Genomic DNA, 57,671 nt, shown 5'->3' with positions numbered 1-57,671 from the left:
CAGCTCGATCGCCCCCTCAAAAGTTATGCTTTCCGATGCTAACAAAGAAGATGGAATACTCATAACGAACTCAATAATTTTAAAGATTCTGCTAACAATTGTAAACACTTCCCGCTGCCCGATCGCAAATAAATATGGCTATTATCTCCTCCAAACAACAGCCCCCCGACCCAAATCTACCCGAAGACATAGCCCCAGCGCGTCGCAAAAAAGCCGCCAAACCCCAGGCGGAATCTTTGCTAGAATCGCAAGAACTACCCGACGAAATCAACAGCAAACAAGACGACAAAATCCGACCCCAGCGTTTAGCTGAATACATCGGGCAAAAAGACTTGAGAGAAGTTTTGGCGATCGCAATTGCAGCAGCTAAATCTCGCGGCGAACCTATGGATCACCTGTTACTCTACGGGCCTCCAGGGTTAGGAAAAACCACAATGTCGCTAATTCTAGCAGCAGAAATGGAAGTTGAATGCAAAATCACCACCGCCCCAGCTTTAGAAAAACCGCGAGATATTGTCGGATTGCTGATCAACCTCAAAGCAGGCGACGTGCTGTTTATAGACGAAATTCACCGTTTATCTAAAGTTACAGAAGAAATCCTCTATCCGGCAATGGAAGACTGCCGCTTAGATATTACGATCGGTCAAGGCAAAAGCGCCAAAATCCGCAGCATTCCCCTGAAACCATTTACCTTAGTAGGAGCAACCACAAAAGTCGGGTCCCTCACATCTCCGTTGCGCGATCGTTTCGGCTTAATCCAAAGATTGCGCTACTACGAAATAGACGAACTTAGTCTAATTGTCCAAAGAACCGCCCAAGTTCTCGACACTCAAATCACCCCAGAGGGAGCCACCGAAATTGCCCGCCGAGCGCGCGGAACCCCCCGCATCGCTAACCGCTTGCTGCGCCGAGTTAGAGACTACAGCGAAGTCAAAAACTTAAAGCCAATTGATGCCGAAGTTGCCTCGCTCGCCCTGGAATTATTCAACGTCGATCCGCTAGGTTTAGATTGGACAGATAGGCGAATTTTGACAGCAATGATTGAGAATTTTAACGGCGGTCCAGTGGGATTAGAAACCCTCGCAGCTTCTACAGGAGAAGACACTCAAACCATTGAGGATGTATACGAACCGTACTTGATGCAAATCGGATTTTTGCAGCGGACAAGTCGCGGGAGAATGGTAACGGTTGCTGCTAGAAAACACTTGGGTTTTATTGAATAGAAGGAGTAAAAAATGGTACAAATACCAACAAAAACACTAACTTTGTCAGAGTTCCTCAAACTGCCAGAAACAGAACCAGCTAGCGAATATATCAACGGTCAAATCATCCAAAAACCTATGCCACAAGGAAAACATAGCAAATTACAGGGAAAGCTAGTCACTACAATTAACGAGGTAGTCGAACCGAGAAAAATTGCCCTAGCCTTTCCTGAATTGCGATGTACTTTTGACGGCCGATCGACCGTGCCAGATGTCACAGTATTTACTTGGGAAAGAATACCAGTTGATGAAAATGGGGATGTTGCTAATGTATTTGAAACTTACCCAGATTGGACAATTGAAATTCTGTCTCCAGGGCAGAGTCAAACTAAAGTAACTGGGAATATTTTACACTGTCTGAAAAACGGCACTAAAATGGGTTGGCTGATCGATCCGATGGTGCGATCGGTGTTAATTTATCCCCCTGGAAAGCAACCGGAACTTTTAGCAAAACCCGAAGAAGTGTTGCCCGTTCCAGATTGGGCAGCAGAATTGCGGCTGACGGTAGGAGATTTGTTTGGGTGGTTGAAACTATAGCAGAAGTCAGTTGACGGTTGACGGTTGACGGTTGACCCTTCGACTACGCTCAGGGCACCGCAGTTGACGGTTGACCCTTCGACTACGCTCAGGGCGACGCAGTTGACAGTTGACAGTTGTTATTGGATACCAATAATTTTCCCGGCTGTGCCTCCAATTCCCATTACTAATTCTAATTACTAATTTCAATTACTAATTTATAATTACAATTACTAATTTATAATTACAATTCCTAATTCCAATTAGCAATTACTAATTACCAATTCCTAATTTCCAATACCTCTTTATGTTGCTATACCTCAGAATAGAAAACTTTGCCTTAATTGACTGCCTGGAACTAGAATTTGGCCCGAGTTTGAACGTATTTACAGGGGAAACCGGCGCTGGTAAATCGATTATCCTCGATGCGATCGATGCAGTGTTGGGCGGGAAAGTCGATCGCCGATCGATTCGCACCGGAGCAACGCGGGCAATATTGGAAGCTACCTTTGAATTGGACAAAGCCGCAGCTTTGTGGCTGGGCGAGCAAGAAATCGAACCCATAGACGGAAATTTAGCCGTTTGCAGCCGGGAAATTAACGCATCAAGCGGTGCTCTACGGACCAGATCCCGCTTGAACGGAATTCTCGTCAACCGCCAGTTAATGGATCAACTGCGCGATCGGCTGGTCGAAATTACCGCCCAAGGCCAAACCGTCCACCTCGGACAAGAAACCCTCCAGCGAGAATGGCTCGATTTATACGGCGGCAAAAAGCTCACTGAAGCGCGATCGATCATCGCCTCCGCGTGGCTGGGAGCCAACAACGCCAAAACAGCCCTCAAACGCAGGCGTCAATCGGAACAGCAGCGACTGCAAAGACTTGATTGGTTAGAATACCAAGTCCGAGAACTCAGCGAAGCCCATATCGAAGACGCCGACGAACTTGAACAGCTAGAACACGAATCAATCCGCCTCGGCCACGTCGTCGAATTGCAGCAGCAAAGTTACCAAGTCCACCAAGCCCTGTACCAAAACGAGGGTGACAGCGCATCAGCAGCCGACTTGTTGAGCAAAGCCGAAGTAATTTTAAGCGACATGGCGGTTTACGATGTGCAGTTGCAACCAATCCTAGAAATGGTCAGCGATGCTTTAGCTCAAGCCACAGAAGCCAGTCGGCAAATTAGCAGCTACGGCGAACAATTAGAAGCAGATCCCGAAAGACTCGAAGAAGTAGAAGAGCGGATTCGGGAACTCAAACAAATTTGCCGCAAATACGGGCCACTCAAAGAAGCGATCGCCTACTACCAGAGCATTCAAAACGAACTAAATGAACTTTTAGAAGGAGGCGAGTCAATGGAAGCCCTAGAACTCGCATATCAAACCGCTTTAGAGCAATTAAAAGACGCTTGCAGCCACCTCACTACCCTGCGGCGCGAAGCAGCCCTGAAACTAGAAACGCACCTCGTAGGAGAACTTAAGCCGTTAGCAATGGAAAAAGTGCAATTTCAAGTCGAGATCTCGCCTTGTACCCCAACCGCTACCGGTGCCGACCAAATCGCCTTTTGTTTCAGCCCCAATCCGGGCGAACCCCTGCAACCCCTGGGCGCGATCGCCTCCGGGGGAGAAATGAGTCGCTTTCTACTCGCCATCAAAGCCTGTTTTTCGCAAATAGAAAGTGCCGGTACGCTGATTTTTGACGAAATCGACGCCGGAGTCTCCGGGAGAGTCGCCGGGGCGATCGCCAAAAAACTCTACCAACTTTCCGACAAACACCAAGTTCTCTGCGTCACCCACCAGCCACTGATCGCCGCGATGGCTGATTTTCATTTTCGCGTTAACAAACAGACGATCGAAGCAGAACCAAGTATCGGCGAACCCGCAGCCAACTCAGAACCAGTCGAACGTACAGTAGTCCGAGTTGCCGTCCTCAACAGTGAGCAGCGGCGGGAAGAACTGGCCCAACTCGCCAGCGGCCGGTCAGCAACAGAAGCCATCGCCTTCGCCGAATCCCTGCTTGTCGAAGCCGCCGGATTGCGCCAAACTCAGTCGGCCCAACCCTGATCGCACCCTCAAGCCGATCGGGGGGTTAAAAGGCGGAGTTTTTTCCGAGTCGGAGGTTACACTAAAAATATCAACCGCAAATTTTACAAAAAAAAGCTCAAAGCCCCGTGAATTTAGTGGGATGAATGCTAAGAGCAGCAAAATAGAGAGAAATTCTAGTTAAAAACCACAATTGTGTAGAGAAGGGCACACATCACTAGCAACTGGTAGTGTCACAATTGCGGCTAGTCCCACAAGGCCACCCCTCTTTCAGCAGTCCTCCCGCCAGTACGCATTCATGTTCCTGCGGGCGATCGGCTCAAAGATCGGCAGAACTTACTTAAACCAGGCACGCACAATGTCAAAATCAGTTAATAAACCATTTAAACAAGATTCGCGCTCTCTAAAAAGATTGCAGCACTCCCACCACCTCGTTACTCTCTCACCCTCCGTTGGGCAGCAAGGCCAACTGAATTTCCCTTGGCCTGTGACCGGAGTTCTGTAAACTGGGAAATACTTTCACACATACTTGAGTCTTGTGCGACAGGTGACTCACTAATGAACTTTCCCGCTCTCCTAGCTTAGAGACTAACCCTTACGCTTAAGATTCTGTAAAGGTCTATGAAATCTGCATCTCCCAATCTGCCAGCTATGGAAAACAACATGATAGTGACAGTAGAGGCCACTGTTGTCAGTGAAAACCATGATTTTACTGTTGTCAGTGAAAACCATCAGGAAAAATATTCTCAGCCTTCCTCTAGCAGTAGCGCCCTTGCCAAAAGTCCAGGATTATCCAATGTTCTCGATATCCTAAATAAGGAGAGCTTTACAGAAGTAGTTAAGGAAGTAGAAGAGAAACTTAAGGTTGTCAATCAAACCCTGGGAATGCTGGACAATATCCTTGACAGCCAGGGATTCGACGCCATCCTTAACGAAATGTTGCAGTCGATTACCCGGAAAACCGGGGAATTGCTGAATGCCGATCGCAGCACGATATATTTATTAGACGAAGAAAAAAATGAACTCTGGGCTATTGTCGCTAAGGACGAAAATGGCAAAAACCTAGAACTCAGATTTCCCGCCCATGTGGGCATTGCGGGAGAAGTAGCCACGGAAAAAAAAGTGGTGAACATTCCTTATGATTTTTATAACGACCCCCGCTCGACTAACGCAAAAAAAACTGACAAAGAAACAGGATATCGCACTTATACAATGCTGGCGATGCCTTTGATCAACGAAGAAACAGGAGAGTTAGTAGCAGTCGTTCAACTGATTAATAAACTCAAGCCAAACCACGAACATTACGGTATTTTAGAGGAACAGATTGACAAGGCAGGATTTACTCAAGAAGACGAACAAGTTTTTCGAGAATTTGCCCCGTCGATTCGCCTAATTCTAGAGTCTTCTAAATCTTTCTACGCAGCAACTCAAAGACAACGGGCAGCGACAGCGTTGATGAACGCCGTCAACGCTCTTTCTAAGAGCAGTTTAGACTTAGAAGATACCCTAAAAAGCGTGATGGATCAGGCCGCCAAACTGATGAACGCCGATCGCAGCACCCTGTGGCTGATCGATGAAGATAAAGACGAACTCTGGACGAAAATCCCGACGGCCGACAGCGTGAAAGAACTTCGCATACCCAGAACAGCCGGTTTTGCAGGCATCGTCGCCGAATCCGGCGAACCGCTGTTGATTCCCTTTGACGTATACGATGACCCCCGCGCCGAAACTTCCAAAAAAACCGACCCACAAACAAACTACCGTACTTGCAGTATGCTCTGTATGCCAGTTTTTAATGCAGACCAGAAATTGATTGGTGTCACCCAATTAGTTAATAAAAAACGGCAAGGAGAATACCCCCCCTACAACCCGGAAGATTGGCCGCACGCCCCCGATCAGTGGAAAGCGAGTTTCAATCGCAACGACCTGGAATTTATGAAGGCGTTTAACATCCAAGCAGGAGTCGCCCTTCAAAACGCCAAACTGTTTGCCGAAGTCAAACAGCAAGAACAAAGACAAAAAGATATGCTGCACGCCCTGACTAACGGCGTGATTTCTACAGATAAAAAAGGCAATATAGTAGCGACCAATCCCAGTGCCCAAAAATTACTGGGTGTCAGCGAGGCAGAATTAGCCGAAGGTCAATCTTTGCGCGAGTTAATTAAGTTAGAAAAAGGCGATTTTGCTAAATGGTTTGATGCGTCTTTGTCTCCCGAAGACGATAAGGACCGCCAGCAATATTACCCCGATCAAGTTTTGCTTTCCTTGGAAGGAGAAGGGCAGAGTATCAATCTCTCCATTAATTCAATGACTGACGCTACCGACCCCAACAAGGTCAACGGCGCCTTAGTCGTCATGGAAGATATTAGCAGCGCCAAGCAAATCAAAAACTTGATGTACCGTTACATGACTCCAGAAGTAGCCGAAGCTTTGTTAGCTTCAGGAGATACGGGATTGGGCGGTAAGCGCAAAAACGTTTCGGTGCTGTTCTCAGACATTCGCAGCTATACCACACTTACGGAAAAATTGCAAGCCGAAGAAGTGGTAGTGATGCTCAACAAATATTTTGAAGTGATGGTAGATGTCGTATTCGAGTACGGAGGGACTCTCGACAAATACATCGGCGACGCTCTGATGGCAGTTTTTGGCTCTCCAGCGCCCCTAGAGGATCATGCTTGGTGCGCCATGCAAACGGCGGTGAAAATGCGGGAAAAACTGGCCCAGTTTAATCAAGATCGCGTGGCAAATGGCGAACTGCCGATCGGCATCGGTATGGGCGTGCATTCCGATGAAGTTGTCAGCGGCAACATCGGTAGTAGCAAACGCATGGAATTGACTTCGATCGGAGACGGCGTTAACCTCGCCTCTCGCTTAGAAGGCGCTAGCAAGCAGTACGGCACAGACTTGATCATCAGCGACAATACTTACCGAGATTATGCCGATCGGCTCTACGTGCGAGAACTCGACTTTATTACTGTCAAAGGCAAAAGCGAACCCGTAATCGTTTACGAACTCGTCGGCATCCGCGAGGGATACTCGCCAGTGGGCAAGTCACTAACCGAAACACAGCAACAAGTTATAGAACATTACACCAAGGGACGCGACTATTACAAAACTCCAGTTAGCCAAAGACTCTCAGAAAGTGAGGTGAAAAACATCTTAAAGGATGTCGCCGAAATGCCAGAGGCAGAGATTAAGAAACTGTCCTACAATCTAGAGCAACAGTTGGAACACGAACTAAGGAACCTGTTATATCAACTGAAAAAGCTGTCAGAATATGACCCGAAAAACCTGTCGGAAGCAGACAAACTCATCGTACTGTTGCAGCCAGAAATCCAACTGCTGAAATTGGAAGGAATCAAAAATCTCTCGGAAGACGAAGCCAAAATGCTGCTGCAAGCAAAAATCAAGCCGCTATCAGCAGACGATATTAAATACTTGCAAGAAGGCGAAGTCAAAAAGCTCTTGGAAGCAGACATCTTAGAACCATCAAATGCCCAAATCAAGAGGCTGAAACCCGCAGAGATCAGGCAGCTATTGCAGGCGAAAATTAAAAGTCGGGCCTGCGAGACAGTAGCAGAAATGTTAGATGAGGAATTTGAAAACCTGGGACTCGATCGGGTGAAAAAACTGCTGAGCGAGTTTAAGAAAGCTTTAGAACCAAAAGCCAAGCAAGCCTTTAAAGACGCTGAACGCGAATTTAACACCGTTCTGGAAGTTGACCCGAAAAACAAGGCAGCTAAATTGCATGTCGATCGCTGTATGTTATTTCAGCATGCGTTTTCAGATGTACTCAACTGGGATGGTGTGTGGAATCTCACAGAAAAATAGCAGTAGCCCACAGCTAATCCTCGCGGTGGCGCCAGGGTTCCGGGTGGGGGCGATCGCGATCGGGGGTGCGCCTCCCATCCGGCCACCAATTAACCTGAATATCCTCTTGAGGTAATCGTAAATAAGCTCCAACAGGTATTATGGTTATATAACCGGATTTTAATTTGCAAGCGAGATGCCGGGGTTTCGCCCTAGGTGTTTCGTTCGCACTACCTACCGCAACACACTTAGCACTTCTATTATTTGAAGCGCTTAAAAATAGTTAGGACTGGCAGCAGCGTTACCCGGTTTCTGAGAAAAATCTTGGAGAAAGGCGACGAAACATCCGCTCAAAAACCGGGTTTCTCACCCCGCCCTCGTAAGTCTTAATAGCGTTAGCGGCTCCTAAAAAGAGCTTCCTTCGCAGATAATCAATGTTCGAGTCTTAGATATAGAAAACCACTAGCGTCAGTTATGAATAATTGGAATTCGCAATCGGGAGATGTTGAGTGGGTAGATCAGGTTTACCAACTATTGCTGGAGATTGCTCGGAGCTCCCTGTCAGATATCCCCAGAATCCCGGAAAACATCACTGTTAAGGCTATCCCTCTGATCCAGAAGGTACAAAGCATTCAGCAAAGACCTGACGGGCAAGTGTTCAAATCCGGTTCCTTTTCAGTAAACGATCACGAATGGGTCGATCGCGTCTGTCAACTATTAGTAGAACTAACCAGCGCGTCTTTGTCCGAACAACCCAAAATGCCGGAAAACCTTGCAGGCAGATCTTTAGCCCTCGCCGATAGAGCACAAAAAATTAAAGAAGATATCGAAGAAAATGCAGCCCAAACCCCAGCAGATGAAGAGGACAATTCTTTACAGTCTCCAGACGAGCTGCTTTCCCTCTTGCACCACAGTTTGAAAACTCAGCGCGCCAAAAGCTACAACCCCGATGCCCCCGAATGGCAGCAAGTCTTGAGTCTGCTCGACGTAGTGCAGTCAATTTACAAGCAAATCCAAAATTAAATTCAAGCTTAACTCAGGCCGGTCTTTATGGTGCGCGATCGCTGGCTCTTAAAGGCGGTTGCTCTGTGACAGAAATTTTTTTGCTGTAGCCCGAAAATTTCCGATTATTGCACTTTTGTCAACTACACTAGGTTTAATCGGTTCTAGGGCAAGAGAACATGAGCGGAGAAAACATCGGCGATTTGTCAAAAGAAATATTAGCCGATCGCTATCAGTGCGATCGGCGGCTCGGCAAGCAAGCAGGACGGCAAACCTTACTCGCCCGCGACTTAAAAACCCAACAGCAAGTAGTAGTCAAACTCCTGTCATTCAGCAGCGACTTTAACTGGGAAGACTTAAAACTCTTCCAGCGAGAAGTCGAAACCTTAAAATCCCTATCCCATCCCGCAATTCCCCGATATCTAGACTCCTTTGAAATCGACACCCCCAACCGCAAAGGATTCGCCCTAGTTCAGACTTACATCAAAGCCAAATCCCTACAAGAATATCTTTCAGACGGCCGCACCTTCAGCGAAAGCGAAGTCAAACAATTAGCAAAAGCATTATTAGACATCCTCGCATACCTGCACCAGCGACAGCCCCCGGTGATTCACCGCGACATTAAACCCAGCAATATCTTACTCAAGAATCGATCGGGCAACAGCGTCGGGGAAGTCTACCTAGTCGATTTTGGTGCTGTTCAAACCCTAGCAACCCAACAAGGAAAAACAGTCACCGTTGTCGGAACTTATGGTTATATGCCACCCGAACAATTTGGCGGCAGGGCCGTTCCCGCTTCCGATTTGTACAGTTTGGGAGCAACATTAATCGCCTTAATTACCAAGCAGCATCCTGCCGACTTGCCACAGAAAGATTTGCAGATAGAATTCGAGCAATTGACCAAACTGAGTCCCGGTTTTACCAATTGGCTGAAGTGGATGACACATCCTAGTTTAGAACGCCGTCCCGCCTCAGTCAAAAGCGCAAAAGAAGCTCTAGAAAAACCGCCGCAAATCAATAAATCTTCCCTGCCATTGAGAAAGAAACAGCCCGTGTCTCATCCCCTGGCCTTATTTTCTCGTGCGATCTGGTACAGTTTTGTTACCGGAGTTATAGCGGCAGGAGCTTGTGCACTTATTTACGGCTCCTTGTTTATGGGTTTGATGACGACGACGGGTTGGATCGGGATAACTTTAGGGGGGATAACGATGATAATTATGGCAGTCTTTTTGAGTCTTCATTTCGGCTTGCTGCTGGGGTTGGGAAATGGAATAATCATAACGATCGTGACCCTATTGTGGTTTCATCCCCTCACTAACCCCAAACTTCACCGACAGGTTTTAACTTCAGTTAGTATGCTAATCTCCGCCTTGATAACTATCTATTTCTTTAAAAATATGAATTTTAAACCTGAAGGAGATTCCAATTATATTTTCTTTGCGATTGTACCCTCGCTAATTACAGCTTTATCTCAGGGGGAAAGTAGCAAGGTTATTGCCCTGTGGTATCAAAAACACAGTGGACTGTAAACTTTAAAATAAGAGCGTGTTTGGTTGATTAGTTATCATTTTTAGCAGTAGTGAATAATCACACAGTACCGAGGATATACCTGAGCTTTAGAATAAGTCAGGCATCTAATATAATCAAAGCAAAGTGTTTAATTTAAAGTTAAAATAAAGGTCAAAAACATGACTTGCAAAGTATTAGCAGAACGCTACGAAGTGCAGCGACAACTAGGAAAACAAACAGGTCGCCAAACGCTGCTGGCTCGTGATTTGCAAACTCAAAAATTAGTTGTCATCAAACAGCTATTTCTTGGCAGCGATTTTGAATGGCAAGACCTCAAGCTATTTGAACGAGAAGCGGAAACTTTAAAAGCACTTTCTCACCCGGCAATTCCCCGCTACCTCGACTATCTGGAAATTGACGAACCAGACAGTAAAGGATTTGGCTTGGTACAAACTTATGTAGAGGGAAAAACTTTGGAAGAGCATTTGCGATCGGGGCGTACTTTTAGCGTAAATGAACTGAAAGAATTAGTAAAAAAGTTGTTGGAAATTTTTAATTATTTGCACAAGCAAAATCCGCCTGTTATTCACCGCGATATTAAACCCAGTAATATTTTACTGCACAGCAGATCCGGTAACTCGATCGGAAAAATTTATTTAGTTGATTTTGGTTCGGTGCAGAACCAAGCTGCAAAATTTGGCGGTACAATTACAGTAGTAGGAACTTATGGATATATGGCACCGGAACAATTTGGCGGGCGCTCCGTTCCGGCTTCTGACCTCTACGGTTTAGGTGCAACTTTAATTTATTTGGTAACGGGTTTGCATCCCACTGAACTATCGCAACAGGATTTGAAAATTCAATTTGCCGATCGGGTACCGCAGCTCAATCCTAATTTAAGAGATTGGCTGGAGTGGATGACAGAACCGAGTTTGTCCAAACGGTTATCTTCGGCGGAGGAAGCATGGCGAGCGCTCAAAAATCCCCGCTCGATGGAGAAAATTCACAAAGATTATATAACATTGCAGCCACCTGGTAGCGAGATTAAACTCACAAAAACTTCGGAGTTTGTAGAAATTGTAATTCCGTCGCAGGAAGTGAGTTTGGGTTTAAGTGCCCTGCTTGTGACCGCCGTTGCTGCGAATATTGTCCCCTTCGGCTGTCTTTTAGTTTATATTTTAAATGCAATCAACGACGGCAGTAAAATCACTAATTTACCGATAGATAGTCAAGTTATTATTCTGATAGCCAGCGGTTACTTAGCTCTGGTAGGAGTAATGTTAGCTAGGGTAGGAGTAATGTTTCTGCTGGCACTGTTTCGCCGAGAACTTCGCCTCAGAATCGATCGCAAGCAAATCTCCTATAGCACCCATCTGCTGGGGTTGAGATGGAATCATTCCAAGCCAGCTCCCAGGAAGGAGATTTGCCAGTTGGAAATTCAACAACGTGAATATAGAAACAGCGGTATTGGTGTAAAAGTTATAAAACTTATAAAAGTTATGATTTTTGCTTTTTCAATCCCTAGAGAGTTATATCAAATGGCATCATTACTTATGCAGGAGGGCCACTCGGAAGTGAAATTAGGGAAAGTCTATCAGATGATAGTTCAAGCAGGCAAGCACAAATATCAGTTAGGAGAGAAGGAGGGACTCAGTGAATCAGAAATCAAGTGGTTAGCAACAGAACTAAGCCAGTGGTTGAGATTGAAAATTCAAAGAACTTTGACAGACGGTCAAAAGAAGAGAGCGATGTGAAAATATCTGTCGATCGCCCAAACAAAGCATTCTCCTCTCAACCTGTGGGATTGGCGTCCCGCCCGTCCCCTCTCTCTTGTGTGGGATGGGCGTCTAGCCCGTCGAGTTTATTTTCCCAGCCGGCGACGCACTCCCCCGCTTTCGGTCAATCTCATGCAGCCGAAAGGCCCGATCGCCCGTAAAATGCTATCAAAGGGATTTGGCAAGTAGCACTCATCCCAATCATCTGTTAACTTGGAGATATTGTTGTGGACTTATCGCTAATTCCGGCACAGCCGAAACCAGGACTGCTCAACGTCCTCATCGAAATTACCGCCGGTAGCAAAAACAAGTACGAATTTGATAAAGACTTACAAGCCTTTGCTCTCGATCGGGTGCTTTCTTCCTCAGTCCAATATCCGTGCGACTACGGCTTCATACCCAATACCTTAGCCGATGATGGCGACCCCCTCGACGGCATGGTAATGATGGATGAGCCCACATTTCCAGGGTGCATAATCGCAGCCCGTCCCATCGGAATGCTAGAAATGATCGACGGAGGTGACAGGGACGAAAAACTCCTGTGCGTTCCCGACAAAGACCCCCGCTATGCTCACTATAAGTCCCTCAAAGACGTAGCCCCCCACCGCTTGGACGAAATTGCCGAATTTTTTAGAACCTACAAAAATTTGGAGAAAAAAGTCACGGAAATTCTGGGTTGGCAAGATGTCGATCAAGTCATGCCCTTAGTGGAAAAGTGCATCGCAGCCGATCGCAAATAAGCCCTTAGCCCGCACTCCTCGACTGCAACCCGACTAAAAACTCAGGGGGCCGAACATAAGGCGATCGCTGCACGTCTAAGGATGCAGTCGAAGAACGGGTAGCTAGAATGTCAAATCAGTCGTGAATGCCGAGTCACCGGAACGGCATTCCTCCAAACCCCGCCCCGCCCCCAATCTTGAAAAAAATACTACTCCTAGAGTAAGATGAAGCGCAAATTCTACCCCTGGGGAAGGCGTTCTACGTTTGAGGAAATTTTACCCTAAGACTCTGGTTCGGCGCTATCTTAATCTCAGAACACAGAAAACGCCGGGCAGCCTGCAGGGTGCAAAAAATAATCTCTCAAGCGTGACATCTCCTACACGAACCCGTAAGGTTGAGAATTCTAACAGCCCAAATGTTCGGCACTCGGATGGTTTCCCGATAAAGCGGTTGATTATAGTACAGATTGCTAAAAACTAAAAACTAAAAACTAAAAACTTAAGATTTCAACTCCCAAATTCCTGTCCCCAAAGCTAAAAAAAATGCCTAATTCCGCACCCTCTCTACCCAATCCACAGCCTTCCGATCCCAAAGCCACTATGGAAAATAGTCCTTTGACCGAGTTTGTCGTTCAGTTTTGGGGTGTGCGCGGCAGCATCGCCACCCCCGGCACCAAAACACTGCGCTACGGAGGCAACACCTCCTGCGTAGAAATGCGCTTGGGCAAAAAACGCCTGATATTTGACGGTGGTACGGGCCTGCGGGTTCTAGGCCTCAATCTGCTGCGGCAAATGCCGGTTGAAGCCCATATGTTTTTTAGTCATACTCACTGGGATCACATTCAAGGGTTTCCGTTCTTTACTCCCGCCTTTATCCCAGGGAACTGCTTTCACATTTACGGTGCGATCGCCCCCAACGGCACTACAATCAAACACCGTCTTGCGGACCAAATGGTGCACCCCAATTTTCCCGTCCCCATCCAAGTGATGCAGTCAGACCTGAAATTCAACGATTTGACGCCTGGGGATATTCTCGAACTCGACGATGTGAAAATAGAAACGGCCTTGCTCAACCATCCTAATACGGCGATCGGATATCGAGTCACATGGGAGGGACACACGGCAGTCTACTGCACCGATACAGAACATTTTCCCGATCGCCTGGACGACAACGTGTTACACCTAGCTCGCAACGCCGACGTGCTGATTTACGACGCCAACTACACCAACGAAGAGTATTACGACTTCAAAACGCCAAAAGTCGGCTGGGGACACTCGACTTGGCAAGCAGGAGTAGAAATAGCGAAAGCTGCTGGAGTCAAAAAAATCGTGATGTTTCACCATGATCCGGGGCACGACGACAATTTTCTCGATCGTACAGAAGCAGAGGTGCAGGCAGTTTTCGCCAATAGCTGCTTAGCCCGCGAAGGCATGAGCATACCAGTGATTTAACCAAAAATAAATTCAGAATTATGAAACAGGAAAAACCCCGCAAACGTCGCCCAGGAGGCTTGCGGGGGCTTTACTCAACGTTGCTAGTATTGATAATTGTCTGCTGTAGCTGCGGCGGATGGGTTGCAGCTCAGACTGCCTATTCTGGTACTCCCGCGCGACTTGCTCAGGTTTCTTCGATCGAGGATACTCGTACAGTCGATCGCATACCCGAACGCTATCAACTCGGACAGCAACTGTACCTAGAAAACTGCGCCACCTGTCACATCGCTTTACCGCCGCAAGTATTACCTACAGAAACTTGGCGCCGATTGCTGCAAGATCCCCAACACTACGGACAAACCCTCAAACTGCTAGTAGACCCGCCCCGCATCCTAGTATGGAACTACCTGCAAACTTTTTCCCGTCCCCAAGCAAAAGACGAAGAAGTTGCCTACCGAGTCGCCAGTTCTCGCTATTTCAAAGCACTGCACCCCAAAGTCAAGCTGTCACAACCCGCAAATATCAGCAGTTGCGTTACTTGTCACCCCGGCGCGTCTCAATACAATTTCCGCAAGCTTACCGCCGAGTGGCAAAACTCTCCGTAACGAAGATTAAGTTCGTAATTATATCCGAGTGCGATCGAGTCGCTCGCACTAACCAGAAAACGGCGAGCGCATTCTGAACTAGAGACGTATCCAAAGTGTGGGTGCGATCTTTCAATTCATGCTTACTGGGCATCGCACCTTACAAATAACCTCTCGCTTTACCCTCACCAATAACTCTGGTGGCTAAGGGTGAAGTTGTGCGACTGCCGATAACGTCTGTTGCCAAACCGACCAAACTTCCTAGTCCGTTCCAACCGAGTGGTTAGGTACTCTAGTGGCATAGAAGTAAAAAATCTGTGCCTTTAACTACTTTTTGACCAATTGTTATGATATCTTAACTTTACCGGAGGCTAGTTCCGACAATTTAAGAAGCCTGGTTATCAAGTAACCTAATTTATGATTGACAGTAAAAAAGTTCGACTGAAATGGGAAAGTTATTGGTTTAAAACCTTTGGGAGATGGCGCTCGTGTGCATTGACCTGCCCAATAGACAGACCTCATCCTCGGCATATTGTTTGGAGTTGGATTGGCAGTTTTTTGGCAATTACTGCAACGTCCTATCTTGCTGTAAAAACTAATTCTCCTTTACTAATGGCTCCGTTTGGCGCTACAAGCGTTCTGATCTTTGGCGTCCCTGACAGCCCTTTGGCTCAACCCCGGAATGTCATTGGGGGCAATTTCTTAGCTGCTCTCACCAGTTTAATCATTCTGCATTTTCTCGGTTCTTCTCCCTGGGCGATGGGAATGGCTGTTTCTAGTGCGATCGGAATTATGCAGATTACCAGAACTCTACATCCGCCTTCGGGAGCAGTTGCCTTAGTCGTCATGATGACCAAACCAGACTGGAAATTTTTGCTAACACCTGCTTTTGAGGGTTCAATAATCTTGGTCTTGTGCGCCGTCATCTTTAATAATTTAGCGGCAGAAAGGACGTATCCCAACCACTGGTTATAGCATTATCTCTAATTCTCTCATCCTTCCCTCGGGAGCACTACCCAAAATCGGGATGCTCCCTCGATTCCGACTTCTCTCGGACTTCTTTCTTCCATCCGTTACATCCCCATCTTGTCAACGGAAGCCGAACTTCCTTCTGCTAGATCAATCAAAAAACACTGATTTGTCCGGCGTTGGTCGAGATCCCTTTTGAAAGCGTTCCCAGGACTCCTTTAACTGAGCCGGCGCTCGATATTCGCGATCGTAAACCACCAGCACATTCGTCAAATTCCGTCCCGGCGGCAATAAAATCTCTCCTTGATGAGCCAAACCCACCGAAGCGCCCCCGTCCAAATTCATCGCTTCAAAACAGCCGATCCTCTGCATAACTTTAGCTTCTGCTTCCAAAGACAAACTATCAAGAAAAGTCACCAAAAATAACTTATCTCTCGAAGCCGGAAAGCCGATCGCCGTTCTCGAACCCACGCCCAAAACATGAGAATCTTTAAAACCTTCCGATAAAGGAGACAGCCAAACTTTCCCCCCTTTAACCAATCTCGGCCCGCAAGTCAGAGAAAACCAATGTTGACTCCAATCCGGCTTACCTTCAGTTCTAGCCGTCACCATTTCCAATTGATTTCCCGCTTTAATCCCCAAAGTCGTGCCGTAATTTTCCCATCGGCTGTATTTCAGAAACTTACCCGCCGCCACCATATTTCCCAGCACAGATTTCTGCTCATCTTTACCAAAAAAAGTCCCGTTAGCAACAACAGCAGCCCGGTAACGCGCCACCATATTTTCAAAAGGTTCGTCGCCCCGCGTTACTTTAGAAGTATTTGCAAAATCTGCATTATTAGCTAACCCAATTGTAAAATAAATTTCCGGGTCTGCGAGGTCAATAGTTGTGAGATAAAAACTTGCGCCAGCTACAGTTTTTCTGCTGAGTTCTACAGGTTTTGCTTGCTTAGCGGAACGTTTGATAATTTGAGGTTGAGACGGCTGCACAGCAGGAGAAGTGGCGGAAGATTTTACAATAGGATTACTCGGCAGAGGTTGATTGGTTTTTGCTGATTTTACAACGGGATTGCTGGGCAAATGTTGAGGAGTTTGATTTGATTGTATACTTGATAAAAAAGCGAGTAACTTTTGCCACAGTTGACCTGCGAGAGTCAAGAAACTCTCTCGATTTTGGGCGATCGCAAAATAGTCAGCCGCAACCCGCGCCAAAGCTATGCCCGTTAAAAATAAAAAAGTGCGCCGCAGCATCGGGCGACAACCTTCAGACTGTTTGCGTTTAGACATAAAAAATCTCAGCTAGGATAGCGAACAGTTTTCTATGGCTGTGACTACAATGGGCGATCGCCTGAATTCTGAAACTACCAGTAGCAGGGTGCGCCGCAGCGCACCCTGCTACTAATTCAAAACTCAAAACTATTTCCCTAGCCGGTATTCCGCATCCCCGCAGCAATACCATTAATCGTCAGCAGAGCTCCCCGCAACAATTCACCCTTGCTGTAACGCGAGTGAATCACCCCCGGAATCCCGCTACTACCGTGCTGCCGCAAGCGTTTTAGCAGCGAAACCTGCAACAAACCCAAAGGCACAATCGTCGCATTTCGCAACTGCACCGAACGCTGCAATTCCGGATCTTCGTCCAACAAACGTTGGTGTCCGGTAATAGTTAAAACTAAATCGCGAATCAAGTGAAATTCGGCAGCAATTTGATCGAATAAAGCCTTAAAACGCTCCTTGTCACCCGGCAAAGCTAACTCCTGCACGTAGTGTTCTGCAATCTGCAAATCCACCTTAGATAAAGTCATTTCCACCTTAGAAATTACCATTCTAAAAAACGGCCATTTTAAGTAGAAATACTGCAAAAGTTTCATGTGTTCTTCCGGTTCCTCCAGCAAAAACTCTTGCAAAGCTGTGCCGACACCGTACCAAGAAGGAAGTAAAAAGCGGCTTTGAGTCCAGCTAAACACCCACGGAATTGCTCGCAAACCGCTGATGTCTTTTTTGCCACCGCGACGGGCGGGGCGAGAACTAATCTGCAACTGGCTGATTTCTTGAATCGGGGTAACTTGGTGGAAGAAATCAACTAAATCCGGCTGTTCGTAGATTAAATGGCGGTAGTGCGATCGCGATCTCACCGACAACTCCTCCATAATCTCATTCCAAGGGTCGATGCCATCAAAACCAGTGTGCAGCAAACTAGCTTGAATTACCGCCGCCGCCACAGTTTCCAAATTGTAAAGCGCCAACTCCGGCAAAGAATATTTAGAAGCCAAAACCTCGCCTTGTTCGGTAATCTTAATTCGCCCGCTAATACTCTTTCCAGGCTGAGCCAAAATTGCCTTGTAAGCAGGCCCGCCGCCGCGCCCTACAGAGCCGCCTCGGCCGTGAAAAATCCGCAACTCTACATTGTATTTTTCCGCAACCATTTGCAAAGCCTTTTGAGCTTTGTGGATTTCCCAATTGCTGCTAAGGAAACCCGAATCTTTATTGCTATCGGAATAGCCCAGCATCACCTCTTGCAATTTAAGAGTTTCGATTGGACATTGGAGATTTTTTTCGTTTTTTTGCGCTCGTTCCTGTGCGTATCCTCCTGCTAGTAAAGCTCGATAAAGCGGCAGATCAAAGATTTTTTGCATTACTTCCGGCGCTTTTTTCAAATCTTCCACCGTTTCAAACAGGGGAACTACTTGAATGCTGCTAATTCCTGTCGCCGGATCGTAAAGTCCTGCTTCTTTTGCTAACAGCAAAACTGCTAGTAAATCGCTGACATCGTGGCTCATGCTGATGACGTAAGTTTGGCAAATTTCCGGGCCAAACTCCTGCTGCATTTGTCGCAATATTCGGAAGGTATTGATCGTCTCGCAAGTTTTGGGAGAAAACGGCAATTCTGCTGGAATTAAAGGGCGGCGAGTTTGCAGTTCCGTTGCCAGCCAAATAATTCGATCGCACTCCGACATTTGATTGTAAGGCTTCGGCAAAATTTGCAAGTATTCAGCAATTTCGCTCAAAGCGTCAGAGTGTACTGTTGACTCTTGGCGGATATCTAGATAAGCCAAATTAAATCCGTAAATTTCTACTTGGCAGAGCAGATTTTCCAAGTCCCGACAGCTCAAACCTGTTTCCACTAAATTGCGCTCGATGAGCTGCAACTCAGTCAAAAACTCAGTACCCGATCGATAAAGGCCGGTCATTCCGGGATGTTCTGACAAAGCTTCGCGTTCCCGCTGCAACTCGTCTCCTTTGTAGAGCCGCCAATTACGATCGCGCGTATTTTCCAGTCGCTGCTGCACGTAGGCCAACTTCAACCGATAAGGTTCTTGGCGGTAGCGGATCGCCCACTGCTCGTAAACATCGGGGAATTCCGATTTGTCGCGATCGAGAGATTCGAGCAATTCCGGCAGCACGTCACTCCAGTGCAGCGACAAACTCAAAAGTTCGTTCAACCGCTTCACTGCAGCGATGTACTTCTCTAGCACTAAGTGGCGCTGATAGCAAGCAGTTTGCCAAGTAACTTTCGGAGTCACAGAAGGGTTGCCGTCCCTGTCCGAGCCCACCCAAGAACCGAACTTGCAAAAATTGTAACTCGGCGGTTTCAGATAAGGATAAGAAGCGTGCAGAGCTTGCTTTAAGCGCTGGTAGAGTTCGGGAATAGCATCAAACAGCACTTCCTCAAAGTAGTGCAGAGTGTACTCCACCTCGTCAAGCACAGTCGGCTTGAACTGGTGCAGTTCGTCAGTGCGCCACCAGAGGCGAATTTCTTCCATCAGTTGCTCTTGGAGAGCCGCCGCTTCCCAGCAAGACACCGGGTAGGGGCTTTGAGAGTCGGCCCCGATCACCTGAAATTTCTCGTCAACTTGGTCTAGCTGTTGGAGAATCTTCGCCATTCGTCGCTGTTTGGTGCGGATCGTGTGGCGGACAATTTCCGTCGGGTGAGCGGTGAATACTAAGCGGATGTCCAACTGATCGATCAAGCGCTGAATTTGCTGGCTGGGCACGTTCAAGCGCAGCAGCATCGGGAACAGTTGGTGAAAAGTGCCGGCATCACGAGTGCTCGTCTCGTTGCTGTCTGCCTTGCTCAAAGCCATTTGGGCGGGGCCGGGGCCTTCCCTGTGGCGCGGGCGATCGGGGGCATCCGTTGCTTGTCCTGGCAGCTTAGAAAACATCCGCCCCCCAGCGTCGTTGCTGCTAGCGTAAGCTAGCTGTTGGTCTCGCTGTTCGTAGTGCTGTTCGACAATGTTGATCAACTGAAAATACAGTGCAAAAGCCCTAGCGGCGCGGATGGCGGCGTTGAGGTCGAGCTTTTCGATTAGCTGTACGACATTCGACTCGCGAAAGTGAGTGGCTTGTCCCTCGGCGGAATTGACCGATCGCATTTGTTGGAGCAAATCCACCAATTCCTGCCCGCACTCCTGTCGCAGCACCGATTCCCACAAGTCCTCTACTACTTTGAGGCGATTGCGCAGAAACAGGTCTGATTTTGAGTAAGCGGGAAAATGGGAAATAGATGTTGCATCAATAGCCTGTTCTGAAGACTGGAGGACTGAACTCATCGGGCTGTTCCTCAATAGCTGCGGGTGTCTGTGAAAATTGTATGGTTTAGTTTCGCCTAAAACACTTTTGTTTGCAGTCAAATTTGAGACAACTTCTTGCAACGTAGAAAGTAGAAGGCACTTATGTACAAAGTATAAGGAAAGATTAATTCTCAATGCACGGATTGTACCGATTGTCAAGCTTTTATATCAGTTGACTGGCGATTTTAGATTTTAGACGATCGGCGTAAGACGTTCGGCCAGGGGTCAGTTGAGTCGCGCTAAGTCGAACAATTTGAGATTTACTCCCAAGATGAATCTGGAAAGTTGAACTAGGGTCGAAAATTTTGATCTCTCCCCCACAGAAGTGGGGGGTTGGTATCCGTTTTTGGGCGAGGTAAAAAAAATTAACTTCTAGCTGCAGCATCCTTCCTTGGGCTTTCTAATCCTGTAATTGAGGAAAGTTGAGCACGGGAAGGCGCGAACCCCGAAAGACTTCTTCGCTTTCAACGCCGATCGACGCAACAAACTCAGCAGCAGCTTTAGCCACCACCAAGCCGCCCAGCATAGGTAAAGCGACCAAGCTCAACAAAATATCTGAGGGAACTGGCAACTTTGGACTGTTAGGTGTTTCAGTTTTGAGCAAGTCTTGGTTTTCCGACGGCATAAATTTCTCCTGTGTCAATCCGTAATCCTTAGTTTACAAGGCAAACAATCATCTTGACCGCTACTTTCTGACTAATGACTTCAGAGATCAAATCATGTGACGAATAACTGGTTGCTTGGCTTAATTTGGACTTATCTGTGCCAAAATGTCGAGGTATTATCAAAAAAATATTCCCCAACGGAGCGAAGCCGAGGGAATACAAGGCAAGACACTAAGTCCAGCATGGCTTAAACCAGACAAAACGGTTAGGCTCGGCAAATCAAATAATTGTCTGTAAAATCTGTAACTGTGCTATTTCTAGAAAACAAAACCAGCTTTGGCAAAATTTAGAGTTTCATGTTGAATGCGAACGGGAGCATATTGGCAGATAATCGATCGAGCGCGTCGCAGTGGGCAGGGGAAGCTTTAGGGCTTCCCGAAGTTCAAGTACAAGCGCGTTTGCGGGGAAATCACCTGCACATTTTGTGTGAAGCAGCGCAGTGTCCGTCTCAAGAATTGGTGACGGCGAGATTCACCAACGCCCTCGAACACACTGATTTAACGCGACTGCTGCCCGATCGACCTAAAATTTACCAGTTGTTTTTGTGCGGCCGCAAAATCGGTTCCAGACAAAATGACTGGACAGTACGGCTCGATTGCAGCAGTCCCAAGCGACAGCAACAGCCACAGCAACAGGAACCAAAAGTTGCCGAAGTCCCGCCGCCAGCGAGTTCCCCCGACGAAACGCCAGCAAGCCCTAAAAGAGGCGGATTTTTCGGCAAATTTAAGAATGACAACCAGAAACTCAAACAGACACCAAAATCTGTAGAAACAGCGCCCCCCCCGCCACAAGTACGGGAAGAACTGGATTTTGACGCCGAAAGTCTGCCCATCGCCTCCCGCATTCAATACCCAGAAGCTTTTGAAACTTCCCCCGTGACGATCGACACTTCGGCTGCTGCGACGCGGGAAGTTGTCGGTTCCGCCGTTCCCCCGCAGCCGAAAGCGAACCGTGGCGCTGTGGCTTTGATTCAATCCCCCGAACCCGACTCAGGCGAGGGCGATCCTGATGGAACATTGACGGTTTCGCCGGAAACGTTGGCGCGCCGGGGCTATCCAGATGCGATCGCCAGCTATCTCAGCGAAATCCTCGGGCCGATGGGAGTTGCGGTGAAAGTAAGCATTCGCGAAAAAGAACTCAAAACCAGCCGAGAAACCCTGCCGCTGAACGGGCCGGAAAATATCAAGCCCAAAGAACGGCGGTTGCTGGTGCTGTGCGAGTCAGCTTACAGCCCCGACCCCTCATTGCTGGCCGAACCCATCGCCGGCAGGCTGCGGAAACTGCAACTAGAGGATTTCCGGGAAGCAGTGATCGCCAGCCAAGTCAGCGGCGAAGCGAAGCCGGACTGGCTGCTGCGGGTGGATTTGACTTCGCCGGACAAAATTCTCAAGGCATGGGCCAGGTGGGGAGACGTACAGTCGATCGCCAAACTGCTAAATCAACACTTGGCTGCATCAAGAGTCGAAGTGCGGGCCACCCTCAAAGAAGCAACCCTCCACCTGTTTTGCAGCAAAACTGCCAAACAGGGACAAAAGCCTAAACGGCAAGAATACCCCGACAAGCAACAAACCACCGACGCGATCGCCCCTTTGTTAGCCTCCTTCGCGCCCCAAGGCATCCGCGCAGCTACTATCTACGGCGTAGAACCAGCCAAGGACTCTCAGGCGGCGCCGGAGTCGCCGGTGTGGATAGACTGGGTGGACTTGCCTGCAGCCCACCACCCCGACTTAGCTGCAAGCGCCAGAATGCTGGCAGCCGAGGGCGACCAATTGGCTCTAACTTTTTTATTGAACAGGTTGCTCAACCCCAGTCTCAGACGCAAGCTGGAAACGGGAGGGATTCGCGCTGTCGTGCTGCAAAAAGCCGACGTGCTGCACGTCATGACAGAAGCTCTGACTTGCCCTTCTCAGTCGAAGGTAGGGCCGCCGGTGGCTAAATTTTTGCGGCAGTTACAAATTCCGGGAGTGGCAGGGGTGCGAGTCTACGGACGCCGCGCCGGCCAGAAACTGCCCCTGTGGCGCTACGCAATCGACCTCAGAACGGCTGTTGACGAGGAATCAGCGACGGCACCCGCACCGGCTCCCTCCCAAGTGGCTGTGTTGGAAAAGGAACCGGTGCCGGAGTTTGCGCCGGCGGAGGATGGGAGTTTTTCGGGTTTGGGCGACAATTTGGTGTTCGATGCTCCGATGCCCAATTCCTGGCGGCCGCGCTTCAAAATCAGAATCCCCGGATACAATCTGGGCGAGCAATTAGTTCAAGCTGCGGTGCAACCGCTTGTCGCTTCGGGTTTGTTTGTTCCCAACGATGGTTTGTCAACAAATGCTGCTGCGCCCGGTGGCGTGAGAGCCGATCGCGCGGCAGGCATGGCTTTGATTTGGGCGATCGCCGGCTGTCTGCTGGCTTTCAATACCGATTGGCTGCTCGGTCTATTTCTACAATCTGCGACGGTCAGTCAAGCTCCTAGCGTCTCGGAAGTTTGCAGCGGCCCAAATTGTCAAAATTCAGATCCCAAGCCTTCTGGCGACGTTACAGCCCGACTGCCGAAGGAAACCGCGAACCCCGTTCCCCCTGCTGATGAGGTGAATTTGCCTCAAATTCCGTTGCAGCCGTCGCCGGACGCCAACCAGCAAGAGGCTTTCAATGGCTCTGGCTTTACGAAACCGGGAAATACTAGCGTTCCTGTAGCTGATGTTTCTGCTCCTCCGGTGTTCCCGACTTTGAGGAGCCAGCAGCTTGACGATCAGATAGCGCGCTATCAAGAGTACATTCACCAGCACAAAAAACCGCCGGATATTTTAATTGTCGGTAGTTCGAGGGCGCTGCGAGGCATCGACCCGGCGGTTTTGGAAACCGCTTTGGCAGCTTCGGGCTATCCGGGGCTGAGGGCTTACAATTTTGGGGTTAATGGAGCTACTCTCCAGGTTGTAGATTCGCTCATCCGCCGGATTTTGCCGCCGCAACAACTGCCGAAATTGCTGGTGTTGGCTGACGGGGCGAGGGCTCTCAACAGCGGGCGGCCGGATTTGACTTTTAGTGCGATCGCTTCTTCGGAAGGTTACAGGCAATTGAGCCGGGGTAGTTTTCTCATCCGCACCACTCAATTAGAATCCGAAACATCGAAGGAAAGCGCCAACAATCCGGTGGCGACTGCGACTGAATTGGTGAACAATTTGGGACAAACTCAAGCTAACGTTCAGCAATTGGTGAGTCAAAAGTTGGTTGAGGGTTCTGCAATTTACAAAAAGCGCGATCGACTCAAAGGGTTTTTGCGATCGATCGTTAATCCCTCAGCCCCTGTTGCAACCGACAGCCCCCAAACCGCAGCCCGGGGTGAACAAACCACGGAAAATGCCCAGCCCGCTGCTGTGAGTAAACCAGTCAGCGAGTATCAACCAAATGGCTTTTTGCCGATCGATATACGCTTCAATCCCGATACTTACTTTCAGAAGCACCCGAAAGTATCTGGTTATTACGACTCCGACTATCAAAATTTTAAATTGGTAGGCGAACAAGCTCTAGCACTCAAAAATTTGATCGAATTTACCAAGGTTCGCAACATCAATCTTGTGTTTGTGAATATGCCTCTGACTGAAGATTATTTAGACCCGGTGCGGACAGGTTACGAACAAGAATTCCGGCAATATATGCAACAATTAGCAGCCCAAAGCGGACTAATCTTCCTAGATAAGAGTTTATTGTGGCCCCAGGCGCGGGAATCTTTTTCCGACCCCAGCCACCTCAACCGTTACGGTGCTGTTGCAGTTTCTAAGCGGTTGGCTCAAGATCCCATGATTCCCTGGCCCGCGAAACAGTAGTTTTGACTTTTGAGTTTTGAGTTATTTTAGAAGTTAAAGGAACCCAGCGTGCCGAGTGGGCCGCTGCTCTTTCAAAACTATTCTTTCCTGCGGCTAAATACTGAAAATGAAAAGATTGATATTTCCTGAAAATAGCAAAAATACACAGATAAAAAATCCTAGAAAAAATCTGCCTGTGATATTTTTTATATTATCTTTAGCATTTTTCTGTTTCAGTTTGTATAAAGGTTTCTTTTTACCTTTAGCTTTATCATCGGGGCCGCCCAGTAACGAACAAAGTAGCGAACAGCCAACTCTGGCACCCTTTGAAGAGGTTGTCAAAGACGCGAAAAAGTTAGAGGGATTATTTACTCTTTACCGCAATCAAGCCACTGATAAAGTATATCTGGAAATTACACCGCAACAATTCAACAAAAAGTTCCTGTGCTTTGTGACATTGGCATCGGGTTTGGGGGAAGCGGGCATTTTGAGCGGAATGCCGATCGGCGATTTCTTGTTTCAACTGCGGCGCGTCCAAAATAACGTGCAGTTTGTGATCCCAAATATAAATTTTCGCACAAGTCCGGGCGACCCGCAAGCAGGTTCGGTAGCACGGGGATTTAGCGAGTCGATTCTCTATTCTTTGCCTCTCAAAAGCATTCATCCGCAAAGACAAACTCTGCTAATCGATTTAGGAGATTTGCTGATGAGCGAAAAACGCGATTTACCAGGGGTAAAAGCGATTTTGCCGATGCTTTTGGGCGCTTCTTACTCGATCGATGCAGACAAGTCTTCTTTTAAAGATGTTAAAGCGTTTCCGCTGAATGTGGAAATTGCTTCTGTCTATGGTTTTTCTAGCGATAATGACAGTGAGCTTAACTATTTACCTTCGGTTCCTGACAGTCGGGCTTTTAACCTCCGCATTCACTACAGTTTCTCGGAAGTGCCGCTAAATAACGGCTACCGCCCCAGACTTGCGGACGAGCGAGTGGGCTATTTTCTCACAGCATATAAGGACTTTTCTGACAAGAGCAGCCGGGAGCCTTTTGTGCGCTATATCAATCGCTGGCATTTGCAAAAGCAAATCCCGACAGCGCCGATGTCGCCTCCGGTGCAGCCGATCGTCTTTTGGATTGAAAATAATGTGCCTACCGAATACCGCAACGCAATTCGTGAGGGCGTTTTGGAGTGGAATAAAGCTTTTGAAAAGGCAGGTTTTACTGAGGCAATTCAGGTCAAACAAATGCCGGAAAATGCTAAATGGGACCCGGCTGACGTTCGCTACAATACTATCCGCTGGTCGAGTTCTTTTGAGCCTCAGTTTGCCGGCATCGGGCCGTCTCGCACTAACCCGCTGACGGGGGAAATTTTGGATGCTGACATTCTGTTGGATGCTAATTTTGTCCGGGAAATCAAACAGGGTTATCGGTCTTTGGTGGAACAAAATAGATCGCTATCTAAGAGTTTTCAAGGAAACGGTTCTAATACCAATCCCTGTCAATTTGGGATGTATTCTCGCTATTTGAATGTGCTAGAAAATGGGGATTTAGGAAAAAGCAGCGGGGAAAATGATCGAGGGGGAATTGCTGAGGATTTGCCGACTTTGGTAGAACGATATCAAGAGCAAAAACGCTCGCCTTTATCACGGTTGATGTCGAGTTCGGATATGTGTTTTGGGTTGGAATCGAGCCGCCAGTTTGCGATGGGGGCAATGTCGATGGATCTGTTGCAAAATGCAGCGCCTAGCAGTCCGACAATTGACAATTATGTGAATGAATATATCAGATATTTGACGGCGCACGAAGTCGGTCACACTCTTGGTTTGAGGCACAATTTTCAGGGGAGTACGATGCTGCAACCGGAGGATTTGAACAATACTCAGGTAACTCGCACGCAAGGTTTGGTAGCGTCGGTGATGGATTATGTGCCGATTAATTTGGCACCGGCCGGAACTGTGCAGGGCGACTATTATCCAACGATTGTAGGGCCTTACGACGATTGGGCGATCGAGTATGGTTACAAGGTGATTGGCGGCCGGGACCCTAACAGCGACTTACCAGCGCTGCAACAAATTGCCAGCCGCGCTGCCCAACAGCAATTAGCTTACGCGCCGGATGAGGATTCCGTTGATATTCTCGATCCCGCTGCAAATACCTTTGATCTCAGCGCCAATATGCTGAGGTACTCGCAATGGCAATTGGATAATGCTAGGGCGATGTGGAAGCGTTTAGAAAAGCGCACTCCGGCTGGGGAAGACGGTTATAACGAACTGCGGGTGATGTTTGATTCGGTGTTCGGGTATTATGTTCAGCAGGTGATGAATGCTACTTTGTACGTCGGCGGGCAGTCGTTTAACCGGATTCGCCCTGGAGATGCTAATGCGAAGTTGCCGTTTGTGCCGATCGAACTTTCTCAGCAGCGAGAAGCTTTAGCAACATTAGAGAAGTACGTTTTTGCGCCGGATGCGTTTAGTTTTGCGCCGGAGTTGCTCAACAAATTGGCGCCTTCGCGCTGGGAGCACTGGGGAAGTCCGGCTTTGGTGTTTCCTCTAGATTACCCGATCGGCGATCGAATTACTTTTTTGCAGCGGTTTGTGTTGCGAGTTTTGCTATCTCCGACGCGGCTGGCGAGGCTGCGGGATGCGGAGTTAAAATCAGCGCCGGAAACTGCTTTGAAGTTGCCGGAAGTTTTGGATACTTTACAAAAGGATATCTGGAAAGAGGTTTTGCAGGCGGAAAAGAAGATGCAAATTTCAACTTTTCGGCGTTCTTTGCAGCGGGAACATTTGGCGATTTTGATCGGAATGGTGCTGCGACAAACGAATGTTCCAGAGGATGCCCGGAGTTTGGCTTGGTACGAGTTGCGACAGTTGCGGGAGGGTTTGAGCAAGAGTATTCGGAATTTGGATCGGAATGCGGATGCTTATACGCGGGCTCATTTGGAGGAAACGCGCGATCGAATTTCTAAGGTTTTGAATTCGCAAATTCAGTCGAATTAATTTGGAGGTTCCGAAACCGGGTTTTTGAGGAAGATATTTCGTTGCTGCCCGCAGATTTGCTCAAAAACCCGGTTTCTTAGAATCTGAGTCAACTTAAAATAATTAAGTTACGAATCATTCTGAGGTGGATGTAGAGCGATAGAATGCAGGACTCCTCGAAGATTGACTACTCCTTCTCGGTTGAGTTGCAGCCGATCGATGGTAGCGCGTCCAGTCGGTGTTAAACCCAACATTTGAGTCGAATCGCTGCTCCAAGTAAAGTGTTCGCTCCAGTTATCCTGTCGAGGATGATAAAGTGGGACGGAGCCACCTGTCACGGGGTCGATCGCCTCACTATGACTGTATTTGAAATTGTTGCACCCTTGACAAGCGATCGCCAGATTATCCAAATCACTGGTGCCACCTTTCGAGCGAGGGATAATGTGTTCAATGGAGAAGGGGTCTGGAGAGAATTTAGCTTGACTGAGACAATACTCGCAGCAACCATTGGCGCGTTGTTTAATGAATTGTCGTTGCTGCTGTGTGAGGCGGGATTCAGACATAATCAACGATATCGGGATGAGGATTGATGCCGAGGGTTTGCATGAGCTCCGTCAGAGGTTGGTTGCGGAAGGTTGCGAGTTGAATTAAGGCTTGAATGCGGGCAACATTGAGTTGTTCAAGGCGTGAGCTCAGTTGGATCAGTTGCTTGTGTTCTTCGGGAGTCAAGGTTTCGGCATGACGCTTGGCGATGAGGGCATGATATTCTTCCCAGGTTTGTGCACTAAAGCCGATGTTAATTTGTTGCAGCAAGTCGGCTTCTGTAGGTTGGGTGGTTGGAAGTCTAGGCTGGAGGCGTTCTTGCAGGGTGTTGAGGATGTAGCGATCGGGTTCAACGCCCTGTCGAGATGCTTCAGTGCGGATTTGGTGTTCGAGTTCGGGAGAGAGGTTGAGGGTGATGGTGGTCATGGTTATCTTGGCAGCAACATCTATTCATCATTTTAGCGATCGGGCTTTCACCTTATCTCGAACTTCATCGCCTAGGACTTCTCGATTTTACTGCCCGCGTCCTGGTTTGCAATCTACGAAACCTAATGCTTCTGTGTCGAGAAAATTGGCGATCGAAATGGCGATCACCCATCAATTTTCGCAGTACGCGCGATCGGAGCAGCTTGAATTCGTTCTGGCAAGCGTCTCAAAATGACTTCGGCATCAGCAGGAGAAAGTTGTTCTTGAAGTTTGGCTTGTATGGCATTCACCTGTCAGTTGGAATTAGATAGATACATTCAACCCCCTACCCAACTCCGATTTAGCGGTCTAACGGTTCGCTTGAGCGACTACAAATATCCTTCGCATTGTACCAGGATCTTCCAGCAGTCCGCTCCAGCGAATTGTTAGAGGGTGTGACTAAAAGGAGATCCTAGCTTGCCTAGATGCTTTGATTTCTGCCAAATTAGCCTGCCGCTCATGCTTGTAATCAAAATATTCATCAATTAACGCTATGTATTTTGATTGAGCAAAAATCCAGCTAGGACTGCTTCCGTCATCATTTACAAGTAGATCTCCAGCAACATAAGACGGAACGCTATGCAGCAAAAATACAAGAGAACAGGCAAGACTACGCGCAATTAAGTTATTTAATACCTCAACTTCAGCAGGGCTTTCCTTACCGGATGTATATCCTTGATCTACTAACCTAATCCGTTCCAGAATTTGAACTGTGGTTAGATGCACATAGTTAGATGTTTCTCCATATAATCTACCTACATCTTGTAAAAAGCTCTCTTCTTGTTTCTCTGGAAGCATTTTAAGATTGATTTGATTCTTAACTGAGATACTTGCCGAGTCCAACGTGGATTTGAAGGAATCTAGTTTAGAACTTATATTTGACGAGTATTGCTGTTGCTGTATGAAGCAAAGCTTGATTGCCATTTCAAGGATAAAACGAAGTTCACGCCGGCATACATTATGAATACCTTGTTGAATTAATAGAGGTAAAGAGATTGTTGATTGAAGAAAATCTTGAGCAGTATAAGAGAGAAGATGATTATCAATATAAGACGGATCGCGTGCTGTATCTTGCACGATAAAAGATAAGCCGAAAAGGAATGAATGACAAATATAATCTGTTTGTTTTAGATATGGAACTAAATCTTCTGGAACATCCTTATCAGCCTGCATTTCTAGTTTTCCCTACAGAGCTCAATCAGTAATTTCAATATCTCAGATCAGTTGTATTAGATTGACAACGTATATGAGAAATGTACCCAGATGCTATGGCTAGCAAATAGCTGGTTCTTAACTATAGATTCAAATATTTTAGTCAGCACGTCGCAGTAGTTTTAATCTAACACTTTGCGGGTCACAGACAACTTTTTCGTAACGCCTCCACCGAGAAATTAAACCGCATAACTTATAATTGTATCGCAGTTGCGGTACAATACCCAATATAATAGAAAAATACTGCTGCTCGCTCGATCGCTGATGTATGTCACTAAAAGTGGCACTAATTCACACAGCAATTGCTGCCGATCGATGAGAATTAAACCAAATTGTCATGCGACTAGAACGGGATGGTCTAGTTTGCGGACTGCATAGAGAAGCGCAGCTTTGAGATCGTCAAGTTCCAAGTCTGGCAATTCTTCGAGAATTTGCTCAAAACTCAAACCAGCAGCTAGCAACTCTACGATATCGATGACTCGAATCCGCATTCCCCGGATGCAGGGACGACCGCCACATTGTCTTGGGTTCACTGTGATTCTGTCAAACAGATAAGCAACGGATGCTGGCATTGGTTAAAATTGTTTGAAACCTTTGTCTCTAGCTTAGCTCATTTATCGCCCCAAACTCACACCGCGAGATAATTCCTCGATCGCTATGCTGTAATAGAGATCAGTCCATTCAAACTTCGATAGTTTATCACCGCAGCAATATCTATTGACATTGGTACGCTCATTACACGCACTCCCGGACTGCATGGTGGATGTCCACACATCCTCGGTAAAGGCGTTACGGTTCGCCGGATCGTAACCTGGTACAAGCGAGGATTGACTGCTGAAGAGATTTGCGATCGCATCGGACATCTCACCCTCGCCGAAGTTTACGTCGCACTCACCTACTATCATGCCAACACCCAAGAACTTGAAACTTATTTGCTCCATCAAGCAGCAGAAGTTAAGCGTCTTGAAGCTTGGCACAGCAACTTTGGTAAATATGAAATGCTAAGATAATAAATAATACATCGCCAACAGAAAAATCTTCTAGATAAGCACTATCCTCAAACTGGGAAAGAGAAACTGATTTTTACCGGGTAAATTTAGCGGGTGTAGGAGCAATATCGGCAATGAAGTAAAGTTTTATAACAAAACTCAACATCTGTGCTTCTTGAGTAAACCGTAAAGTTCGATCTCTTCAAACTGCCCTCGGTGAAAAATACGCTGTTTTTGGCTACCTTCCTGCGTCATTCCCAGCTTTTGTAGCACCTTAGCCGAGGCTATATTCCGCCTGAGACAAGTTGCATAAATGCGATTGAGCTTTAATGTTTCAAATATTCAAGACTGATTTAGTGTAATTGATTCGTTTTTTTTCTCAAAAATTATGTCTACTAACACCGCAAAAAATCATTACTTCCGATTGGCATTGTTCTGGGCGTTTCTGGGTAGTTTGGGAAGCTTGGCGGTGTTCCCTTATGCGCTGTCTCTGAAGCCGGCACTAAGTCAATTGCCTGCACCATTACCTGTTTTGGCGATCGCCTCCGCCCTGCAAACCGGAATTTTTCTAATTCTCTTTTGTTGGATTGGGCTCCGCCTCGGTAAGTCGATCGGACTTGATTCGCCCATAGCTCGTGCTTTGGTATATCGACAGCCTTTCGGGCCAATATCTAAATCTGCCCTTAACACGGCGCTAATTGTAGGCTGCATCGGTGGAATCCTCCTGATAGGATTGAGTTTAGCTTTCCAACCTTGGATGCCACCCACGGTAACTCCAACAACGCTCGAAATTGACCTCTGGAAACGCCTCTTAGCTTCTTTCTACGGAGGCATCACCGAAGAACTCTTGCTGCGACTGTTCGGTATGACATTGATGGCGTGGCTACTTTGGAAAATTTTTGAGCGAGACAAACCGCAACCCTCTACATTGATTTTTTGGCTGGCGATCGTGGCGGCTGCAATATTGTTTGGTGTGGGTCATTTGCCTGCCGCTGCCAATCTCTGGGGACTAACCCCAATCGTCATTTTCCGAACGATTTTGCTCAATGCCCTCTTAGGGATTCCCTTTGGTTTTCTTTACTGGCGTTGGGGCTTAGAATACGCTATGTTATCTCATTTTTTGGCAGATTTGGTACTGCATGGAATTGGAGGAAGTTAGCAGGATATGCAAACAATGCAATGGTACAACGAACCTTTACAATGGCATGAGGATAACGATGTTATCCATATTACCGCCGGCGCAAAGACTGACTTTTGGCGGCAAACTCATTACGGATTCATTCGCGATAACGGCAACTTTTACTACCGTCAAGTTTCAGGCGACTTTACAGCCGAAGTCAAAATTACTGGTTGCTATCAATCGCTGTACGATCAAGCAGGATTGATGATTCGAGAAAGCGAAAATATCTGGCTCAAGTGCGGCATTGAGTTTGTTGAGGGAGTGCAAAACGTGAGTGCGGTTGTGACACGACACTATTCGGATTGGTCTGTTATTCCACTTGAAGTGCCACCAGTTTCCCTGTGGCTGCGGGTAAAGCGCCGAGCTGAAACGGTGGAAGTGCAATACTCTTTGAATGGGTCAGACTATTTAATGATGCGATTGGCATATCTAACTGAGTCACCAATCGTTCAAGTTGGGTTAATGTGTGCGGCTCCCCAAGGTGAAGGCTTTGCAGTCGAATTTGAAGGGTTTAAGCATACATAATAAGCTGATCTAATGTGGATGGTAAAAAAAAACGATTTCTGCCCCACTCCATACATAAAAATAAAATTAGGGGTGAGTGCTTTTCACTTACCCCGGCCATTCACTTTTTGGGCGCTTTTGAACCTACTTAATACAAATTGTAGCACTAAATTGGCACAAAAACGATGCTATTTATCCTAAAAATACCTGTCGATGTGGAGGGTCAAAATCGCCAATACTCCCAGCAAATGACCTGCGCTCATGCAAGCCAGAAATGCTGGTACGCTTACATTGTTGAACAAAGAGGGGAAGGGTAAAGGCATTTTCGGCCCGACGTGGGGATACCAAATTCGGCGGCTGAGAACTAGCAATGCTAAGATATTGCAAACAAACATCACCAGAGGCTTTTGCCAATTTCCTGATGCTGTGTCAGCCAGAGTCGATTCTACTACTGCCAGTAAATTTGAGTTAATCATCGTTGATGCTCCTATTTTTCATAAATTATCAGAAATGCTCGATGAGATTTCTTGCCAAAAATACAGCAGGGGCGATCGCCCTTACGCCATAAATATCTGTTGCTGTGAATCTTCACCGCGCCAGCGACAGCGCCCCCACCCCTAATCATCGAATTACAGCAAGAAGTCTCTTAATGCCATTCAAAAGTAACGAAAGATACAAAGGGACAAAACCATACTCGCTGCCATTTGTAACTTTTAGCCTGTCTGGCAGTGGTGGCATTTACTCACGCTGCCAGACAGGAAATACCGCTACTCATTACTGAGCAATGTAGGTAGGCAGAAAGTGAAGTATGTCACGGAGAACGCTATATCCAGCGGCATCCCAAAGCAAATAAGCTAAGAAACCGATCATCGCTAAGCGACCGTTCCAAAGTTCTGCTTGCGGGTTGAAGCCAAACAAAAAAGCATTCCGATCTTTGCCGTTGTAAGCATTAGCTGTAGGAGGCAAGTTAGTAGGACGAGTTTCCATGTTTTTACATTCCTTAACAATGTTTCGCTTCTCATGGTAGCGGCCTAATTTCTGCTTTGCTATCTGCCTGTAGGCTCAAGATAAACACAAGTCTAAAGGAGGATTTTGAAACCGAAAATAAAGTGTTAACTTTTGTTGAGGGAGATTTTTTAAGCGATCGCCTGTATCTGTAGATACTAAATACAACTGCAAGTTGATATGGCTGCTGTGAAAGGCTCGATCGCCCCGTAGCGACAAACAACGGCGCTGGTGACTCGACAATATTGAATCCGCGAGATCCTAGACGCAAGAAAATTTAGTAAATTTCAACTCAAAAGCCGAACACATCGCGCGCGAGTTAATTAAAATAGGAGATAAACAGAGCGATCGGGAGAAACAGTTATCGAAACCATCTACGGCAATCTTCAAGGTTTAAAGTCCAGCCAGCTCAAGCAACTCGAAAAGCTTTACCACCAGCGACTACCGGGCGATCGCATCACCACTGCAGAATTCGCCCAGCGCGTCGCCGCCATCAGCACGGAAATAGACAAACCAATCTGCACCTACATCAACCGCCGCGGACAAGTCATTCGCGTCGGCGTGGGTTCACCCCGGCAAACGCAGATTGCGCCCCTAGAATTGCCCCGCTACGGGGGAGGTCGCCTCAGCGGCATTCGCTGCATCGCCACCCACCTGAAGCCAGAAACCCCAAGCGAAGCAGCCCTCACAGCAATGGCAATTCAGCGCTTGGATGCCCTCGTTTGGCTGACACTGAGCGGCGGAGGATTTCAGCGTCGCGGCGGCGGTGCGACTGGTTACATCCAAGAAGCTTATCTCGCTCACCTGATACCCCAGGGAGATCAGCCAAATTTTGAGTTCTCTGTTTTGAGCGCTCAGTTAGAACCAGATGCAACTGATGAAATAGAAGAGCCTTCAATTCCAAAGTCGCTAATTCAAACTCCACACTTTCCCTGGAAAATATCAGAACCGCTGAATTTGGACGAACTCGCTGACCAAGACTTTTTGGATTTGGTGGAAGGACTCGAAGCAGAGTTTCAAGCAGAGTTTGTCGCTAAGCAGGTCGATGCAGACCAAGACAAAGTGCTGTTGGTAGGTGTAATGACTCAGCACATGACTCAGTTGGAGTTTGAGGACGGACTCGCAGAAATCACGCGGCTGGTTGAAAGCGCTGGGGGTCAGGTGCTACAAACAGTGCGCCAAAAACGATCGCGCCCCCATCCGCAAACAGTCGTCGGCGAAGGCAAAGTTCAGGAAATTTCCCTCACCGCTCAGACGATTAGCGCTAACCTCGTGGTATTCGATCGCGACCTGGCCCCCGCACAAATACGGAACTTGGAAACTCAGATAGGTATTCGTGTGGTCGATCGAACAGAAGTAATTCTCGACATCTTTGCCCAAAGAGCTCGATCGAGCGAGGGTAAATTGCAAGTGGAACTCGCTCAGCTAGAGTACGCCCTGCCCCGGCTCAGAGGTCGCGGTCAGGCAATGTCCAGACAGGGTGGCGGCATCGGTACCAGAGGCCCAGGGGAAACCAAGCTAGAAACCGAACGGCGGACGATCGCCAAACGCATTTCTCGATTGCAGCAAGAAGTAAATCAACTGCTGGCGCACCGCTTCCGGCTGCGGCAGAACCGCCATCATCACGATGTACCCTCAGTGGCGATCGTTGGCTACACCAACGCCGGTAAATCGACTCTGCTTAACCTGCTCACCAATTCCGAGGTTTACGCCGCCGACCAGTTATTTGCCACCCTCGACCCCACAACTCGACGGTTGACCATTCCCGGCACTGTCACCAGGGAACCCCTGTCGATCGTCCTCACAGATACAGTGGGCTTTATTCGCGAACTGCCCCCTGCCTTGATCGACGCTTTCCGGGCTACCCTCGAAGAAGTCACTGACGCCGATGCTTTGCTGCATCTCGTCGATCTTTCCCATCCCGCGTGGCAGAGCCAAATTCGATCGGTGATGAATATTTTGACCGATATGCCCGTAACTCCCGGCCCAGCCCTTGTAGTTTTTAACAAAATCGATGCCGTAGATGGAGGGACTCTCGCCCTCGCCCGAGAAGAATTTCCTCAAGCAGTATTTATTTCGGCAGCCAAAGGTTTGGGCATGGAAACTCTCCGCGACAGACTTGCTCAGCTCATTCAATACGTCCTCTACCCTCGGTAAATACTTAAATATTCCTTTTGAGTAGTTGACATCGGGGAATATACGTACATATACTGAGGACAGATCTAGTCGAACTATGAGATTATAAAAGAGTAGGCAGATTGTGCATGGCAAAGTACAATACAGCAACTTTATTTGGCGATCGGTTAAATTATTAATTTCCGGAGGTCGCGGTCAAGGTAAAAAAACTCTTTGTTAATGGCTGTAACGGCTATGGGTTCAGAGGTTACAAAAAGAGGTTGCAAAAAGATGTTGCTTCACTCTCGCCCCACCACCTGGCCCAACCACGGTACGCGATGTCAAGACGCAACGTCAAGGTGAAAGAGAAGGTGAAAGAGAATAATATTATTATTCATAGTGTTTGGGTACTCACCTCAAGCGCTATACTATCTTTGACAGACGTTCTGTTACAGACGTTCGCCAGATAATACATCCATTGATTGTAAGAATGATTGTAAGAACTCTAAAATCCTTGCCCGTCGTACAGCGCTAATCTCTAGGACTATTTCTATTTTTCGATTTTACCACTGTTTAACTAAATAGTTATGTGTACGCCACTGGCAAAACTAGCAATTGGACTCTCTGCCACAATGGCAACAGCGTTTTACTACCTAGCTGTCGCCCCTCCGGCAGCAGCAGTAGATGTGTGCGGTCCGGGAAATTATTCTACTGCCTGTGCCCCGACCCCGGCATCGACACCAAGGGCATCCGAGGCACAATTGGCGCCCCAGCCGAGTTTGTCCCAAATATACACCACACCTTCGAGAAACTCAACTTCTATTCCTGAACCGGGTACTGCGATCGCAGTCCTACTGACAGGTGCAGGAATGATCTGTTCGTGCAGAAAGCGAAATAATCAGGTGGGTCCGCAGCGCTAGGCAGGCTGATGACCAACCTGTTTGCCTTCAAAATGTGTCAGTTTTTTGAAGCGTGGGTATTTGTTTACCTAACATATAAAAAATAAAAAATTGTATAAAAAATAACTGGACACCTAGCTTGTGCGCTGCAAATAGAGCCGGATGTTGAAGAAAGAAAGCTATAGCGACTTAAGTCAGGGTAAAAACAAGGAAGAAGGCAAATGCACTTCCCAGCAAGGGTTTCAGCAATGAATAACTTGCGGTGCAAAAGATAAGGTTGCTATTTATAATAAAAATTAAAATATAAAAATTAAAATAAGATTGGTTAAGATCGATCATTCGTCGGACAGTTTTTGAGAGCCAACCGTAGAATAAGGGTTTCAAGGCTCCCAGGGAAGTTTGCTACCAACGAAAAATCCAGGGTTTCAGCCTAGGAATTAAAAACACTCCGCATTATGGTTAAGATTACAATTAAAAAATATTGTTATTGTTTGAGCGTCCCATGACCCCTAAAGTAGAAATTTACACTTGGAGAACTTGCCCGTTTTGCGTTCGTGCCAAAGCACTACTAAAGCGAAAAGGGATTGATTTTACAGAGTACGCGATCGACGGAGATGAAGCAGCACGGGCTCAAATGAGCGATCGAGCCAACGGAGGCCGCACCCTGCCCCAGATATTCATTAACGACCAACACATAGGCGGCTGCGACGACATCCACAGACTCGATGCTCTAGGCCAGCTAGACCCCCTGCTAGCAGCAAAATGAGCCATTCCCTGTCGAATTTTCCGTTAGCCCCAATTTTTCTGCGACCAATTCTTAATTTTAATTGACAATGAAATTTGCATTCATCATCGATCCCCTCGCGCGACTAATTCCAGGACACGATACCAGCGTAGCGCTGATGGAAGCCGCTCAAGAGTTGGGTCACGAAGTCTGGGCAACTCAAGCCAACGAACTAAGCGTCATCGGCGGCAAAACCTGGGCAATGCTCAGTCGGGTAGCCCTCACCCCAGTAAAAGTGGTAGATGGACGCTGGGAGGCTGCTGAGGCTTGGTACGAGGTAGAACATCCTACTTTGCAGCCTCTGGAAGCAATGGACGCAGTATTTATGCGGACAGACCCCCCAGTCAACATTCCTTACCTCTACGCTACTTATCTTCTAGACGGCATCGATCCGGCTAAAACTTTGGTAGTTAACAGTCCCAAAGGATTGCGGGCGGCGAATGAAAAGATGTATGCTTTGCAATTTGAGGGAGCGATCCCAGAGACAATTGTTTCTCAAAGCAAACAGGTAATTAGGCAATTTGTTGAGAAAAAAGGAGCGGCAGTTCTTAAACCATTGGGCGGCAAAGCTGGCGAGGGGATTTTGTTCTTGGAGGCGGACGATCGCAATCTCAATTCCCTGGTCGAAATTAGCACTCAACAAGGGCAAATTCCAGTGATGGTTCAGACTTATCTGCCGGAAGCAAAAGAGGGAGATAAACGGATTATATTGTTGAACGGCAGGCCCATCGGTGCTATCAACCGCATTCCCACGGGCAATGAATTTCGCGGCAACATGGCTGTCGGCGGCCGAGTCGCAAAAACAGAAATTACCGATCGCGAACTGCAAATTTGTGCTCAGTTAGAACCCGTGCTGCAACGGGACGGACTGTACTTTGTCGGCATTGATATCATTGGCGGTTATCTCACAGAAGTTAATGTCACCAGCCCTACAGGGATCAGAGAAATTGACTTGTTTGACGGCGTTAGTTTGGGGAAACAAGTAATTGAATGGGTGGAGAAGGAAGAAGGAAGAAGGAAGAAGGAAGAAGGATGAGGGAAGAAGCCAAGCACGACACAGATTAGGACACGGATACACGGATTAATTATCGACCGTCAGGCAGATTTACAGTCGTTAGTTATTTGTTAGTTGTTCCCAAATCCCAATCCCCAATTCCCAATTCCCAATTCCCAATTCCCAGTTCCAAATCCCCAATTCCCAATTATTAAATTATGTCAAAAATTGGCGTTGCAGTAGTCGGTACAGGTTTCGGTCAAAAAGTACACCTTCCCGGGTTCCAGGCCCATCACCGGACAGAGGTTGTGGCTGTTTACCACCGGAATTTAGACAAAGCAAAGGATCTCGCCTCTACCCACAATATCCCCTACGCTTGCGACTCGATCGCCGATATAGTAGCGATCCCAGAAGTAGCGGGCGTCAGCATTTCCACACCGCCATTTTTGCATTATGAAATGGCAAAAACCGTCTTGGAAGCAGGCAAGCATTTATTATTAGAAAAACCCACCGCCCTGACAGCAAATGAAGCCAGGGAACTTTACCGATTGGCAAACAACGAATCTCAAACCGATTTTAGAAATGGTGGTTCCAGAGCAATTGCCACAATGGACTTTGAGTTTCGCTTCATCCCCGCATGGCAAATGCTAGCAGAATTATTGACAGCAGAATATGTGGGAGAAAAGCGCTTAATTAAAATTGATTGGCTGGTGTCGAGCCGCGCTGATGCGAATCGCCCCTGGAATTGGTACGCGCAAAAAGAGCGAGGCGGCGGAGTTTTGGGCGCGACAGGTTCTCACGTTTTTGATTATATTAGCTGGCTGTTCGGCCCGCCCCAGAGCCTTTCTGGGCAATTGATTACAGGAATTTCGCGCCGGCCAGATCCGAATGATTCAGGAAATTTAAAATTAGTTGATGCGGATGATTCTTGCACGTTGATGTTGGAATTAGCCGGAGGTACGCCTTGTCAAGTTTGTTTGAGTTCTGTTACTTATCAAGGGCGAGGACACTGGGTGGAAATATACGGGAGTAAGGGTACGTTGGTGTTAGGAAGCGACAACCAGCAAGATTACGTCCACGGATTTCGCTTGTGGGGTTCCCAAGGTGGAGAACCTTTAGCTGAAATCAAAATTCCTCAAAGATTGGAGTTTCCTCAAGTATATCCAGACGGGAGAATTGCACCTTTTATTCGAGTAGTAGATAGGTGGGTAGAAGCAATAGATGCCGGTAAATCTTTGATCCCGTCCCTCAGAGAAGGGGTTTACTCGCAGTTGTTGATGGATTTGACCCAGGAGTCGAATGCTACGGGAACTTGGGTAGATTTACCGAGTATAGATAAATTTTTGGACACTAAGTAAAAGTAAAAACTGCCAAAGCAATCTCACGCACTCGATCGCACCCCAAACCCGATAAACTACAAATAGAGAAACTCGATCCCACCCTATATCCAGAGTCGGTAGTTGTGAATGGCGCGCCCTGAAAGTCCTTGCCTCAGTATAGCGATCGCTCGCCTGAGAACCGCTGGGGCAAACCATTTTGCCACTTGGGTTCTACAAGCTCCCTATCCCAGCGGGTACGTTCACCACGACTGTATGTGGCCCGATACCCTCTCCCAATCTTGGAAAGCTTGGCAGGAAATGTTTTCGCCCTCCGGGACAATTCACGAATTGCCCCTAAATCCTGATGGCAGTTTCGTCTCGCCGGAAAACAACCAGAATATACTGGCAGAAACTGAACAACGAAGTCCTCAGTCGCTAAACCTCTCTCCAGGGACGCCCTCTGTGCCGCTCCACCTCGGCCAGCGGGGGTGGGGCGAGAAGGGGGATCAGCATCCGCCGCGGCCACCAGCAAGCTACAGCAGCCGCCTGATGCAGCATTTGGGGATTAATCTTTGGCAGTGGCTGTTTGAAGGCCCGATTCAGGGTAGTCTCCAGGAAAGTAAAGGTATCGCGATCGGGCAAAATCTACCCCTGCGAGTACGCATAGATTTGCGCGAACCGTATTTAATTGCTTTGCCTTGGGAAATTATGCAGCCTCAAGCCGGTCAACCGGCGATTTCTCTGTCGCAGCAACTGCTGTTCAGCCGCACTACCAGCAATGTTGAACCTTTGCCACCCCTGCAGCCTGCGGAGTCGCTCAACATTTTGCTAGTGTTGGGACAAGCAGAACCAGGCGGCGGTGCTAATTCTCAATTTTCCAACAGCAATAACGGTCATTTGCAGTTGGGAGAAGAAGCACTCGCCTTAGCGGGCGTTCTGGAAAGTGCTTTTCAAACCGACGACAGCGGCAAATATTTTGACATCAGCGTTCCGACTCGCGTCGATACTCTGATCGAACCTACTCCGGCAGAACTCATTTCTCGGCTGGAAACGCAAGCTTACAACATTCTGTTTTACGCCGGCCACGGAATACCGGGCCCCGACGGCGGTTTGCTGTTTTTGGGGCCAGAAACGGCGATTAACGGTACTGAACTGGCTCAGGTTTTAGTTCGGTGCCACGTGACTCTGGCGGTGTTTAATGCCTGCTGGGGAGCTCAGCCGGCGGTGGAGAGGTTGCACTCAGCTAACGGCCAGCAACAGGCGATCGCCCGCAGCAGTTTGGCTGAGGTACTGATCCATCACGGCGTGCCGGCGGTGTTGGGGATGCGGGACTCGATCGCCGATCGCGAGGCCCTGAGTTTTATCCAAACTTTTGCCCAAGCTTTGGCCGGACGGATGTCGATCGATCGGGCAGTGGCCGTCGCCAGACAGCAGTTACTAACGCTTTACAAGTTCAATCAACCGGCTTGGACGCTGCCTGTGCTGTATATGCACCCTGAGTTTGACGGTCAGCTAACTGAGCCGGTGGATGACCTCAAAACTGAATTGCCTTTAAATTCTTCTACTTGGCTGGGACGCTTGCCGTCTTGTGCTTATTTGCGGGGGCGCGATCGACCAAATGCCAAATCCACCGACTCGACCAATCAGGTTTGGCCGATTCGCGCAGGTATGGTTCGAGTCGGACGCTGGGAAGAAAACGACGTAGTGATTCGAGAACAGTGGGTTTCTCAAAAACACGCCGAGATTTTCTGCCGAAACACGATCGGAGATAGCCGGGAAGAACCTAGCTACTTCCTGCGCGATTTTTCTCGCTACGGAACTCTAGTTTTGGGATCTGAGGGATGGCAGAGAGTTCACCACCAAGAATTGCTGCTACGCAGCGGGACTCAGCTAAAATTTGGCAGTTCTCAAGGTCAGATTTTTGAGTTCACTATTGAGGTTCCTAAAACTTCGGGGTACAGTGAGACTGATTGCGGAACGAATTAAGGTGCGGGTGTAGCTAATGAAGGCAAGCGGCGAGTAGCACAGCAAAGTTCTGTTGAGTCTCCAGTCTGAATTTAAAAGAGTTACTTACCACTGATAGCTCGCAACTAGCTCTTGGCCCAGTCCCCCTTCTGTCTTTTCCTTTCCCCACTTAGGTATTACATCATGGCTACCCAATCTCCTGATTCTGAATATTTTCGCGACTCACAAACTCAAGCCCAGATGGAACTTCTCGCCACAATAGTTCAGACTGATGTTGCTTATCCCTGGAATCCTGCACAGCTTGAATCCGAATCTTATTTAACTGCCCTAGAGCAGGAATTTGGGCTATCTGATTCATTCAGCGACAGCGATATTGCCCTGAAGTCGCAAGTTTTATTCTCGCAATTAGAACAAGTTTGGCTGACGACTGCTCTGCAAAAGTCTTTGCGCGAGAAATTTGCTCGCGTTCCTCAAGATTTTCTGACCAGCATCGCTCAAAGCGTGCAAAACGCAACTGTTAAGTATCAATCTTTAGCTGACCAAATGGTAGAGTGCGTCTTAGATATTTTGCCTCAGTGGGCTGAGGAAGATTTACAGGTGTTGGCACGTCCTTTGGCTTATGCGATGCGAGATGTTGATTCGGAAGGGGGAGAATTAGTCATGGCTACTAAAAGACCTTGGGCCCAATTGTCGGAAATAGAACAAGCCAGAGTTAGTTTGGCTGTCGCCCGCTATGCAATCTCGCAATTAGAAATTGCTGATTAGTTTTTTGCTGGCTAAATTTTTGTGCTGGGATAGCGGTAATTTTTTTAACTAATATAAAATTGATCTACCTTTAGTTAGATGTCAAATTCGTCTAATTGTTAAAGTCTATGGATTGCTATAGTTTGATATAGCAATCCTATTTGATTTGTAGACAAGATAATTTTTTTTGAACTATAGCAAGCGCGCCCGACGGTTAGGACCCAGATGTGGCAGCATTTTCAATAAGCTTTTTATGGGCGGCGTCGCAGAAACGGCCCCCAAGAAAAATTTTTTATTGTGGAACAGGCCCGAAAGCCTGTTGCTGACATTGCTGCAAGATGTAAGTTAGGAGGTTCTTAATTGCTGAAATCCTTGCCCAAGATTGCTTCTGACCGAAAGCATCGAGGATACAAGCCCCCGGATTCATCCCTGGAGAAATAAAAAACCTGTATCCGATGAAACTTGCCCCCGAATTTATCCGTGGGGTCAATGCTTCAATCTAAAATCTAAAATCTAAAATCTAAAATCGATTGACTTCTCTCCTAGGTAACTAAAGCGTTCTTCCTTCTTCCTTCTGCTATATTTGGCCAGGTTGGGACTCGCTAAGCAGTTTGGCAACAGCAAGCAAGATGAAGTATCATACAAGGGTCAAAATGTTAAAAAATGTAAAGAGAGTAATTGGGGTGTGTCGGAATTTTCAAGTGGATTAAAAAGTGGACAGCAGGAAACCCTTACTGTTGGATGCACGATCGGGACTTTAAAATTATTTTATGACAACTTCAAGATTTGATTTTCAAGACTTGAAACGCCGCTTTTGGCGGATTTCGCGGGTGCCGGCGGCAACGCTAGTCGTGTTGGGGGCAGTGGCTTTCGCAGGTGCGATCGCCGGGGCCTGGTTTTCAGGTGAAGGTACTGTCAGCGCTATTTTTGCCACAATCAACACTTGGCAGCAAAACCCGCCTGTGTGGCTGCAAGTGCCTGCTACGAGCAAGAGGTATTTGTTACTGCCGACTGTGGCGCTTGTCTCCGTTGCTTTAGCTGCAATTAAAATTTCGCCTCAACCGCAGAAATGGTCGCGCGCTGTAGTAGTCGCAATAGTTCTGGCTTTAACAATTCGCTACGTTTTATGGCGATCGCTCGCTACTCTAAATTTAACCGATCCCCTCAACGGTATCTTTAGTTTGGGGCTGTTTTTCCTAGAAATGTTACTCGTTTTCAACACCAGTATTCAACTGTATTTAATGCTGAGAATGAAAGATCGGCGCCGAGAAGCCGATCGCATGGCAGTTGCAGTTGAAGCTGGAAACTTCACCCCGGCAGTAGATATTTTTATCCCAACTTACAACGAACCGGCTTTTATTTTACGGCGCACTGTAATCGGCTGTCAAGCTTTAGATTATGCCAACAAAAAAGTATATTTGCTCGACGATACCAAGCGGCATGAAATCAAGTTGCTGGCAAAAGAACTGGGATGCGAGTATATAACCAGACCCGATAACATTCACGCCAAAGCTGGAAACATTAACCACGCCACAGCCCTAACTAATGGAGAACTAATTGTAGTTTTCGATGCAGATTTTATTCCCACTAAAAACTTTTTAACTCGCACAGTTGGATTTTTTCAAAATCCCGAAATCGCCCTCGTTCAAACACCGCAAAGCTTTTACAACCACGACCCCATCTCCCGTAATTTAGGTTTAGAAAATGTGCTGGCGCCGGAAGAAGAAATATTTTACAGGCAAATTGAAATTATCAAAGACAGCGCCGACAGCGTGGTTTGTTGCGGTACATCTTTTGTAGTGAGGCGGAGTGCTTTAGAAGCAGCGGGCGGCTTGGTCACAGATTCAATCTGCGAAGATTATTTTACCGGAATTCGGCTGTCAGCAACCGGATATCGCTTAGTTTATTTAGATGAAAAATTGAGTGCTGGTTTGGCGGCTGAAAATATAGAGGCTCATCTAAATCAAAGGCTACGCTGGGCGCGAGGCACGCTTCAGGCATTTTTTATTGATTCCAATCCTTTAACAATTCGCGGTCTCACATTCGTACAAAGGCTATCTCATTTGGAAGGATTGCTGCACTGGTTTACCAGTTTAACCAAGGTTTTATATCTGTTGATACCTTTAGCTTATTCGTTTTTCGGCATCATTCCTTTGCGGGCAAGTGCGCGGGAGTTGCTGTACTTTTTCCTGCCTTACTATTTGGTGCAACTTACTGTATTTTCTTGGTTGAACCGCAGATCGGGATCGGCTTTGCTTTCGGATATTTATTCGTTCGTCCAGTGTATTCCTTTAGCGGTGACGGTTGTGAGTTCCATGCTGAATCCCTTTGGGAAAGGGTTTCAGGTGACGCCAAAAGGAATGGCGAGCGATCGCTTTCGTTTTAACTGGAATTTGGGATGGCCTTTGATTATCTTGTTCGCAGCTACAGCATTCAGTTTGTGGCACAACTTAAACATTAATTTAGTGATGAAAAATATTGGCACGGTACAGTCAATATCAGAAAGTGCACATTCGTCAAAAGGAATGAGTTTGGGATGGATTTGGAGCGTTTACAACCTGCTGATGTTGGGGATTGCATTGCTGATTTTGGTGGATATTCCTAAGCCGGACATTTACGAATGGTTCAATTTACGCAGGGTTGTACAATTGAATATTGGCGGTCAAAGTTTTTGGGGTGTAACCACTGTCATTTCGGAAAGTGGCGCTGAAGTTGCTTTGACGCAGTGGCCAAGTTTTGCGGTGAAAAGTAAAGGCAGTAAAGAAAGTTTTACAGCACCAGAGATTTTGCCAAAATATGCCTTTCAGACAAGTTTATCCCAGGGTAAAATAAAAGCGATCCCTCGCAGTGCGGCAGTCAAAGCAAGGAGAGGGCTAGCGCCGTCTGTTATTGAGTTCGGCACTGAAAGTCGTTTGGCCAAAGGTTTGATTGATTGCGATTCGGCGACTCTGGAAATTATGGAAGAGAACTGTTTTATTCCTGTAGCTAAGATTGAGTTGGTGAGCGATAAATCTCAGTTAGAGTCGAGTTTTCGGGAGGGAAAAGAGTGCAGTTTTGCGGAATTTCCCACTGTGCGAATTGCGTTCGATCGCCTGAACATTAGCCAGCACCGCTGTTTGATCGAAATGCTGTACTGTCGGCCAAGCCAGTGGCAGCGGCAGGAAACTCCCGGAGAATGGCGATCGCTGTGGCTGTTGTTGAGAATTGTTTTGAAACCGAGGGCTGTTTTTGAGAGGAATAGGTCAGTTAGACCGATCGGAGTTTCGCAAATTTAGAGCGAGTTTCCATCCCGGCTGGGTTTCACCAAACCTTTATCGTGCCAACAAACAATCCCATCAAGCTGCCCCCGCCAAGGAACAATGGTAGATTTTACATAGACAAATTACCAGAACTTGTTTTTTAATTAATCGGCACAAACTCGTAACCATAACTCGTGCGGTTTCCGGGTTTAACAATTACTAATTGAACTGCTCGATTACGATCGCCCGAAGGTAAAAACCGAATCGGGCCGGATGCTCCATTTGCCGAAAAATCTGACGCCGATAAAGCTTGTTGAATGCCTGTACGAGTCGGATTGCGCCCTAAACCGGCAATTAACGCTTGGGCTGCATCGTAAGCTAAAGCTGTGCGCCAACTGACTTCAGCATTCCAAAGTTGTTTGGATGTTTGGGGAAACTTGGACTGCGGATCTGCGAGAATGTGCCAAGGAACAGCTAGCACCATATCTGTTGCTGCTGCGCCACCGAGTTGCAGTGTTTTAGCAGTATAAGCATCGTCTCCTGCTAGTAATGGCAGTCGTTTGGCGTTTACTTGCACTACTTGCAAAGCTTGGTCGAGCGTGGCGGTATTGGCTGCTAACACAATCACTTCTGCTCCCTGGGCGATCGCGCTTTTAAAGCTATCGGCAGCATTAAAATTACCCTTAGCAAAGTCAAATTCCGATACTACTTGGCCGCCATCTCCGTAAATAGCAGTAGTGAATTCACTTTTTAAAGATTTGCTATAATTGCTAGCAGAATTGAAAAATACAGCAGCTTTTCGCTTTTGCAATTTTGTCAGCATATAGCGGGAAAGAGCATTCGCAGCAAATCGATCGCTCGGCACTGTCCTAAATATATGGCTGCCAATTCCTGAGAGTTGCACAGAGGTACTGATGGGAGAAATTGCTACTAATTGATTTGGCTGGTAAATCTGGCTGGCTGCTAGCGTTGCGTCAGAACTAAAATGCCCGATTACTCCTACAACTTCAGAGTTATTTGCGATCGCGCTGGCGATTTGCGAGGCAATCTCTGGGTTGTTGTCGTCGTTAGCAATTAGCACTTTTAATGGAGTACCGCTAATGCCGCCACTTTGGTTGATTTCATTTTGAGCTTGAGCGACGCCCCGCAAAATTTCTTGAGCACCATTGATATCGACGCCAATGGGAACTGTGGCGGCAATTGTATAGGATTTGCGATCGCCGATGCGGGCGTTGTTGAGGTAAATTAAGGCTTCTGGATCGTTGCGATTGGTTTTCAGCGAAGCTTGTAAGTCGGAAATAGCTGCGTTATAGTTGCCAGATGCGATCGCCTGTACTGCTGCTTGTTTGGTTGTTGTGGCTTGCTCTGGAAGTAAAAGTTTTTCGCCAGCACTCAGACGCTGCCCAATTGCCTGCTCTGACTGCGGGGAATTTCCAGTCGGAGACTTGGAAAAAGTCGGATTTTGGGGTGATAAACCTCCGAGATTGATCCCGCCTCGGCTTGTGAGCCACCAAATACCTGCACCGGCTAGCGCGATCGTAATTAGGAGCGATAATACCAGAACAGCGGTTTCATTTTTTTGGGACATGGCGGCAGAATTTTAGATTTTAGTTTTTAGATTCAACGACTTAGGAAATTCGGCAACGAGCAATGTATGGGATGTAAAGCATTTAATAACAAGTTCTCTTTCATTTAATAATTTATGTAGCAATTATGCTAATTCTCATACTTGGGATAGATGATTGTGGGCTGACATCTACCTATATTTTAGCAGTTGTTAATTTATTTGATCTGGATATTAGAGAATCTAGCTGTGTAGCTTAGATCCCGCTGATGTTGAATGTGATACCTGCAGATTGTCCCGTCTCTGAGGGTTTGGCTCCTGTACCGTATTTGGCGCTGCTGGGGGTGGGAGCCATTTCTGGTGCTGTTTCAGGCACCGCGTCTCCTAAGTCTGCGATCGGCGGAATGTGATCGGTATGCCGCCAAGTAGGGACACCAGCGAACCCAGTATTTTTCTTGTTTCTTTTTCCATCCTTGAACAGCTTGCTCGCGCCTAGGAAGCCTAAAGTCAAGAGTCGCTGGCTTATAGCTTGCTTAACTTGTTGACTGCCGTTTTATTTGCGGTCATACTTCCTACTAAGGTATAACAATCAGCTAAATATAGTTTTTTGCGAATCCTACTTTATAGGTTTTTTTATGTTGTTTAGCTTCTTGTAAACATTTTTTATTGATTCATAGCACATTTTTTTAATAAATTCTTTTTCTTAATTATATCTTTATTTTATTCTCCAACCTAGACACTGGGAGAGTTTTTAATTATCCAGGAGCGGGGAAAGATTAAACTTTTTTTAAGTTTGACAAAATAAAGGACATCTTTTGTAATATAAAGAAGAAAGTTGAAAAAATTATAAAGACAAACTAATTGGATAAAAGTGTCGCTAAGGTAGTAAAAATGACGGTTGGTCAGAGAAAAAGAGTGTTAAGCTAGGCTAAGCTCAGTCAAAGCAAAAGCTCGATATTTAATTAAGTTCGATCGATAACAAAGGCTAAGGTAAATTTCATGGCAAACTCAGTTTTAAATCAGCCAAACGCAGCAGCAGGAGTGCAGTGGCAGCCACAAGATATTATCCGGGGCCTAGTGTGGAAAATTGCGATCGCAACCTGGCTGTTAATGGCTGTAGGCAGCGCCACGCGAGTCATGAATGCGGGGCTCGCTTGCCCCGACTGGCCGCTGTGCTACGGTCAATTAATACCCGCAGCGCAAATGAATTTGCAAGTATTTCTGGAATGGTTTCACCGATTGGACGCTGCGGCAATTGGCTTAAGCGCGATCGCACTTTTAGGACTATCTTTGTTTTACCGCAGCCGCCTGCCAAAATGGCTGCCGATTGCGAGCGCCGGAGCACTATTTTTAATCGTTTTTCAGGGCGTATTGGGCGGCTTGACAGTAACACAACTGCTGAGATTTGACATCGTTACCGCTCACTTGGGAACAGCTTTACTATTTTTTGGCGCCCTGCTAGTCATCGGTTTCATGCTGACTCCCTACGAAGCTACAGGAAATGTCGGCAAATTAGCTTGGGTAAGTTCGATCGCAGCATTGTTAGTTTACCTGCAAAGTTTGCTAGGAGCATTAGTAGGCTCGAGATGGGCACTGCACCAATGTTTGGACTCCTCAGAATTGTGTTCGGTAATGAACAGCCACATCGCGGGTATCGTACCAGCTACGGCAGCGACTTTAGCCTTAGCAGTCATGGCTTGGCGGCAGCCTGCACTGAGTCCAAACTTGCGAAAACTGGCTAATTGGGCGAGTGTTTGCCTCATTGCTCAATTAGTTCTAGGATTAGCAACTTTCCGGCTGCACCTTCAGGTAGAACCGCTGACAGTCGCCCACCAAGCAGTCGGTGCTGCTTTGCTGGGAACCCTGATAGCTTTTAGTGTTTTAGCTTGGCGCGATCGAGTTTTATCAGCTTGAGAGATAAGACTAAACTAAGATGCGGCGGGTTTATTAATCCTTGTAGCTACAGCAGATATTTATCCTAAAACCCGCCACTCCAACCTAATGACTAATGACGAATTCGCAAATAATTACTAACAGCTTACAACCAATGCAAGAAATCCTTACCAACGACAGGCCCCGCCTCCACGAAAACTTTTCGCAAGTCGTGAAAAGTTACTATCAACTAACAAAACCCCGAATTATTTTACTGCTGCTAATCACCACCTCAGCAGGAATGTGGATGGCCGCCAAAGGAGAAGTAGATCCACTATTGCTGGTATCAACTATTACCGGAGGCGCTTTAGCTTCTGCGTCTGCGAATACGATTAATTGTGTCTACGACAGTGACATCGATTATATTATGGAGCGCACCCGGTGGCGGCCGATTCCTTCCGGGCGTGTCAAGAAGCGGGATGCTTTGATATTTGCGATCGCCCTAGCTACAATATCCTTTACATTGCTGACAGTTGTTGCCAACTTATTAGCCGCATTGCTAGCAATGTCAGGCATCGTTTTCTATGTCCTAATTTACACCCACTGGCTGAAGCGTCACAGCGTGCAAAACATCGTCATCGGCGGTGCAGCAGGGGCGATTCCCCCGCTAGTTGGGTGGGCTGCGGTGACGGGAGATTTGAGTTGGGGTGCGTGGCTGCTGTTTGGGATTATCTTCCTGTGGACACCGCCGCATTTTTGGGCGTTAGCAATGATGATTCGCGACGAATACAAGGAAGTAGGCGTGCCGATGTTACCTGTAATTGAGGGCGACGAAGAGACAGCCCGCCAAATTTGGATGTACACGCTATTGATGATTCCTGCAACTTTGCTGCTAGTTTATCCCCTGCATTTAGCGGGCGCGGTGTATGCGGGAACAGCTATTTTCCTCGGTGCTATTTTTGCCCAAAAAGCTTGGTTGCTGTTGCAGACTCCAGAGGATAAGATTGTTGCGCGATCGCTCTTTAAATACTCTATTCTGTACCTGATGCTATTGTGCGCTGGAATAGTGGTTGACAGTTTGCCTGTGACTCATAATTTTACTACTGCTGTTGTACAAAATGTGCAAACTTTGATTAGTGCGGTTGTGATGTAGTCTTTTGTTAAATAGCCCTTATTAAAATAAAGCCCGCACCTTGCGGGTTTTGTTTATGGTAAAATAGTGGTAGTCATTCTCCCATCTGCGTTAATCAGCGTGCATCTGCGGTTAAAAAAAGAGCTAATGAAAATTCCAGAGAGGCGAACTGATCATGAACTGGAAAGCACACATTCACTCAAATCCTAAAATTCTGCTTGGCAAGCCTGTAATTAAGGGGACACGAATATCAGTGGAGTTCGTTCTAGGGCTATTTTCAGAAGGTTGGACGCAGCAACAAATTCTAGAAAACTACCCAACGTTTAATGCTGAATCTCTACAAGCTGTGTTTGCTTTCGCTGCGGAGAATCCCAATGAAAGTTAAATACGATGCAGAAGCAGACATTCTGATTTTTATCTTACGTGATGCGTTTCCAGCTAATGCTATCTCTGAACCTGGAGCCGTGATTCTCAGTTATGACGAAAATGACGAACCCGTTAGCATCGAATTTCTCAATGCCTCCAAACGTAAACTGTTTAATCCTCAAGAACTCATACTAACGATCGCAACTTAGTTGATGCGCTTGATCGAGGTGGCATCGCAGAATTATATCGCGGTGTGAATTTCGAGCGATAAATGAAGTAAGCTAGAGACAAAGATTTCAAACAATTTTAACCAATGCCAGCATCCGTTGCTTATCTGTTTGACCGAATCACAGTGAACCCAAGATAATGTGGCGATCGTCCCTGCATCCGGGGAATGCGGATTCGAGTCATCGATATCCTAGAGTTGCTAGCTGCTGGTTTGAGTTTTGAGCAAATTATCGAAGAATTGCCAGACTTGGGACTTAACTATCTCAAAGCTGCGCTGATGTATGCAGTCCAAAAACTCGACAAGTAAGAGGTATTTATATGCGAGGCACAGTTCTTAGTTTCTCGATTCAGGCAAATCAGGGATTCATTTCAGGCGACGATGAAAAAAGGTATAACTTTGTTGGCTCAGACTGGAACTTGAGCAATACCCCTACTCAGGGAGTTAGAGTGGATTTTGATGTGGATGGCAATCGTGCTATTTCGATTTATGAAGATCCCAGTGCCGCAGTTTCAACTCAAACTACAAAATCTCGAACAACAACAGGTATCTTGGCTTTATTGCTAGGTGGTTTGGGAGTACATTTTTTCTATCATGGAGCTTGGGGATGGGGGTTAGTCAGTGTACTATTTTCTTGGACTTACATTCCTCTAATTGCTGGCTTGATTATGGGTGTTCGCTATCTTTCAATAACAGATAAAGAATTTGAGAATAAAATCAAAAAGATGCAGGGTCCTTTCGGAACGATAGAGCTTTAATGGTAATCTCTGTTTTCTATTCATGGCAAAGTGAACATCCTGAGTGCGTCAACCACTACTTCATTCGAGATGCTCTGAAGGAGGCAATGAAGGTCATTCAACGAAAATTAGAACTTGAGGAACGACCAGAAGTCGATCACGATACAAAAGGGACACCAGGACTGCCTGAGATTGTGCATACGATCTTTTCAAAGATCGAAATAAGTTCTGCTTTTGTAGCTGATGTGTCTTTTACTTCAGAGTCTACTAAAGGCAGACTTTGTGCGAACGCCAATGTTCTTATTGAACTTGGTTTTGCACTGCACTCGCTTGGGAGTGAGCGGCTAATCCTAGTAATGAATGACGCCTTTGGAAGCCCAGCAAAGCAAATGCCATTCAATCTTGCTTCTCGTCGTTGGCCAATCACTTATACTCTCGCTCCTAATGCAGATAAGGAGACTCGAAAAAAGGTTTCTGGTGAGCTTAGCGGCAAGCTTGCTTATGCACTGGAGGTAATGGCAGACAGCGGTATTCTATTCTCGACTCCTGCTACGAGTTCATGGATACGCTCCGATCGATTACTATTTAGAAAGCTTTTAGAGCAGTTCCCTTACAACAGCCACATGATCTACTTACTTCGTGAGTGGGATGTCGCAGAGCCATTCGAGAGGGAATGGTTAGCAGAGATTGACCGTTTTACCCAAAAATGGAACAATGCGCTCCATGAATTTATAAACCCTACTCTTGAAAGTAAGCGAAAAGACTTCATGCAGAAACTTACCTCGTTCCAAAATGAACTATGGTCAAACACTTGGAGTTGGGGAAGTGATGGTGGTTTGCGTTCTATGAACTTGGATGAATTTAATGATAAACATCCTCGTTGGAAGAAACGAGATGAACTAAATGTTATGGGAACAGAGGCACACGATGCACATCAAGAACTTGTTAGAGCTTGTAAGACTATGCTTGGTCACCCAGAAGCCAGTTAACACTTCATGGCAGCGGACGGTTGAATACCGCTTCTGCTATGTTCGAGGCTATCTGCCCCCGCTGCATTTTGCCGTTAGACCGCTAAATCTGAGTTGGGTTGTTGCTTGAATATATCTATCCAATTCCAACCCAAAGGTGAGTGCCATGCAAGCTAAACTTCAAGAACAGCTTTCTCCTGCTGATGCCGAAGTTATTTGGGGAGGCTTGCCAGAACGAATTAAAGCGGCTCCGATCGCGCGTGCTGCGGAAATTGAATATCCGATCGAAGCTGCGATATAAATGGCGATCGCCCTAATCTCGACACACGTTACACCAACGCCCCTAACGCTTTCAATAATGTCGATTTTTGAGGATTCGTCAATCCCGTTCCCCCTTGAATATTCATACCTTCCTACAGCCGATCGCCCATCAACGTCCTAATACAGCCACCAGTTGCGACATCCGACACTTTAATGGTGCGAATTATAGATTAGGTCTTTTGGGCAATTATATAAACGTGATTTTCAGGATACTGGTCATATTCGAGATGGCGACAGGTGCAATGATGCTCAACCAAAATTTGCAGGAAAGTATCTACACCCAAAGTGCTGTAATCAAAGTCTTGACCTTGAAATGCTCCCGAAACCTCGCTGCTTGTATGTCCGCCGCCACAAGTGAACAGGAGCACTCCATTGGGTTCAAGCGCATCGCATAGCTTTTGTATGACAGGCGCTTGGCTGTTGATTGGCAGATGAAACGTGCTATCCCACGCTGCAATCAGGCTGTAAAGTTTGGGCGGCAGCCAATCACAAATATCTTCCCGGTAAAACGTGATTTCTGGATGTAGCCGCTGGGCTAAATCGATCATTTCCCTAGAAATATCAAGTCCTTCAGGCTGAAATCCATGCTTGGATAAACTGTTGATAAAACGCCCGCTGCTTCCACACCCGACATCAAGTGCTGCGTGCTGCTTAGAAGTAAATTTTATCGCCCGTTCTAATTGGGCAATCCCGTAGGTTGAATCTTGATGCTCAGTTTGCCACCATTGGGCAATTCGATCGTAGCGGGCCGATGTATCATTTGGCTCCATAGAGTGACCTATATCATGACATCTTGAACACTACCAAATTTTTCAATGTTTCAATTTCGGGCTGTCAGTGGGAAAGTGGCGATTTCTGTTGCAGATTCTGGCAGAGGGGGGCGCAGACAAAGATAAACTAGCGGCCCTAACAGCGGAACTAGAGACACTGCCCAAAAAATGCGATCGTCGGCGAGTCCACGGCGTGCCATGTCGTCTCCCAAAAGTGAGGGAAATATTACAGCCATCAAGCCACAATCCCAAGTTATTAAATGCACAAAAGGAATTGATTGCCACTGCCTGACATAATCTCCCCAATCTCCATTTAACCAAGCCCAAGCTAACAGCCAGATAGTAGTTAGTAAAAGTAAAATCCCTGTCCAGCGGGAGTCTGATATTTTGATCAACACATCTTTGCGGCCGGAAAATTGTGGCTGAGGCTGGCGGAGGAGTAAATAGGGAATTAAGCCGATGATGCCCGCGCCGTTGGAAGCGATGAAAGCAGGCCAAGCGGATATATTTTGGGTTTTCTCATCAATGAATAAGAGGCAAGCGTAGACCATCGGCCACACTCCCATGAGAGCGAATATGGTGACAAGGTAGGGGTTAATTCCTTCTAGCTGCAACTTGAGCATTTTTTCCATAACTGTTAGCGTTCCGGGCTGATCGAGAGGAGCTAGCAGTAAGGTGTAGGCAATAAATGTTGCCCAGAGCAACCCCAGAAAAATTTTTGTTTTCATTATTATATATAACGAGTATTTGAACCCGACTAAATTAAATTATGGTAAAGTAACGCCTGAGTTAGGCGCGTCTATCTTAGGTCATAAGCAGTTCGATTGAAACAGCCACTGCAAACCCCGTTTTAGTTCGGGGATGAAAGGCTCTACAGCAGGCGATCATTACTTTAGGCAGACGCAGGGGCCATGTCAGGAGAGATACATTTTAAAGAATCGGTTGTTTTTATTACAAAACCCCTTAGCAAAGGAGTTTCAGCGGTGAACTTAATATCTGTAGAGGAACTCAAAGCGCTGGTACAACAATCTCCTGGATTGTGCGTCTCTATTTATATGCCAGTCGCTCAAGGAACAGAAATTCAACAAAATCCGATTCGGTTCAAAAATTTAATCAGAGAGGCTGAAGACAAAATAGTAGAGTACGGATTTGACAAAAAAGAAGCGGTGGAATTGTTAGAGCCAGTCCGAGCAGAAATTGACCAGGAAAAGTTTTGGGAAAATCAAAGCAACCTGCTGGCGATTTTTGTCGCTTCAGGATTTTTCCGCTACTATAGCTGTCCGGTGAGTTTTGATGAATTAGTGGTTGTGAGCGACAATTTTCACGTTAAACCGCTGATGCCTTTGCTGACAGGAGATAATTTATTTTATGTTTTAGCTCTCAGTCAGAAGGAAGTGAGGCTGATTGAGTGTACGGCTTACGGTGCTCGGGAAGTTGAAGTTGAAAACTTGCCGAAAAGCCTTGATGAGGCTCTGCAATATGACCCGACAGCTAAAGATGGTCAGTTTCGGATTGCTACTGCAAAAGGAGGCACTAATAATTCTTTTCAGCATCCGGGCAGTTTTCACGGCCAAGGAAGTCCGGATCGAGATGAACCCCAGCAGGAAATATTGCAGTATTTCCACATAATCGATGCGGCGCTGCACGAATATTTGCGGAATAAAAAAGCTCCTTTAGTGTTAGCTGGAGTTGAGTATTTGCTCCCGCTTTACCGAGAAGCCAATACCTACCCGCATTTAGTTGAAGAAGGAATTACAGGCAATCAGAAACTTCTCAAGCCGGAAGAGTTGCGGGCCGAAGCTTTGCCGCTGGTGGAACCTTTGTTTTTGCAGGCTCAGTCAGAGGCGATCGCACAATACCACGATCTCACAGGAAGCGATAAAATTTCTGCTGATTTGAAAGAAGCTGTTTCGGCTGCTTATTTTGGACGGGTCGATCGACTATTTGTTGCTCTTGGCGTTCAGCAGTGGGGTACTTTTAATCCCGATACGAACGCGGTGCAAATCCACCCCGAGGCAGAACTGGGCGACGAAGATTTGTTGAATGCCGCAGCAATTCAAACTATTCTCAACGGCGGAACTGTTTACGCGGTGCCGCCGGAAAAAGTTCCGGACGAGGCGCCTTTAGCTGCTATTTTCCGCTATTAATTTACCAGGTTTAAACCAATGGAATCTACTTCAATGACAAATTCCGACAAACAAAACCAAAGTAGCAGCGGCGATACCGAACGCTGGGCATCTTTAATTGGCGGCGGCGCGCTGGTGCTTTTTGGTTTGTCGCAGCGTTCTTTGAGAGGTGCTTTGCTGGCGGTTGCGGGCGGCGGTTTAGCGGCACGCGGGCTGGGGGTTGTGGAGGGTTTGCAGTCGGCGGCAGATCCGAATCAAAGCATTAAAGTTGAAAAGACAGTGACGATCGACAAACCGGCTGAGGAATTGTACCGTTTATGGCGCAATTTTGAAAATTTGCCTCGGTTTATGAAGCATCTCAAACACGTTACGGTCATCGATGAAAAACGTTCTCACTGGATTGCCAGCGCGCCGATGGGCAATAGTGTGGAATGGGATGCAGAGATTGTCCGCGAAGAAGAAAATCGCTTAATTGCTTGGGCGTCTGTTGAAGGATCTGATGTTGACAATTCTGGTTTTGTGCGCTTTCAACCGGCATCAGCGGGACGGGGTACAGAGGTAAAAGTTGTCATCGAATACAACCCTCCGGGCGGTGCAATTGGTGCTGGTGCTGCTAAACTATTTGGCGAAGCTCCCGAACAGCAAATTGCCAATGATTTACGTCGCTTTAAGCAGTTGATGGAAGCTGGGGAAATAGCGACTACAGAAGGTCAACCTTCGGGCCGCAAGTAAGTATCGCACTTTTGGTGGTGAGCCCTTGTAGGGACAGGGCGAGTGTAGGGACTTAGGCCAAGCCCATAGGTGGTCAACTTAAGCTTTTTGTCCACCAGTCCTCCCGCCCACCCGTTAGTTAGTCCGCCAGGGAATGAATTCCCTGTCTCATAGCGAAAGTCCTCTCAAAGAGGACTGAAAAACTCATTAGTCGTCTTCAGACGACTTTCGCTTTGAGGCAGGGGTTTCAACCCCTGTCGGACTATCGGTTGTACGTTAAGTTGACACCTATGGACTCTTGGAGTGTCCCTACGGCACGAGCGATCGAGCGGGATGTCCTTGAGTACAAAACGTAGAGTTTGTGCTCTCAAGCTATTTGTTGTTTACCTGATTAGCTGATGTCATCTCAAGTGGTTTTCGGAAATGCGGGCGCTGAAGGTGCAAGTCGGGGTGGTTGGTTTGCGGGTCATTTTATGACCCCTGAAGATGACGCGCGATCGACTTCTGTTTTAGAGGTAAAATGGGGCGCTCACCCCGCCGGAGATTGTAGGACTCAGTGGGCGGTAAATGCGACAGCCACGACGCTTTCTATCCTGGTAAAAGGGCGGTTTCGCCTGCAATTTCCAGAGCAAGAAATCTTGCTTTCTCGCGAAGGAGATTATGCTCTCTGGCAGCCGGGAGTGCCTCATTATTGGTCGGCCGAGGAGGATTCGGCGATCGTGACTGTGCGCTGGCCTTCCCTGTCGGGAGATAGTTCTGGAGTTAAGAAGTAACTTTAATTTCGGGAACCAAAACGCGGCCGCTATAACCCGCGCGCTGGTAGCGATCGATCGCCTCGGATGCGATCGCACCCGCTTTCCCACTCTCCACCAGCGCTACGCAAGCACCGCCAAAACCTCCGCCCGTCAGCCTTGCGCCGAAGACCCCGGGAATTGACTGCAAGATTGCCGCCAGCGTGTCTACTGCAGGCACCGAAACTTCGTAGTCGTCGCGCTGACTGGCATGGGAAGCATTCATTAACTCGCCAAAACGTTTTGCTGGCAAAGATTTTACCGCTTCGAGTACGCGGTTGTTTTCAGTAACCACGTGCCGCGCTCGTCTTCTGAGGGGTTCCGGCAATACTTCCACAGCTTGGGGATCGGCGATATCCCTAAGAGCTTTAACTCCCAATATCCGCGCGGATTCCTCACACTCGGCGCGTCGCTGGTTGTAGCCGCTTCCTGCTGCCAGTTCGTGGCTTTCGCCACTGTCAATTATTAAAATTTCTGTGTTTGTGGGAAAAGGTATCGGGCG

The 57,671-nt window shown here is 47.2% G+C and carries 53 protein-coding genes and 1 pseudogene (2 of these 54 only partly in view); 36 read left to right on the top strand and 18 right to left on the bottom strand.

Going from position 1 to position 57,671, the window contains the following annotated elements; all coding sequences use genetic code 11:
• Positions 1–63 carry the 5' portion of a hypothetical protein gene (locus tag QUB77_RS04410; RefSeq protein ID WP_333170056.1) on the bottom strand. The gene continues 477 nt to the left of window position 1, outside the view, so 63 of the gene's 540 nt are visible here — the first part of the coding sequence; its start codon is at positions 61–63; its stop codon lies off the left edge, out of view.
• Between the two features lie 71 nt (positions 64–134).
• Here QUB77_RS04410 and ruvB point away from each other — a divergent pair, with 71 nt between their 5' ends.
• From ruvB to QUB77_RS04350, 12 genes are all read left to right on the top strand, one after another.
• Positions 135–1,223, top strand: a complete 1,089-nt coding sequence (ruvB, locus tag QUB77_RS04405) for a Holliday junction branch migration DNA helicase RuvB (RefSeq protein ID WP_333170058.1) — start codon at positions 135–137, stop codon at positions 1,221–1,223.
• 12 nt (positions 1,224–1,235) lie between these two features.
• Positions 1,236–1,799 carry a Uma2 family endonuclease gene (locus tag QUB77_RS04400; protein ID WP_333170060.1) on the top strand — a complete coding sequence of 188 codons (564 nt, stop codon included), beginning with the start codon at positions 1,236–1,238 and terminating at the stop codon, positions 1,797–1,799.
• Positions 1,800–2,085: 286 nt separating this feature from the next.
• Entirely contained in the window at positions 2,086–3,840 is a 1,755-nt protein-coding gene (gene recN, locus QUB77_RS04395) for a DNA repair protein RecN (protein ID WP_333170062.1), read from the top strand.
• A 600-nt stretch (positions 3,841–4,440) separates the two neighbouring features.
• Positions 4,441–7,650, top strand: coding sequence for a GAF domain-containing protein (locus QUB77_RS04390; RefSeq protein ID WP_333170064.1), 3,210 nt, complete (start codon positions 4,441–4,443; stop codon positions 7,648–7,650).
• Positions 7,651–8,103: 453 nt separating this feature from the next.
• Entirely contained in the window at positions 8,104–8,652 is a 549-nt protein-coding gene (locus QUB77_RS04385; RefSeq protein WP_333170066.1) for an inorganic pyrophosphatase, read from the top strand.
• Positions 8,653–8,810: 158 nt separating this feature from the next.
• Positions 8,811–10,160: a serine/threonine-protein kinase gene (locus tag QUB77_RS04380; protein WP_333170068.1), complete on the top strand. Its 1,350-nt coding sequence runs from the start codon at positions 8,811–8,813 to the stop codon at positions 10,158–10,160.
• A 159-nt stretch (positions 10,161–10,319) separates the two neighbouring features.
• The gene (locus QUB77_RS04375; protein WP_333170069.1) at positions 10,320–11,894 is read left to right on the top strand and encodes a serine/threonine-protein kinase; all 1,575 of its coding nucleotides are present in this window, start codon (positions 10,320–10,322) and stop codon (positions 11,892–11,894) included.
• Positions 11,891–12,076, top strand: coding sequence for a hypothetical protein (locus tag QUB77_RS04370; RefSeq protein ID WP_333170071.1), 186 nt, complete (start codon positions 11,891–11,893; stop codon positions 12,074–12,076). The genes QUB77_RS04375 and QUB77_RS04370 overlap by 4 nt, the downstream gene beginning before the upstream one ends.
• Before the next feature lie 66 nt (positions 12,077–12,142).
• Positions 12,143–12,655: an inorganic diphosphatase gene (locus QUB77_RS04365; RefSeq protein WP_006634582.1), complete on the top strand. Its 513-nt coding sequence runs from the start codon at positions 12,143–12,145 to the stop codon at positions 12,653–12,655.
• Between the two features lie 522 nt (positions 12,656–13,177).
• Complete coding sequence (locus QUB77_RS04360; protein WP_333170072.1) at positions 13,178–14,086, top strand: MBL fold metallo-hydrolase; 909 nt, start codon at positions 13,178–13,180, stop codon at positions 14,084–14,086.
• Positions 14,087–14,106: 20 nt separating this feature from the next.
• The gene (locus QUB77_RS04355) at positions 14,107–14,673 is read left to right on the top strand and encodes a diheme cytochrome C (RefSeq protein WP_333170074.1); all 567 of its coding nucleotides are present in this window, start codon (positions 14,107–14,109) and stop codon (positions 14,671–14,673) included.
• 396 nt (positions 14,674–15,069) lie between these two features.
• Positions 15,070–15,627: an HPP family protein gene (locus QUB77_RS04350; RefSeq protein WP_333170076.1), complete on the top strand. Its 558-nt coding sequence runs from the start codon at positions 15,070–15,072 to the stop codon at positions 15,625–15,627.
• 144 nt (positions 15,628–15,771) lie between these two features.
• Here the strand turns inward: QUB77_RS04350 and QUB77_RS04345 are convergent, their stop codons facing one another.
• The 3 genes from QUB77_RS04345 to QUB77_RS04335 all read right to left on the bottom strand — a co-directional run bounded on the left by QUB77_RS04345 (position 15,772) and on the right by QUB77_RS04335 (position 20,817).
• A complete protein-coding gene (locus QUB77_RS04345) occupies positions 15,772–16,908 on the bottom strand; it encodes a phosphodiester glycosidase family protein (RefSeq protein WP_333170078.1) in 1,137 nt (378 codons plus the stop codon).
• A 137-nt stretch (positions 16,909–17,045) separates the two neighbouring features.
• Positions 17,046–20,171: a phosphoenolpyruvate carboxylase gene (gene ppc / locus QUB77_RS04340; protein WP_333170080.1), complete on the bottom strand. Its 3,126-nt coding sequence runs from the start codon at positions 20,169–20,171 to the stop codon at positions 17,046–17,048.
• Positions 20,172–20,592: 421 nt separating this feature from the next.
• Positions 20,593–20,817 carry a hypothetical protein gene (locus QUB77_RS04335; protein ID WP_333170082.1) on the bottom strand — a complete coding sequence of 75 codons (225 nt, stop codon included), beginning with the start codon at positions 20,815–20,817 and terminating at the stop codon, positions 20,593–20,595.
• Between the two features lie 336 nt (positions 20,818–21,153).
• Here QUB77_RS04335 and QUB77_RS04330 point away from each other — a divergent pair, with 336 nt between their 5' ends.
• Positions 21,154–24,672, top strand: coding sequence for a hypothetical protein (locus QUB77_RS04330; RefSeq protein WP_333170083.1), 3,519 nt, complete (start codon positions 21,154–21,156; stop codon positions 24,670–24,672).
• A gap of 106 nt (positions 24,673–24,778) precedes the next feature.
• Positions 24,779–27,649: a zinc-dependent metalloprotease gene (locus QUB77_RS04325; RefSeq protein ID WP_445251714.1), complete on the top strand. Its 2,871-nt coding sequence runs from the start codon at positions 24,779–24,781 to the stop codon at positions 27,647–27,649.
• Positions 27,650–27,756: 107 nt separating this feature from the next.
• Here QUB77_RS04325 and QUB77_RS04320 read toward each other — a convergent pair whose 3' ends face one another.
• From QUB77_RS04320 to QUB77_RS04300, 5 genes are all read right to left on the bottom strand, one after another.
• On the bottom strand, positions 27,757–28,191 hold the full coding sequence (locus QUB77_RS04320) for an HNH endonuclease (protein WP_333170086.1): 435 nt from the start codon (positions 28,189–28,191) through the stop codon (positions 27,757–27,759).
• Positions 28,184–28,597 carry a hypothetical protein gene (locus tag QUB77_RS04315; protein WP_333170088.1) on the bottom strand — a complete coding sequence of 138 codons (414 nt, stop codon included), beginning with the start codon at positions 28,595–28,597 and terminating at the stop codon, positions 28,184–28,186. Before QUB77_RS04315 ends, QUB77_RS04320 begins: the two co-directional genes overlap by 8 nt.
• A gap of 164 nt (positions 28,598–28,761) precedes the next feature.
• Complete coding sequence (locus tag QUB77_RS04310) at positions 28,762–28,887, bottom strand: hypothetical protein (RefSeq protein WP_333170089.1); 126 nt, start codon at positions 28,885–28,887, stop codon at positions 28,762–28,764.
• A 148-nt stretch (positions 28,888–29,035) separates the two neighbouring features.
• A complete protein-coding gene (locus tag QUB77_RS04305; RefSeq protein WP_333170091.1) occupies positions 29,036–29,809 on the bottom strand; it encodes a hypothetical protein in 774 nt (257 codons plus the stop codon).
• A 374-nt stretch (positions 29,810–30,183) separates the two neighbouring features.
• Positions 30,184–30,420: a DUF433 domain-containing protein gene (locus tag QUB77_RS04300; RefSeq protein ID WP_333170093.1), complete on the bottom strand. Its 237-nt coding sequence runs from the start codon at positions 30,418–30,420 to the stop codon at positions 30,184–30,186.
• A 126-nt stretch (positions 30,421–30,546) separates the two neighbouring features.
• On the opposite strand from QUB77_RS04300, the gene QUB77_RS04295 reads away from it, so the two are divergent.
• Positions 30,547–30,858, top strand: a complete 312-nt coding sequence (locus QUB77_RS04295; protein WP_333295863.1) for a DUF433 domain-containing protein — start codon at positions 30,547–30,549, stop codon at positions 30,856–30,858.
• A gap of 138 nt (positions 30,859–30,996) precedes the next feature.
• On the opposite strand, the gene QUB77_RS31665 is transcribed toward QUB77_RS04295, so the two are convergent.
• Entirely contained in the window at positions 30,997–31,179 is a 183-nt protein-coding gene (locus QUB77_RS31665; RefSeq protein ID WP_445251715.1) for a GNAT family N-acetyltransferase, read from the bottom strand.
• A gap of 46 nt (positions 31,180–31,225) precedes the next feature.
• On the opposite strand from QUB77_RS31665, the gene QUB77_RS04290 reads away from it, so the two are divergent.
• Positions 31,226–31,996 (top strand): CPBP family intramembrane glutamic endopeptidase, encoded by a 771-nt coding sequence (locus QUB77_RS04290; RefSeq protein ID WP_333170095.1) that lies wholly within the window; start codon positions 31,226–31,228, stop codon positions 31,994–31,996.
• 6 nt (positions 31,997–32,002) lie between these two features.
• Positions 32,003–32,542: a DUF1349 domain-containing protein gene (locus QUB77_RS04285; RefSeq protein WP_333170096.1), complete on the top strand. Its 540-nt coding sequence runs from the start codon at positions 32,003–32,005 to the stop codon at positions 32,540–32,542.
• A gap of 176 nt (positions 32,543–32,718) precedes the next feature.
• Here the strand turns inward: QUB77_RS04285 and QUB77_RS04280 are convergent, their stop codons facing one another.
• The 3 genes from QUB77_RS04280 to QUB77_RS04270 form a co-directional block, all read right to left on the bottom strand.
• Positions 32,719–32,997, bottom strand: a complete 279-nt coding sequence (locus QUB77_RS04280; protein WP_333170097.1) for a Photosystem I reaction center subunit PsaK — start codon at positions 32,995–32,997, stop codon at positions 32,719–32,721.
• Positions 32,998–33,295: 298 nt separating this feature from the next.
• Positions 33,296–33,508 carry a chlorophyll a/b-binding protein gene (locus tag QUB77_RS04275; protein ID WP_333041855.1) on the bottom strand — a complete coding sequence of 71 codons (213 nt, stop codon included), beginning with the start codon at positions 33,506–33,508 and terminating at the stop codon, positions 33,296–33,298.
• Positions 33,509–33,583: 75 nt separating this feature from the next.
• Positions 33,584–33,769 carry a hypothetical protein gene (locus QUB77_RS04270; protein ID WP_333170099.1) on the bottom strand — a complete coding sequence of 62 codons (186 nt, stop codon included), beginning with the start codon at positions 33,767–33,769 and terminating at the stop codon, positions 33,584–33,586.
• Between the two features lie 318 nt (positions 33,770–34,087).
• Here QUB77_RS04270 and hflX point away from each other — a divergent pair, with 318 nt between their 5' ends.
• From hflX to QUB77_RS04230, 8 genes are all read left to right on the top strand, one after another.
• Positions 34,088–35,683 (top strand): GTPase HflX, encoded by a 1,596-nt coding sequence (hflX, locus tag QUB77_RS04265; protein WP_333170100.1) that lies wholly within the window; start codon positions 34,088–34,090, stop codon positions 35,681–35,683.
• Positions 35,684–36,228: 545 nt separating this feature from the next.
• Entirely contained in the window at positions 36,229–36,561 is a 333-nt protein-coding gene (locus QUB77_RS04260) for a PEP-CTERM sorting domain-containing protein (RefSeq protein ID WP_333295859.1), read from the top strand.
• Positions 36,562–37,042: 481 nt separating this feature from the next.
• Entirely contained in the window at positions 37,043–37,306 is a 264-nt protein-coding gene (grxC, locus tag QUB77_RS04255) for a glutaredoxin 3 (protein WP_333134026.1), read from the top strand.
• Between the two features lie 67 nt (positions 37,307–37,373).
• On the top strand, positions 37,374–38,360 hold the full coding sequence (gene gshB, locus QUB77_RS04250; protein ID WP_333170102.1) for a glutathione synthase: 987 nt from the start codon (positions 37,374–37,376) through the stop codon (positions 38,358–38,360).
• A gap of 176 nt (positions 38,361–38,536) precedes the next feature.
• Positions 38,537–39,676 (top strand): Gfo/Idh/MocA family oxidoreductase, encoded by a 1,140-nt coding sequence (locus tag QUB77_RS04245; RefSeq protein ID WP_333170103.1) that lies wholly within the window; start codon positions 38,537–38,539, stop codon positions 39,674–39,676.
• A 108-nt stretch (positions 39,677–39,784) separates the two neighbouring features.
• Positions 39,785–41,623: a CHAT domain-containing protein gene (locus tag QUB77_RS04240; protein ID WP_333170105.1), complete on the top strand. Its 1,839-nt coding sequence runs from the start codon at positions 39,785–39,787 to the stop codon at positions 41,621–41,623.
• Between the two features lie 162 nt (positions 41,624–41,785).
• Positions 41,786–42,367, top strand: coding sequence for a hypothetical protein (locus QUB77_RS04235; RefSeq protein WP_333170106.1), 582 nt, complete (start codon positions 41,786–41,788; stop codon positions 42,365–42,367).
• A gap of 749 nt (positions 42,368–43,116) precedes the next feature.
• Positions 43,117–45,621, top strand: coding sequence for a glycosyltransferase family 2 protein (locus tag QUB77_RS04230; RefSeq protein ID WP_333170108.1), 2,505 nt, complete (start codon positions 43,117–43,119; stop codon positions 45,619–45,621).
• Between the two features lie 124 nt (positions 45,622–45,745).
• Here the strand turns inward: QUB77_RS04230 and QUB77_RS04225 are convergent, their stop codons facing one another.
• Together QUB77_RS04225 and QUB77_RS04220 are read right to left on the bottom strand one after the other, a co-directional pair.
• Positions 45,746–47,173 carry an ABC transporter substrate-binding protein gene (locus tag QUB77_RS04225; protein ID WP_333170110.1) on the bottom strand — a complete coding sequence of 476 codons (1,428 nt, stop codon included), beginning with the start codon at positions 47,171–47,173 and terminating at the stop codon, positions 45,746–45,748.
• A gap of 232 nt (positions 47,174–47,405) precedes the next feature.
• Complete coding sequence (locus tag QUB77_RS04220) at positions 47,406–47,660, bottom strand: hypothetical protein (RefSeq protein ID WP_333170111.1); 255 nt, start codon at positions 47,658–47,660, stop codon at positions 47,406–47,408.
• A gap of 488 nt (positions 47,661–48,148) precedes the next feature.
• On the opposite strand from QUB77_RS04220, the gene QUB77_RS04215 reads away from it, so the two are divergent.
• The 8 genes and pseudogenes from QUB77_RS04215 to QUB77_RS04180 all read left to right on the top strand — a co-directional run bounded on the left by QUB77_RS04215 (position 48,149) and on the right by QUB77_RS04180 (position 52,751).
• Positions 48,149–49,063 (top strand): heme A synthase, encoded by a 915-nt coding sequence (locus QUB77_RS04215; protein ID WP_333170112.1) that lies wholly within the window; start codon positions 48,149–48,151, stop codon positions 49,061–49,063.
• Between the two features lie 133 nt (positions 49,064–49,196).
• The gene (locus tag QUB77_RS04210; protein WP_333170259.1) at positions 49,197–50,174 is read left to right on the top strand and encodes a heme o synthase; all 978 of its coding nucleotides are present in this window, start codon (positions 49,197–49,199) and stop codon (positions 50,172–50,174) included.
• Positions 50,175–50,328: 154 nt separating this feature from the next.
• The gene (locus QUB77_RS04205) at positions 50,329–50,538 is read left to right on the top strand and encodes a DUF433 domain-containing protein (protein ID WP_333170114.1); all 210 of its coding nucleotides are present in this window, start codon (positions 50,329–50,331) and stop codon (positions 50,536–50,538) included.
• Positions 50,528–50,728: a DUF2283 domain-containing protein gene (locus QUB77_RS04200; RefSeq protein WP_333170116.1), complete on the top strand. Its 201-nt coding sequence runs from the start codon at positions 50,528–50,530 to the stop codon at positions 50,726–50,728. The genes QUB77_RS04205 and QUB77_RS04200 overlap by 11 nt, the downstream gene beginning before the upstream one ends.
• Positions 50,729–50,832: 104 nt before the next feature.
• Positions 50,833–51,054 (top strand): annotated as a pseudogene (locus tag QUB77_RS04195) (DUF433 domain-containing protein).
• An 11-nt stretch (positions 51,055–51,065) separates the two neighbouring features.
• Positions 51,066–51,503 (top strand): NINE protein, encoded by a 438-nt coding sequence (locus QUB77_RS04190; protein WP_333170118.1) that lies wholly within the window; start codon positions 51,066–51,068, stop codon positions 51,501–51,503.
• Positions 51,503–52,471 carry a hypothetical protein gene (locus tag QUB77_RS04185; RefSeq protein ID WP_333170120.1) on the top strand — a complete coding sequence of 323 codons (969 nt, stop codon included), beginning with the start codon at positions 51,503–51,505 and terminating at the stop codon, positions 52,469–52,471. Before QUB77_RS04190 ends, QUB77_RS04185 begins: the two co-directional genes overlap by 1 nt.
• Before the next feature lie 145 nt (positions 52,472–52,616).
• Entirely contained in the window at positions 52,617–52,751 is a 135-nt protein-coding gene (locus QUB77_RS04180; RefSeq protein ID WP_333170122.1) for a hypothetical protein, read from the top strand.
• A 190-nt stretch (positions 52,752–52,941) separates the two neighbouring features.
• On the opposite strand, the gene QUB77_RS04175 is transcribed toward QUB77_RS04180, so the two are convergent.
• Positions 52,942–53,541, bottom strand: a complete 600-nt coding sequence (locus tag QUB77_RS04175; RefSeq protein WP_333170124.1) for a class I SAM-dependent methyltransferase — start codon at positions 53,539–53,541, stop codon at positions 52,942–52,944.
• Between the two features lie 50 nt (positions 53,542–53,591).
• Positions 53,592–54,269 (bottom strand): DUF2834 domain-containing protein, encoded by a 678-nt coding sequence (locus tag QUB77_RS04170; RefSeq protein ID WP_333170126.1) that lies wholly within the window; start codon positions 54,267–54,269, stop codon positions 53,592–53,594.
• Between the two features lie 255 nt (positions 54,270–54,524).
• Between QUB77_RS04170 and QUB77_RS04165 the strand changes: the two genes are divergently transcribed.
• From QUB77_RS04165 to QUB77_RS04155, 3 genes are all read left to right on the top strand, one after another.
• Positions 54,525–55,688, top strand: coding sequence for a baeRF3 domain-containing protein (locus QUB77_RS04165; protein WP_333170128.1), 1,164 nt, complete (start codon positions 54,525–54,527; stop codon positions 55,686–55,688).
• 18 nt (positions 55,689–55,706) lie between these two features.
• A complete protein-coding gene (locus QUB77_RS04160) occupies positions 55,707–56,399 on the top strand; it encodes an SRPBCC family protein (protein ID WP_333170130.1) in 693 nt (230 codons plus the stop codon).
• A gap of 377 nt (positions 56,400–56,776) precedes the next feature.
• Positions 56,777–57,151 (top strand): signal peptidase I, encoded by a 375-nt coding sequence (locus tag QUB77_RS04155; RefSeq protein WP_333170132.1) that lies wholly within the window; start codon positions 56,777–56,779, stop codon positions 57,149–57,151.
• On the opposite strand, the gene galK is transcribed toward QUB77_RS04155, so the two are convergent.
• A protein-coding gene (gene galK / locus QUB77_RS04150) for a galactokinase (RefSeq protein ID WP_333170134.1) crosses the window boundary here: on the bottom strand, positions 57,141–57,671 show its end. It continues 549 nt past the right edge of the window; 531 of the gene's 1,080 nt are visible here — the last part of the coding sequence; its start codon lies off the right edge, out of view — the gene reads right to left on this strand; the stop codon is at positions 57,141–57,143. The two genes, QUB77_RS04155 and galK, sit on opposite strands and share 11 nt — an antisense overlap.

This window comes from Microcoleus sp. AT9b-C3 (genome assembly GCF_036705485.1).
GTDB lineage: Bacteria > Cyanobacteriota > Cyanobacteriia > Cyanobacteriales > Microcoleaceae > Microcoleus.
This window is presented reverse-complemented; position numbering and strand designations above follow the sequence as displayed.

Excerpts from the sequence above, each read along its gene's own strand:
- ruvB (WP_333170058.1), top strand. The coding sequence starts at position 135 with ATGGCTATTATCTCCTCCAAACAACAGCCCCCCGACCCAAATCTACCC.
- QUB77_RS04400 (WP_333170060.1), top strand. The coding sequence starts at position 1,236 with ATGGTACAAATACCAACAAAAACACTAACTTTGTCAGAGTTCCTCAAA.
- recN (WP_333170062.1), top strand. The coding sequence starts at position 2,086 with ATGTTGCTATACCTCAGAATAGAAAACTTTGCCTTAATTGACTGCCTG.
- QUB77_RS04390 (WP_333170064.1), top strand. The coding sequence starts at position 4,441 with ATGAAATCTGCATCTCCCAATCTGCCAGCTATGGAAAACAACATGATA.
- QUB77_RS04385 (WP_333170066.1), top strand. The coding sequence starts at position 8,104 with ATGAATAATTGGAATTCGCAATCGGGAGATGTTGAGTGGGTAGATCAG.
- QUB77_RS04380 (WP_333170068.1), top strand. The coding sequence starts at position 8,811 with ATGAGCGGAGAAAACATCGGCGATTTGTCAAAAGAAATATTAGCCGAT.
- QUB77_RS04375 (WP_333170069.1), top strand. The coding sequence starts at position 10,320 with ATGACTTGCAAAGTATTAGCAGAACGCTACGAAGTGCAGCGACAACTA.
- QUB77_RS04360 (WP_333170072.1), top strand. The coding sequence starts at position 13,178 with ATGCCTAATTCCGCACCCTCTCTACCCAATCCACAGCCTTCCGATCCC.
- QUB77_RS04355 (WP_333170074.1), top strand. The coding sequence starts at position 14,107 with ATGAAACAGGAAAAACCCCGCAAACGTCGCCCAGGAGGCTTGCGGGGG.
- QUB77_RS04350 (WP_333170076.1), top strand. The coding sequence starts at position 15,070 with ATGATTGACAGTAAAAAAGTTCGACTGAAATGGGAAAGTTATTGGTTT.
- QUB77_RS04345 (WP_333170078.1), bottom strand. The coding sequence starts at position 16,908 with ATGTCTAAACGCAAACAGTCTGAAGGTTGTCGCCCGATGCTGCGGCGC.
- ppc (WP_333170080.1), bottom strand. The coding sequence starts at position 20,171 with ATGAGTTCAGTCCTCCAGTCTTCAGAACAGGCTATTGATGCAACATCT.
- QUB77_RS04335 (WP_333170082.1), bottom strand. The coding sequence starts at position 20,817 with ATGCCGTCGGAAAACCAAGACTTGCTCAAAACTGAAACACCTAACAGT.
- QUB77_RS04330 (WP_333170083.1), top strand. The coding sequence starts at position 21,154 with ATGTTGAATGCGAACGGGAGCATATTGGCAGATAATCGATCGAGCGCG.
- QUB77_RS04325 (WP_445251714.1), top strand. The coding sequence starts at position 24,779 with ATGAAAAGATTGATATTTCCTGAAAATAGCAAAAATACACAGATAAAA.
- QUB77_RS04320 (WP_333170086.1), bottom strand. The coding sequence starts at position 28,191 with ATGTCTGAATCCCGCCTCACACAGCAGCAACGACAATTCATTAAACAA.
- QUB77_RS04315 (WP_333170088.1), bottom strand. The coding sequence starts at position 28,597 with ATGACCACCATCACCCTCAACCTCTCTCCCGAACTCGAACACCAAATC.
- QUB77_RS04305 (WP_333170091.1), bottom strand. The coding sequence starts at position 29,809 with ATGCAGGCTGATAAGGATGTTCCAGAAGATTTAGTTCCATATCTAAAA.
- QUB77_RS04300 (WP_333170093.1), bottom strand. The coding sequence starts at position 30,420 with ATGCCAGCATCCGTTGCTTATCTGTTTGACAGAATCACAGTGAACCCA.
- QUB77_RS04290 (WP_333170095.1), top strand. The coding sequence starts at position 31,226 with ATGTCTACTAACACCGCAAAAAATCATTACTTCCGATTGGCATTGTTC.
- QUB77_RS04285 (WP_333170096.1), top strand. The coding sequence starts at position 32,003 with ATGCAAACAATGCAATGGTACAACGAACCTTTACAATGGCATGAGGAT.
- QUB77_RS04280 (WP_333170097.1), bottom strand. The coding sequence starts at position 32,997 with ATGATTAACTCAAATTTACTGGCAGTAGTAGAATCGACTCTGGCTGAC.
- QUB77_RS04275 (WP_333041855.1), bottom strand. The coding sequence starts at position 33,508 with ATGGAAACTCGTCCTACTAACTTGCCTCCTACAGCTAATGCTTACAAC.
- QUB77_RS04260 (WP_333295859.1), top strand. The coding sequence starts at position 36,229 with ATGTGTACGCCACTGGCAAAACTAGCAATTGGACTCTCTGCCACAATG.
- grxC (WP_333134026.1), top strand. The coding sequence starts at position 37,043 with ATGACCCCTAAAGTAGAAATTTACACTTGGAGAACTTGCCCGTTTTGC.
- gshB (WP_333170102.1), top strand. The coding sequence starts at position 37,374 with ATGAAATTTGCATTCATCATCGATCCCCTCGCGCGACTAATTCCAGGA.
- QUB77_RS04245 (WP_333170103.1), top strand. The coding sequence starts at position 38,537 with ATGTCAAAAATTGGCGTTGCAGTAGTCGGTACAGGTTTCGGTCAAAAA.
- QUB77_RS04240 (WP_333170105.1), top strand. The coding sequence starts at position 39,785 with ATGGCGCGCCCTGAAAGTCCTTGCCTCAGTATAGCGATCGCTCGCCTG.
- QUB77_RS04235 (WP_333170106.1), top strand. The coding sequence starts at position 41,786 with ATGGCTACCCAATCTCCTGATTCTGAATATTTTCGCGACTCACAAACT.
- QUB77_RS04230 (WP_333170108.1), top strand. The coding sequence starts at position 43,117 with ATGACAACTTCAAGATTTGATTTTCAAGACTTGAAACGCCGCTTTTGG.
- QUB77_RS04225 (WP_333170110.1), bottom strand. The coding sequence starts at position 47,173 with ATGTCCCAAAAAAATGAAACCGCTGTTCTGGTATTATCGCTCCTAATT.
- QUB77_RS04215 (WP_333170112.1), top strand. The coding sequence starts at position 48,149 with ATGGCAAACTCAGTTTTAAATCAGCCAAACGCAGCAGCAGGAGTGCAG.
- QUB77_RS04210 (WP_333170259.1), top strand. The coding sequence starts at position 49,197 with ATGCAAGAAATCCTTACCAACGACAGGCCCCGCCTCCACGAAAACTTT.
- QUB77_RS04205 (WP_333170114.1), top strand. The coding sequence starts at position 50,329 with ATGAACTGGAAAGCACACATTCACTCAAATCCTAAAATTCTGCTTGGC.
- QUB77_RS04200 (WP_333170116.1), top strand. The coding sequence starts at position 50,528 with ATGAAAGTTAAATACGATGCAGAAGCAGACATTCTGATTTTTATCTTA.
- QUB77_RS04190 (WP_333170118.1), top strand. The coding sequence starts at position 51,066 with ATGCGAGGCACAGTTCTTAGTTTCTCGATTCAGGCAAATCAGGGATTC.
- QUB77_RS04185 (WP_333170120.1), top strand. The coding sequence starts at position 51,503 with ATGGTAATCTCTGTTTTCTATTCATGGCAAAGTGAACATCCTGAGTGC.
- QUB77_RS04180 (WP_333170122.1), top strand. The coding sequence starts at position 52,617 with ATGCAAGCTAAACTTCAAGAACAGCTTTCTCCTGCTGATGCCGAAGTT.
- QUB77_RS04175 (WP_333170124.1), bottom strand. The coding sequence starts at position 53,541 with ATGGAGCCAAATGATACATCGGCCCGCTACGATCGAATTGCCCAATGG.
- QUB77_RS04170 (WP_333170126.1), bottom strand. The coding sequence starts at position 54,269 with ATGAAAACAAAAATTTTTCTGGGGTTGCTCTGGGCAACATTTATTGCC.
- QUB77_RS04160 (WP_333170130.1), top strand. The coding sequence starts at position 55,707 with ATGGAATCTACTTCAATGACAAATTCCGACAAACAAAACCAAAGTAGC.
- QUB77_RS04155 (WP_333170132.1), top strand. The coding sequence starts at position 56,777 with ATGTCATCTCAAGTGGTTTTCGGAAATGCGGGCGCTGAAGGTGCAAGT.